The organism is Mycobacterium sp. NGS26 (genome assembly GCF_059813025.1).
In genome coordinates, this window is record NZ_JCALDU010000002.1 from 900,394 (window position 1) to 958,064 (window position 57,671).

Sequence of the window (57,671 nt, forward strand, 5' to 3'; positions counted from 1 at the left end):
TCGCCAGGCCCGGGGTCATCAACAGGACCAACGCGGTGCTGGCCAGTAGCCACGCAGTCGCGGCAGGGTCGATCGCATGCATGTTTTGGGCTCCTTCGCCACGCGGCAACCGGGATACTGCCATGCCCGCGGTGCCGGTAGGTTCGTTGGGTGCGATCCGGCCAACGCGCGGCTGCGGACCAGCTGTCAGGCGACCCGGTCGAGGCCGCGCATCGGCTGCTCGGCGCGACCATCACCAGCCGCGGGGTGCGCGCCGTCGTCGTCGAGGTCGAGGCCTACGGCGGGGTTCCCGATGGTCCCTGGCCGGACGCCGCGGCCCACTCGTACCGCGGCGTCAACGGCCGCAACGCCGTGATGTTCGGGCCCCCGGGGCACCTGTACACGTACCGCAGCCACGGGATCCACGTCTGCGCCAACGTGTCGTGCGGTCCCGACGGCACGGCCGCCGCGGTGTTGCTGCGGGCCGCCGCCATCGAGGACGGGCTCGACGTGGCCCGGGCCCGGCGCGGCGCGGTCCGCCACAGCGCGCTGGCGCGCGGCCCGGGGAACCTGTGCTCGGCGTTGGGAATCACCATGGCGGACAACGGGATCGACGTCTTCGACGCGAAGAGCCCGGTGCGGCTGGAACTGGGCGAGGCGCCCGCCGCGGCGACCGGCCCGCGCGTCGGGATCAGCCAGGCCGCCGACCGGCCGTGGCGACTGTGGCTCGCCGGCCGGCCGGAAGTCTCCGCCTACCGACGCAGTCCCCGCGCACCGGCGCCGGGTGCCAGCGACTGAGTCCATTCGTCCTGGGAGACTCTTACACCATGATCCTCGACGAGCTCGGCTGGCGCGGGCTCATCGCACAGTCCACCGACATCGACGCGCTGGCCGCCGAGGCGCGGCGCGGGCCGATGACGGTGTACGCCGGTTTCGATCCCACCGCGCCGAGCCTGCACGCCGGGCACCTGGTGCCGCTGCTGGCGTTGCGGCGCTTCCAGCGCGCCGGGCACCGCCCCATCGTGCTCGCGGGCGGCGCCACCGGCATGATCGGCGACCCGCGCGACGCCGGTGAACGCGCCCTCAACGAGGCGGGGACCGTCGCGGACTGGACCGAGCGGATCCGCGGGCAGCTGGAACGGTTCGTCGACTTCGACACGTCACCGACGGGCGCGATCGTCGAGAACAACCTGGAGTGGACGCGCGGGATGTCGGTGATCGAGTTCCTGCGCGACGTCGGCAAGCACTTCTCGGTCAACGTGATGCTGGATCGCGACACCATCCGGCGTCGGCTGGAGGGGGAGGGCATCTCCTACACCGAGTTCAGCTACATGCTGCTGCAGGCCAACGACTACGTCGAATTGCACCGGCGGCACGGCTGCACGCTGCAGATCGGCGGCTCGGACCAGTGGGGCAACATCATCGCCGGGGTCCGCCTGGTCCGCCAAAAGCTCGGTGCCACAGTGCATGCGCTCACCGTCCCGCTGGTAACCGCGGCCGACGGCACCAAGTTCGGCAAGTCCACCGGCGGCGGCAGCCTGTGGCTGGACCCGCAGATGACCAGCCCGTACGCCTGGTACCAGTACTTCATCAACACCGCCGACGCCGACGTCATCCGCTACCTGCGCTGGTTCACCTTCCTGTCGGCCGACGAGCTGGCCGAGCTCGAGCGGGCCACGGCCGAGCGCCCCCAACAACGCGCCGCGCAGCGCCGGCTCGCGACCGAGCTCACCGTCCTGGTGCACGGCGAGGCGGCCACCGCCGCCGTCGAGCACGCCAGCCGGGCGCTGTTCGGGCAGGGCGAGCTGGACCGGCTCGACGAGGCGACGCTGGCCTCGGCGCTGCGCGAGACCCCGGTCGCCGAGCTCAAACCCGGCGGCCCGGACGGCATCGTCGACCTCTTGGTGGCCACCGGCCTGTCGGCCAGCAGGGGCGCGGCCCGGCGCACAATCAGCGAGGGCGGCGTGTCGGTCAACAACGTCCGCATCGACAGCGACGAATGGGTCCCCCAGAGCTCGGACTTCCTGCACGGCCGCTGGCTGGTGCTGCGCCGCGGCAAGCGCAACGTCGCGGGCATTCAACGGGTGGGGTAAAGGTCGGCCGCGGGCCCCAGATCGAACTGCTGCACGCGCTCGAGCGCGTCCTCGACCAGGGCGTCGACCCCCGCCCGGGCCTCCACCGGCAGTAGCCGGTCGACGGCCGCGTGGGTGGCGACGCGGAACCGCCGGCGGTTGCCGCGCTGAGCGTCAATTCGCCGTACTTCAGCAAGACACACGATTGGGGCTGCATCCCTTTGGCTCACCTCCTGGCTAGGGGGTTACCCACGTCGGAAGAACCAAAATATACTGTTGCTGAGTTAGGTTTTATATGGCAGCAAACACAGATCTACATACTCACGAGGAGGTGGTGAACATGCTGACCTTCGACCCGGTCCTTCGCGACTTCGACCGGCTCACCCAGCGGTTGTGGGGCGCGGTCCCGTGGGGCACCGCCGCCCGGCCCGCGCTGATCCCGATGGACGCCTGGCGCGACGGTGACAAGTTCGTCGTGGAGTTCGACCTCCCGGGCATCAAGGCGGACTCGCTGGACGTCAACGTCGAGCACGACCTGCTCACCGTGCGCGCCGAGCGACCGGACAGCGGCAACGACCGCGACTGGGTGGCCCAGGAGCGCCCGCACGGCGTGTTCAGCCGGCAGATGTTCCTGGACAACACCCTGGACACCGACAAGGTCAGCGCCGACTACACCGATGGGGTGCTGCGGCTGACGATCCCGGTGGCCGAAGCGGCCAAGCCGCGCAAGATCGAGATCCTGCCGGGCAAGCAGCAGCACGCCCTGAGCGCCTGAGCGTCAGGTGTCGCGGGGCCCGGCGGTTCGGACTTGACTTGGAGGAGCGATGCACAGTGAAGCGCAGCACGAGCGTCGCAGCGCCGAACGCATCCTCGACAGCGCCGAGGGTGTGCTGATCGCGTTGCGGCGCTACGGCTTCAACGACGCGTTCTTCGAACTGGCGCACACCGCCAAGCGGCACGGCGTCGGCCTGGTGAGCCTGGCCGACGCCCTCGTCGCGATGGCCCAGAACCAGCGCACCGACGACTGCGATCCGCGCGCCGTGCGCATCGCCCGCCAACGCTGGGGCGCCATGCTCGAGCGCAACCCGTCCGAGTCGGCGGGCTAGCGGCCAAACCTTTATCGCGCCGTGCTCCGGACGTGACCGTCGGCGACCACTGTGGTCACGGTGAATGGCGCGACGCGGGCCCTGCGGGTGGTCGGGATGGGCGCAGGCGTGGCCGGCCTGACCGCCGCGCTGGCCGCACCCGTCCATGCCGACCTGATGGGCGACGCGTTCCTGCGGGCCCTCACCAACGCCGGCGTTCCGGTTTCGCAGCCGGACAGCACGACGGCGCTGGGACATTCGGTGTGCCCGATGCTGTTCCAGCCGGGCGAGTCCTTCGACTCCGTCGTCTCCGAAATGGCCGCCAGGAGAGGAACGTCCGAGAAAACCGCGGGCGTATTCACCATCGTGGCCATCGCGACATACTGTCCGTCGGTGCTGGCGCCGTTGCTGAGTGGACGGCTGCAGGCCTAGTTCGTCCGTGGCGCGCCCGCCCGTATTCTTTGCAGGTGGTCGACGACAGGCACGACGGGCAGCGACGGCCGCGCTCGGCGTCCCGCTGGTCGGGACCGGGGCGGGCGCGCCCGGCCCAACCCCAGAGCGACGGGGGCCGCGCGCCCGAGGACGGGCCGCCGCTACCGCCGGGGGTCGACGCCCGGCAACTCGCACCCGAAGTCCGGGGCGAGCTGAGCACCCTGGACCGCGCCACCGCCGACGCGGTGGCGCGCCATCTGGTCGCCGCCGGCGAACTGCTCGACGAGGACCCCGAGGCCGCCCTGCGCCACGCTCGCGCCGCGCGGTCGCGGTCCAGCAGGATCGCCGCCATCCGCGAAGCCGTCGGAATCGCCGCCTACCACTGCGGGGACTGGGGCCAGGCGCTCGCCGAATTGCGCGCCGCCCGGCGGATGGGCAGCAAGTCCTCGCTGCTGGCGCTGATCGCCGACTGCGAACGCGGCCTCGGCCGCCCGGAGCGGGCGATCGAGCTGGCCCGCGGGCCGGAGGCGGCCCAGCTCAGCGGCGACGACGCCGACGAGCTGCGCATCGTCGCGGCCGGCGCCCGCGCGGACCTGGGGCAGCTGGAGCAGGCGCTGACCGTCCTGTCCACGCCGCAGCTCGACCCGAGCCGCACCGGCTCGACAGCCGCCCGGTTGTTCTACGCCTACGCCGACACGCTGCTGGCGCTGGGCCGCGCCGACGAGGCCCTGCAGTGGTTCCTGCGTTCGGCGGCCGCGGATGTCGACGGCGTCACCGACGCCGAGGACCGCGTCAGCGAGCTGGGCTGAACTGGTCTGAAATGAAAAGCCTTGCGCAACAACATGATTGCCTGCTGATCGACCTTGACGGCACGGTGTTTCGCGGCGCCGCGCCCACCGACGGCGCCGTGCAGTCGCTGGACGAGGTGCACAGCCGCAAGCTCTACGTCACCAACAACGCCTCGCGCAGCCCCGACGAGGTCGCGGCGCACCTGCGCGACCTCGGCTTCGCCGTCACCGCCGACGACGTCGTCACCAGCGCCCAGAGCGCCGCCCACCTGCTCGCCGGCGAGCTGCCCCCGGATTCGCCGGTGCTGATCGTGGGCACCGAGGCCCTGGCCGACGAGGTCGCCGCGGTCGGTTTGCGGCCGGTGCGCCGCTACGACGACGGCCCGGTCGCGGTCGTGCAGGGCCTGTCCACCACCATCGGCTGGCCGGACCTGGCCGAGGCCGCGCTGGCCATCCGGGCCGGCGCGCTCTGGGTGGCGGCCAACATCGACCCCACGCTGCCCACCGAGCGGGGCCTGCTGCCCGGCAACGGGTCCTTCGTCGCCGCGCTGCGGACGGCCACCGGCGCCGAACCCAAGGTGGCGGGCAAACCGGCGCCGGCGCTGATGCGGGACGCGGTGGCGCGCGGCGACTTCCGGGCGGCGCTGGTGATCGGCGACCGGCTGGACACCGACATCGAGGGCGCCAACGCCGCCGAACTGCCCAGCCTGCTGGTGCTCACCGGGGTCAACACCGCGCGGGACGCCGTGTACGCCGAGCCCGCGCGGCGGCCCACCTACATCGGCCACGACCTGCGCGCGTTGCACCGGGAGGCGACGCAGCTCGCGGTGGGGCCGCAGGCCGGCTGGCGGGTCGAGGTCGGCGAGGCGACGGTGACGGTCAGCGGCAGCGGCTCCGGCGACGACGACTCCGACGGGCTGTCGATCGTGCGCGCCGTGGCCAGCGCGGTGTGGAGCGCGCCTGATTCGCACGGGCGGCCGCCGCCCATCGAGGCCGCCGACGACCGGGCACACGACGCCCTGCGGCGCTGGTCCCTGGTCTAGCGTAGGTACGCGATGAGTATCGATCCCGATCAGCTTCGCGCTGAGATAGACGCCCTGGTTGCCCAGCTGTCCGAGGTCGGGGACCCGGAAAACCCCGACCACCAGCCGTCGCTCGAGGAGCTCGAAGAGATCGCCCGCCGCCTCTCCGAGGCGCACGACGTGCTGCTGCAGGCGCTGGAGTCCGCGGAGAAGGGCTGAGTGCATGCCTCGACGGGCCCGCGTTGACGCCGAGCTGGTGCGGCGCGGCCTTGCCCGGTCCCGCCAGCAGGCCGCGGAGTTGATCGGCGCCGGGAAGGTCAGCATCGACGGCCTGCCGGCGGTCAAGCCCGGCACCGCGGTCGCCGTCACCGCGGCGCTGACCGTCGCCGACGACGGCGAACGCACCTGGGTGTCGCGCGGGGCGCACAAGCTCATCGGCGCGCTGGACGCCTTCGGCATTCCCGTCGCCGGCCGCCGCTGCCTCGACGCCGGCGCGTCGACCGGCGGCTTCACCGAAGTGCTGCTGGACCGGGGCGCCGCCCGGGTGGTGGCCGCCGACGTCGGGTACGGCCAGCTGGCCTGGTCGCTGCGGTCCGACCCGCGGGTGGTCGTCGTCGAGCGGACCAACGCCCGGGAGCTGTCGCCCGAGGCGATCGGCGGGCGCGTCGATCTGGTGGTGGCCGACCTGTCGTTTATCTCGTTGGCCACGGTGTTGCCCGCGCTGGCTGGATGCGCTTGCCCCAGCGCGGATATCGTTCCCATGGTGAAGCCACAGTTTGAGGTGGGAAAGGGACAGGTCGGTGCCGGCGGGGTGGTCCACGACCCGGGGCTGCGCGCCGACGCGGTGCTGACCGTCGCACACCGCGCCGGCGAGCTGGGCTGGCACACCGTGGGTGTCACGGCCAGCCCGCTGCCGGGGCCGTCGGGCAACGTCGAATACTTCCTGTGGTTGCGCGCCGAGACCGATCGGGGGCTGCCGGACGACGGGCTGGTGGACGAGGTGCGGCGCGCCGTTGCAGAGGGTCCGCAATGACCGCCGAGCGCACCGTCCTGCTGGTGGTCCACACCGGCCGCGACGAGGCCACCGAGACCGCACGACGCGTAGAGAAAGTGTTGGGCGACAACAACATTGCGCTTCGTGTCCTGTCCGCCGAGGCGGTCGACCGGGGATCGCTGCACCTGGCGCCCGACGACATGCGGGCGATGGGTGTCGAGATCGAGGTGGTCGACGCCGACCCGCACGCCGCGCAGGGCTGCGAGCTGGTGCTGGTTCTCGGCGGCGACGGCACCTTCCTGCGGGCCGCCGAATTGGCACGCACCGCAGGCATTCCGGTGCTGGGGGTCAACCTGGGCCGCATCGGCTTTCTGGCCGAGGCCGAAGCCGAGGCCATCGACACGGTGCTGGATCATGTCGTCGCCCGGGACTACCGGGTGGAGGAGCGCCTGACCCTGGACATCGTGGTGCGCCAGGGCGGCCGCATCATCGATCGGGGGTGGGCGCTCAACGAGGCCAGCCTGGAAAAGGGCCTGCGACTGGGCGTGCTGGGCGTGGTCGTCGAAATCGAGGGACGGCCGGTGTCGACGTTCGGCTGCGACGGGGTGCTGGTGTCGACGCCCACCGGGTCCACCGCCTACGCGTTCTCCGCCGGCGGCCCGGTGCTGTGGCCGGACCTCGAGGCAATCCTGGTGGTGCCCAACAACGCTCACGCGCTGTTCGGTCGGCCGATGGTGACGAGTCCCGACGCCACCATCGCGATCGAGATAGAGGCGGGCGGCAACGACGCCCTAGTGTTCTGCGACGGCCGCCGCGAAATGCTGGTCCCGGCCGGCGGGCGGCTCGAGGTGACCCGTTGCGCCACACAGGTGAAATGGGCACGCCTGGACAGCGCGCCGTTCACGGACCGCCTGGTGCGCAAGTTCAAGCTGCCGGTGACCGGGTGGCGCGGGAAGTGACGGCGCTGCTGCGGTGCTGACCGAAATCCGAATCGAGTCGCTGGGCGCCATCGGCGTCGCGACCGCCGAGTTCGATCGCGGCCTCACCGTGCTCACCGGTGAGACCGGCACCGGCAAGACCATGGTGGTGACCGGGCTGCACCTGCTCGGCGGTGCCCGCGCCGACGCCACCCGGGTGCGATCCGGGGCCGAGCGTGCGGTGGTCGAAGGACGTTTCAGCACAGACGATCTCGACGACGCGGCGTGCGCGGGGCTCGACGAGATGCTGGATGCGTCGGGGGCCGAGCGCGACGAGGACGGCAGCGTGATCGCGCTGCGCTCGGTCAGCCGCGACGGGCCGTCGCGCGCCTACCTGGGCGGCCGCAGCGTGCCGGCCAAGTCGCTGAGCGGTTTCACCACCGAACTGCTCACGCTGCACGGGCAGAACGACCAGCTGCGGTTGATGCGGCCCGACGAACAGCGCGGGGCGCTGGACCGGTTCGCGGCGTCGGGCCCCGCGCTGGAGCGCTATCGCAAGCTGCGTGACGCGTGGCTCACGGCGCGCCGCGACCTCGTCGACCGCCGCAACCGGGCCCGCGAACTCGCCCAGGAGGCCGATCGGCTGAAATTCGCGCTGAATGAAATCGATTCCGTAGACCCGCAACCCGCCGAGGACGATGCGCTGGTCGCCGACATCTTGCGGCTCTCGGAGCTGGACACGCTGCGCGAGGCCGCCATGGCGGCGCGCGCGGCGTTGTCCGCGGACGAAACGGACGGGTTGGGCTCCAGCGCCGTCGACAACCTGGGGCGGGCCAGGTCGGCCCTGGAATCGACCGACGACGCGACGCTGCAGGGATTGGCCGGGCAGGTCGGCGAGGCGCTGACCGTGATCGTCGATGTGGCACGCGAACTCGGCGACTATCTGGAGCAGCTGCCGGTGGATGCCAGCGCGCTGGAGTCCAAGCTGGCGCGTCAGGCGCAGCTGCGCACGTTGACCCGCAAGTACGCCGCGGACATCGACGGGGTGCTGCGCTGGGCGGACGAATCGCGGCAGCGGCTGGCGCAACTCGACGTGTCCGAGGAGGCGCTCACCGGGCTGGAACGCCAGGTCGACGAGCTGGTGCGCGAATTGGCCCAAGCCGCAGTCGATCTCAGCAACCTTCGCCGCAAGGCCGCCAAGCGACTGGCCAAGGAGGTGACCGCGGAGCTGTCCGCGCTGGCGATGGACGACGCCGAATTCACCATCGGCGTCACCACGGACGTCGTGGCCGACGACGACCCCGCCGCGCTTGCGCTGCCCTCCGGGGAGCGGGTGCGGGCCGGCGGCGACGGCATCGACCAGATCGAGTTCGGCTTCGCGGCCCACCGCGGCATGACGGTGCTGCCGCTGGCGAAGAGCGCGTCGGGCGGCGAGCTGTCCCGCGTCATGCTGGCGCTGGAGGTGGTGCTGGCGACCTCCCGGAAACAGGCGGCGGGCACCACGATGGTGTTCGACGAGGTCGACGCCGGGGTCGGCGGCTGGGCCGCGGTGCAGATCGGGCGGCGGCTGGCGCGGCTGGCCCGCACCCACCAGGTGATCGTGGTGACGCATCTGCCCCAGGTCGCCGCGTACGCCGACGTGCACCTGGTGGTGCACAGCGCGAAGGGCGCCAGCGGGGTGCGGCGCGTGACCGGCGACGATCGGGTGGCCGAGCTGGCGCGCATGCTGGCCGGACTGGGCGAGTCCGACAGCGGCCGCGCCCACGCCCGCGAACTGCTCGAGGCCGCACAAAAAGACGCCATCTGACCCCCCTCTATGCGCGAGCGTGCGTGTCGGTACACCGACACGCCGCAAACTCCGTACATTTGCGCACCCTCGCGGCGATCAAGCCGTGACCAGCTTGTGACAGATGTGACTCTAGATAACTTCTGGGGCTGGTGTTACGGCGCGCCTCCACGCCTCCACCCGGGTTCCCCGACAGAATCGCCCCCATGAGAATGTCAGGACTGCTATCTCGTAACGCCTCCCGACCGGGCCTTACCGGCACCGCGCGGGTTGACCGCAACATCGACCGACTGCTGCGCAGGGTCTGCCCCGGCGACATCGTGGTGCTCGACGTCCTGGATCTGGATCGCATCACCGCCGACGCCCTCGTGGAGGCCGACATCGCGGCCGTCGTCAACGCGTCGCCGTCGGTCTCCGGGCGCTATCCCAACATGGGGCCGGAGGTGCTGGTCAACAACGGGGTGACCCTGATCGACGAGACCGGGCCCGACATCTTCAAGAAGGTCAAGGACGGGGCCAAGATTCGCCTGCACGAGGGCGGCGTGTACGTCGGCGACCGCCGCCTGGTCCGCGGCACCGAGCGCACCGACCACGACATCGCCGACCTGATGCGGGAAGCCAAGAGCGGACTGGCCGCGCACCTGGAGGCGTTCGCGGGCAACACAATCGAGTTCATCAAGAGCGAAAGCCCACTTCTGATCGACGGCATCGGGATCCCCGACATCGACGTCGACCTGCGTCGCCGGCACGTGGTGATAGTCGGCGACGAGCCCAGCGCCGAGGACGACCTGCGCTCCCTCAAGCCGTTCATCAAGGAGTACCAGCCGGTGCTCATCGGCGTCGGCACCGGCGCGGATGTGTTGCGCAAGGCGGGATATCGGCCGCAGATCATCGTCGGCGACCCCGAGCAGATCAGCACCGAGGCGCTCAAGTGCGGCGCCCAGGTGGTGTTGCCCGCCGACGCCGACGGACATGCGCCCGGGCTGGAACGAATTCAGGACCTCGGCGTCGGGGCGATGACCTTTCCGGCCGCGGGCTCGGCGGTCGACCTGGCGCTGCTGCTGGCCGACCACCACGGCGCCTCGCTGCTGGTGACGGCGGGCCACACCGCCAACATCGAGACGTTCTTCGATCGCACGCGCGCGCACACCAACCCGTCGACGTTCCTGACCCGGCTTCGGGTGGGGGAGAAGGTGGTGGACGCCAAGGCCGTCGCCACGCTGTACCGCAGTCACATCTCGGCGGGCGCCATCGCGCTGCTGGCGCTGACGATGTTGATCGCGGTGATCGTGGCGCTGTGGGTGTCGCGCACCGACGGCGTGGTGCTGCATTGGATCAACGACTACTGGAACCACGCCTCGCTGACCGTGCAGAGGTGGGTGACCTAGTTTTCCCAGTTTTCCCAAGGACGGTGGGCCCATGATCTCGTTGCGCCAACACGCGTTCTCGCTGGCCGCGGTCTTCCTGGCGTTGGCCGTGGGGGTCGTGCTGGGTTCCGGCTTCCTGTCGGACAGCCTGCTGTCCAGCCTGCGCGACGAGAAGCGCGACCTGTACAACCAGATCGGCGGGCTCAACGACCAGAAGAACGTGCTCAACGAGAAGCTCAGTGCCGCAAACAATTTCGACACCCAACTGGGCGGCCGGATCGTGCACGACGCGCTCGGCGGCAGGTCGGTGGTCGTCTTCCGTACCCCCGACGCAAGGGATGACGACGTCGCCGCGGTGTCGAAAATCATCGGCCAGGCCGGCGGGACGGTGACCGGCACCGTGTCGCTGACGCAGGAGTTCGTCGACGCCAACTCCGCGGAGAAGCTCCGCACGGTGGTCAACTCGTCGATCCTGCCCGCCGGCCAGCAGTTGAGCACCAAGCTGGTCGACCAGGGTTCGCAGGCCGGCGATCTGTTGGGCATCGCATTGCTGGTCAACCCCAACCCCACCGTTCCACCGGTCGACGACGCGCAGCGGGACACCGTGCTGGCGTCGCTGCGCGACACCGGTTTCATCACCTATCAGCCCAGCGATCACCTGGGCGCGGCGAACGCCGCGCTCGTCGTCACCGGCGGCGCGCTGCCCCAGGACGCCGGCAATCAGGGGGTCAGCGTCGCCCGGTTCTCGGCCGCGCTGGCGCCGCACGGCGGGGGCACGCTGCTGGCCGGGCGGGACGGATCGGCCACCGGGGGCGCCGCGGTCGCCGTCACCCGCGCCGACGCCGGCATGGCCTCGACGGTCAGCACCGTCGACGACGTCGACACCGCGCCCGGGCGCATCACCGCGATCCTGGGCCTGCACGACCTGATCAACGGCGGTCACGTCGGGCAGTACGGCACCGGTCGCGGGGCGACATCGATCACCGTGCCCCAGTAGCAAGCCCCGTAACGGCGTTGTGCATGGCGGGCGTGTTCGCCGCGACGCGGGCTCGCCGGATGTTAGGGTGGGTTTCCGTGGGTCGGCAGGCCCAACTGGTCGAAGACCAGAAAAATCAAAGCCCTGCCCGTCTTCACGGAGGTCGCCAGTGCGTAAGCACCCGCAATCCGCCACCAAGCACCTCTTCGTCAGCGGTGGGGTCGCTTCCTCCCTCGGCAAGGGCTTGACCGCCAGCAGCCTCGGCCAGCTGCTGACCGCCCGCGGGTTGTACGTGACGATGCAAAAGCTCGACCCGTACCTCAACGTCGACCCGGGCACGATGAACCCGTTTCAGCATGGCGAGGTCTTCGTCACCGAGGACGGGGCCGAGACCGACCTCGACGTCGGCCATTACGAGCGGTTCCTGGACCGCGACCTGTCCGGTTCCGCGAATGTCACTACCGGACAAGTGTATTCGACCGTCATCGCCAAGGAGCGGCGCGGCGAGTATCTCGGCGACACCGTGCAGGTGATCCCGCACATCACCGACGAGATCAAACAGCGGATCGTGGCGATGGCCCAGCCGGACGCCGAGGGCAACCGTCCCGACGTCGTGATCACCGAAATCGGTGGCACCGTGGGCGATATCGAGTCGCAGCCCTTCCTGGAGGCGGCCCGCCAGGTCCGTCACGACCTGGGCCGGGAAAACGTCTTCTTCCTGCACGTGTCGCTGGTGCCCTACCTCGCCCCGTCGGGCGAGCTGAAGACCAAGCCGACGCAGCACTCGGTGGCGGCGCTGCGCAGCATCGGTATCACCCCGGACGCGCTGATCCTGCGCTGCGATCGCGACGTCCCCGAGGCGCTGAAGAACAAGATCGCGCTGATGTGCGACGTCGACGTCGACGGCGTCATCTCCACCCCGGACGCGAAGTCGATCTACGACATTCCGAAGGTGCTGCACCGCGAGGAACTCGACGCCTATGTGGTGCGCCGCCTCAACCTACCGTTCCGCGACGTCGACTGGACGGAATGGGACGACCTGCTGCGCAGGGTTCACGAACCGCACGAGACGGTGCGAATTGCGTTGGTGGGCAAGTATGTCGAGCTCTCCGATGCCTACCTGTCGGTGACCGAGGCACTGCGCGCCGGCGGGTTCTCCCACCACGCCAAGGTCGAGATGGTGTGGGTGGCGTCCGACGACTGCGAGAGCGCCGCCGGGGCGACGGCCGCCCTGGGCGACGTGCACGGCGTGCTGATCCCCGGCGGGTTCGGCATCCGCGGCATCGAGGGCAAGATCGGCGCCATCCGGTACGCCCGGTCGCGCGGGCTGCCGGTGCTGGGGCTGTGCCTCGGGCTACAGTGCATCGTGATCGAGGCCGCCCGCTCGGTCGGGCTGACCGAGGCCAACTCGGCCGAATTCGAGCCGGCCACACCGGATCCCGTCATCTCGACGATGGCCGATCAGGAGCAGGCCGTCGCCGGCGAGGCCGACCTCGGCGGCACCATGCGGCTGGGCGCCTATCCTGCCGTGTTGCAGCCGGATTCCATTGTGGCCCAAGCGTATGGGGCGACCGAGGTGTCCGAGCGGCACCGGCACCGCTACGAGGTCAACAACGCCTACCGCGACCGGATCGCCGAGAGCGGCCTGCGCTTCTCCGGGACCTCGCCCGACGGGCACCTGGTGGAGTTCGTCGAATACCCGCCGGACGTCCACCCGTTCGTCGTCGGCACCCAGGCCCACCCCGAACTGAAGAGCCGGCCCACCCGGCCGCACCCGTTGTTCGTCGCGTTCGTCGGGGCGGCCATCGACTACCAGAAGGGCGAGCAGCTGCCGGTGGAAATCCCCGAGCACACGTCCAACGGCGATCAGTATCTCGACAGCGCGCGGCGGCCGTTACCCGAGCCGGCGACCCGTGGCTGAGCACGTCTTCGAGACGGCGTCATCCGAAACGCTGTATACCGGAAAGATTTTCGCGTTGCGCCGGGATCGGGTGAGGATGCCCGGCGGCAAGGTCGTCGTCAGGGATGTGGTCGAACACTTCGGCGCGGTCGGCGTGGTGGCGATGGACGACGACGGCAACATCCCGTTGGTGTACCAGTACCGCCACGCGTTCGGCCGGCGGCTGTGGGAGCTGCCCGCCGGGCTGCTCGACATCGGCGGCGAGGCCGCGCATCTGACGGCGGCCAGGGAGCTGCGGGAGGAGGCCGGCCTGCGGGCCGACACCTGGCGGGTGCTGGTCGACCTCGATTCCACGCCCGGGTTCAGCGACGAGTCGGTGCGCGTCTATCTGGCCACGGGACTTACCGAGGTGGACCGGCCCGAGGCGCACGACGAAGAGGCCGACATGACGCTGCAGTGGTTTCCCCTCGCGGACGCCGCGCGCAAGGTGCTCGGTGGTGAGATCGTCAATGCCATTGCGGTGGCCGGGATTTTGGCCGCCCACGCGGTGGCCGGCGGTTTCGCCGACCCGCGTCCGGTGGACAGCCCATGGAAGGACAAGCCGACGGCGTTCATCGCGCGCAGGGACGGGCGATGAGCGCGCCGGCGCTGGAAACCCAGATGCAGGACTACCTCGACCACCTGACGATCGAGCGGGGCGTGGCGGCCAACACGCTGAGCTCCTATCGCCGCGATTTGCGTCGCTACTCGAAACACCTGTCGGACCGCGGAATTCACGACCTGGCCAAGGTCGGCGAGGACGACGTCAGCGAGTTCCTGGTGGCCCTGCGGCGCGGCGATCCCGATACCGGAACCGCGGCGCTGTCCGCGGTGTCGGCGGCGCGGGCGCTGATCGCGGTGCGCGGCCTGCATCGCTTCGCCGCCGCCGAAGGCCTGGCCGAGCTCGACGTGGCCCGGGCCGTGCGGCCACCCACCCCGGGCCGGCGGCTGCCGAAAAGCCTGACCATCGACCAGGTTCTGGCGCTGCTGGAAGCCGCGGGCGGCGACAGCCCGGCCGACGGCCCGCTCACGCTGCGCAACCGCGCGCTGCTGGAGCTGTTGTACTCCACCGGATCACGGATCTCCGAGGCCGTCGGCCTCGACGTCGACGACATCGACACCCAGGCCCGCTCGGTGTTGCTGCGCGGCAAGGGCGGCAAGCAGCGGCTGGTGCCGGTGGGCCGCCCCGCCGTGCAGGCGCTGGACGCCTACCTGGTGCGCGGGCGCCCGGAGCTGGCCCGCCGCGGCCGGGGCACCGCGGCCATCTTCCTCAACGTGCGCGGCGGGCGGCTGTCGCGGCAGAGCGCGTGGCAGGTTTTGCAGGACGCCGCCGAGCGCGCCGGCATCACCTCGGGCGTGTCGCCGCACATGCTGCGGCATTCGTTCGCGACCCACCTGCTGGAGGGCGGCGCCGACGTCCGGGTGGTCCAGGAGCTCCTCGGCCATGCGTCGGTGACGACGACGCAGATCTACACGCTGGTGACCGTGCACGCGCTGCGCGAGGTGTGGGCCGGGGCCCACCCGCGCGCGCAATAGTTTGTGCGAGCAGACGTAAAAGCCCCTCATTTCGATATGAAATGGGGGCTTTTACGTCTGCTCGCGGATGGCCTAGCCCAGGTAGTCGGATTCCAGCACCAGGTCGGAGACCAGCGTCTGGTACTCGACGTGGGTCTTGTGCTCGACGGTGTTCCACCGCTTGCCCTGCTGCCGGCGCATGTACTCGCGGTACTTCGGGGCGCCGGGGATCCTGACGTTGTCGGCGACCACGATCGACCCGGGATGCAGCCAGCCCCGGTCGAGGATGCTCTGCAGGTCGTCCAGGTAGGCGTCCTTGTCGTGGTCGAGGAACACGAAATCGAGTGCGCCGGAAGCAAACCCGTGCTGGTTCGCCAGCGCGTCCAGGGTTGGCCCGCCGTCGCCGATGGTTCCGACCACACAGGTCACCCGGTCGGCGACGCCGGCGTGTTGCCAGATCTGGCGGGCGTTGACGGCGTTGGCCTCGGCGAGTTCGACGGAATACACCCTCGCGTTGGGGGCGGCCCTGGCGATCCGCAGCGCCCCGTAGCCGCAGTAGGTGCCCAGCTCCAGCGCCAGCGCGGGATCGGCGCGGCGCACGGCGGCGTCGAGCAGCAGCCCCTTCTCGTCGCCGACGTTGATCAGCATCGACTTCTCGTAGGCGAACCTGTCGAGGGTGGCCAGCACGTCGTCGATGTCGCCGGCCCGTGCGTTGGTCAGGACGTACTCGACCGCGGCCGCCTCGCGCCCGTCGCCGATCTGGCCGGTCGTGACGATGTTGCGGGTGCCGGTGGCCATCCGCCACACCGACCACCGCAGCAGCGGCATCCGTCGCTTGAGGTCCATGCAAACCCACGATAGTGCCGCCGCCGGGCGGGGCGGGGCCGCCGCCGCGTGGGCCCGCCAATGGTGCTGGTGTGACTGGTGTTAACGCTGCGCGCTGTTGTGTGCTTCACCAGCGGCATTCGGCCGTATTCGCTGGTTAACTCGCCCGCGGGTCGCCCGGCTTCTGCGCGCCAAGCCGATAGACTCTGCTGCGATGTTCACGTCCCGACCACCCGACCGGCGATGACCGATCCGACCGACAGCGATGTCGTCATCGGTCTGACCGGGCGTCCGCCCCGATCGATCCCGGAGCCGCAGCCGCGCACCTCGCACGGCCCGGCCAAGGTCGTCGCGATGTGCAATCAGAAGGGCGGGGTCGGGAAAACCACGTCGACGATCAACCTGGGCGCCGCGCTCGCCGAGTACGGCCGGCGGGTGCTGCTCGTCGACATGGACCCGCAGGGCGCGCTGTCGGCGGGCCTCGGCGTGCCGCACTACGAGCTGGAAAAGACCATTCACAACGTGCTGGTGGAGCCGCGGGTGTCGATCGACGACGTGCTGCTGTCCACCCGGATCAAGCACATGGACCTGGTGCCCAGCAACATCGACCTCTCGGCGGCCGAGATCCAGCTCGTCAACGAGGTGGGCCGCGAGCAGACACTGGGCCGGGCGTTGCATCCGGTGCTGGACCGCTACGACTACGTGCTGATCGACTGCCAGCCGTCGCTGGGCCTGCTCACCGTCAACGGGCTGGCCTGCTCGGACGGCGTCGTCATCCCCACCGAGTGCGAGTTCTTCTCGCTGCGCGGTCTGGCGTTGCTCACCGACACCGTCGACAAGGTGCGCGACCGACTCAACCCGAAGCTGGAGATCAGCGGCATCCTGCTGACTCGTTACGACCCGCGCACGGTCAACGCGCGCGAGGTGATGGCCCGCGTCGTGGAGCGGTTCGGCGACCTGGTGTTCGACACCGTGATCACCCGCACCGTGCGCTTCCCGGAGACCAGCGTGGCGGGCGAGCCCATCACCACCTGGGCGCCCAAGTCCACGGGCGCCGTCGCCTACCGCGCCCTGGCCCGCGAGTTCATCGACCGATTTGGCGCGTGAACGGCACCGCCAATGGCGAGGCGCCGACGCAGAACGGCCACCCCGCTGACTACTCGGATGGTTTCCGGGTCCGCCTGACCAACTTCGAGGGGCCGTTCGATCTGCTGCTGCAGCTGATCTTCGCCCACCGGCTCGACGTCACCGAGGTGGCGCTGCACCAGGTCACCGACGAGTTCATCGCCTACACGAAAGCGATCGGGTCCCAGCTGGAGCTGGAAGAGACCACGGCGTTCCTGGTGGTGGCCGCCACCCTGCTCGATCTCAAGGCGGCCCGGCTGCTGCCGGCCGGGCAGATCGACGACGAGGAGGACCTGGCGCTGCTGGAAGTCCGCGACCTGCTGTTCGCCCGGCTGCTGCAATACCGCGCGTTCAAGCACGTCGCGGAGATGTTCGCCGAGCTGGAGGCCGCAGCGCTGCGCAGCTACCCGCGGGCGGTGTCGCTGGAGGACCGCTACACCGAACTGCTGCCCGAGGTGATGCTCGGCGTCGACGCGCAACGGTTCGCCGAGATCGCCGCGGTCGCGTTCACCCCGCGGCCGGTGCCGACGGTGGCCACCGAGCACCTGCACGAGCTGCAGGTCTCGGTCCCCGAGCAGGCGCAGAAGTTGCTGACGATGCTGCAAGCGCGGGGGACCGGCCACTGGGCGACGTTTTCCGAGCTGGTCGCCGACTGCCAGGGGCCGATGGAGGTCGTGGGCCGCTTCCTGGCGCTGCTCGAACTGTATCGGTCCCGGGCGGTAGCATTCGACCAGTCGGAGCCGCTGGGCGTGCTCCAGATTTCATGGACCGGCGAACGTCCGGCCAGCGAAGCCCTGGTAGAAGTGCGGGACGAATAGTGACGGACGAGCTGCCCGAAGAGCTGCCCGAGGTCGACCTCGACGCCGGCATCCCGGACATCGCCGAGGCGGCGCCGATGGACGCCGACGAGCTTGGCTCGGTGCTGGAGGCGCTGCTGCTGGTCGTCGACACCCCGGTCAGCGTCGAGGCGCTGGCCGCGGCCACCCAGCAGCCCGTCTACCGCATCGCCGCCAAGCTGCAGCAGATGGCCGACGACCTCACCGAGCGCGACAGCGGCATCGACCTGCGGCAGAACAGCGAGGGCTGGCGCATGTACACCCGGGCGAAGTTCGCGCCCTACGTGGAGAAGCTGCTGCTGGACGGCGCGCGCTCCAAGCTCACCCGGGCCGCGCTGGAGACGCTGGCCGTGGTGGCCTACCGCCAGCCCGTCACGAGGGCGCGGGTGAGCGCGGTCCGCGGCGTGAACGTCGACGCCGTCATGCGCACCCTGCTGGCGCGCGGCCTGATCACCGAGGCGGGCGTCGACGAGGACACCGGCGCGACGACGTTCGCCACCACCGAGCTCTTCCTGGAGCGGCTGGGGTTGACGTCGCTGGCGGACCTGCCCGACATCGCGCCGCTGCTGCCTGACGTCGACACGATCGAGGACCTCAGCGAATCACTGGACAGCGAGCCGCGTTTCATCAAGCTTGCGGGCCGTCAGGCACCCGAGCAGGCGCTGTCGTTCGACGTGGACCAGGATTGATGGTCGCACCGGAGGAGCCCCGGGGAACGCGTCTACAAAAGGTGTTGTCCCAGGCCGGGGTCGCGTCGCGGCGGGCCGCGGAGAAGCTGATCATCGACGGCCGCGTCGAGGTCGACGGGCGGGTGGTGACCGAGCTGGGTACCCGGGTCGACCCGGACGCCTCGGTGATCCGCGTCGACGGCGCCAGGGTGGTCGTCGACGACTCGATGGTCTACCTGGCGCTGAACAAGCCCCGCGGCATGCACTCGACCATGTCCGACGAGCGCGGCCGGCCCTGCATCGGCGACCTGATCGAGCGCCGGGTGCGCGGCAACAAGAAGCTGTTTCACGTCGGGCGGCTCGACGCCGACACCGAGGGGCTGATCCTGCTCACCAACGACGGCGAGCTGGCCCACCGATTGATGCATCCCTCCCATGAGGTGCCCAAGACATATCTGGCGACGGTGACCGGTACGGTGCCGCGGGGGCTGGGCAAAAGGCTGCGGGCCGGCATCGAGCTGGACGACGGGATGGCGCGGGTCGACGATTTCGCCGTGGTGGACGCGATCCCGGGAAAGACGTTGGTGCGGTTGACGTTACACGAGGGGCGCAATCGAATCGTGCGCCGCCTGCTGGCGGCCGCGGGCTTCCCGGTGGAGTCGCTGGTGCGCACCGACATCGGCGCGGTGTCGCTGGGCAAGCAGCGGCCGGGCAGCATCCGGGCGTTGCGGCTCGACGAGATCGGGCAGCTGTACAAAGCGGTGGGCCTGTGAGCTCAGATGTTGTCGTCGCCATCGACGGTCCCGCTGGAACCGGAAAGTCCTCGGTATCAAGGGGATTGGCGCGTGCGCTGGGCGCGCGCTACCTTGATACCGGGGCGATGTACCGGATCGTGACGCTGGCGGCGCTGCGCGCCGGGGTCGATCCCTCGGACGCCGCGGCCGTCGGCGAGATCGCGTCCGACGTGCAGATGTCGGTGAGCTACGACCCCGATGCTCTCACCTGTTACCTTGGCGGAGAGGATGTTTCGGCGGAGATCCGCGGTGACGAGGTGACCGCCGCGGTCTCGGCGGTGTCGTCGGTTCCCGCCGTGCGCACCCGGCTCGTCGAGTTGCAGCGGGCCATGGCCGCGGGCCCGGGCAACGTCGTCGTCGAGGGCCGCGACATCGGGACCGTGGTGTTGCCCGACGCGCCGGTGAAGATCTTCTTGACCGCGTCGGCGGAGACCCGCGCCCGTAGGCGCAACGACCAGAACGTCGCCGCGGGCCTGGCCGACGACTACGCGGGTGTGCTGGCCGATGTGCGCCGCCGCGACCATCTGGATTCCACCCGGCCGGTGTCGCCGCTGCGCGCGGCCGCGGATGCGGTGATCGTCGACACCAGCGACATGACCGAGGCGCAGGTGATCGCCCATCTGCTGGAGTTGGTCAAGCAGCGAAACGGGGCGGTGCGGTGACCCAGGACGGCACCTGGACCGACGAAAGCGATTGGGAATTCGTCGATTCCGTCACCGAGGAAGCCGGTCCCGCGCCGGTGGTCGCCGTGGTGGGCCGGCCGAACGTCGGTAAGTCGACGCTGGTGAACCGGATCCTGGGCCGGCGCGAGGCGGTGGTGCAGGACGTTCCCGGCGTGACCCGTGACCGGGTATCCTACGACGCGCTGTGGACCGGGCGACGGTTTGTCGTGCAGGACACCGGCGGTTGGGAGCCCGACGCCAAGGGCCTGCAGCAGCTGGTGGCCGAGCAGGCGTCGGTGGCGATGCGCACCGCCGACGCGGTGATCCTGGTGGTCGACTCCGTCGTCGGCGCCACCGCCGCCGACGAAGCCGCCGCCCGCATCCTGCTGCGCTCGGGCAAGCCAGTGTTCTTGGCCGCCAACAAGGTTGACAGCGAGAAGGCCGAGGCCGACGTGGCGGCCCTGTGGTCGCTGGGGCTGGGGGAGCCGCACGCGATCAGCGCGATGCACGGTCGTGGGGTGGCCGATCTGCTCGACGCGGTGCTGGCCGCGCTGCCCGAGGTGTCCGAGGCGGCACCGGCGGCCGGCGGTCCCCGGCGGGTCGCGCTGGTCGGCAAGCCCAACGTCGGCAAGAGCTCGCTGCTGAACAAGCTCGCGGGCGACCAACGCTCGGTGGTGCACGAGGTGGCCGGGACGACGGTGGACCCGGTGGACTCGCTCATCGAATTGGGCGGCAAGGTCTGGCGGTTCGTCGACACCGCGGGCCTGCGGCGGAAGGTGGGCCAGGCCCGCGGGCATGAGTTCTACGCGTCGGTGCGCACGCACTCGGCCATCGATGCCGCCGAGGTGGTGATCGTGCTGATCGACGCGTCCGAGCCGCTGACCGAACAGGACCAGCGGGTGCTGTCCATGGTCATCGAGGCCGGGCGGGCGCTGGTGCTGGCGTTCAACAAGTGGGACCTGGTCGACGAGGACCGGCGCGAGCTGCTGGAGCGCGAGATCGACCGCGAGCTGGTGCAGCTGCGGTGGGCGCAGCGGGTCAACATCTCCGCCAAGACCGGCCGGGCGGTGCAGAAGCTGGTGCCGGCGATGGAGGCCGCGCTGGCATCGTGGGACACCAGGATCGCCACCGGCCCGCTGAACACGTGGATCAAGGAAGTGGTGGCGGCCACGCCGCCGCCGGTGCGGGGCGGGAAGCAGCCGCGCATCCTGTTCGCCACCCAAGCCACCGCGCGCCCGCCCACGTTCGTGCTGTTCACCACCGGCTTTCTCGAGGCCGGGTATCGGCGCTTTCTGGAACGACGGCTGCGCGAGACGTTCGGGTTCGACGGCAGCCCGGTCCGGATCAATGTGCGGGTGGGCGAAAAGCGGCGCGGCAAGCGCCGCTGAGCCGTGTCGAGCGCTTGAGTGTGCGCTCACGCATTCGACTGTGAGCCCATGGATTCGAGCGTGCATTCACGGCGGGCAGTTCGATCTGATCGCACCATGGGCTCACACTGAACGCTGTCAGCTCACACTGAACGCCCAGTCTTCACGCTCGACCGTCCCGCGACGCCATGACTGGGTCGAGCCTCGTCTGCGGTAGGCTTTCGACCTGCTGCCGATGCTCTAGGCGGCGGACAACGGGCTGTGGCGCAGTTTGGTAGCGCACTACACTGGGGGTGTAGGGGTCGCAGGTTCAAATCCTGTCAGCCCGACCAAGGTTTCCGCAGGTCAGAGGCTATTTTTGACGTCGGCTCAGGTGCGCGTACCCCGGCCGTACCCTAGCCGTTCGCAAATCTGGTCGCTCGTCGGGACCAGTCGATAGATTTGGGACTGATTGATCAGTGACTTTGAACTAGCGGGAGCAGCCATCATGGGGCTATTCGACGGCGGGCGGCGACGGGCAGAGCAACTGGATGCGCAGCGGATCCTGACGGACCTGATGTATAGACGGAAATACTCCACCATGGCGTTTGCCGACTGGACCTCGGCGCAGGACATGCTGCGCTTCTACACATCAAGCGCAGCGCGCAGAAGCTCGACCGCATGCTCTACTCGAATCAAGTATCTCGAGGTGCCCGAGCCTGTGCCGCAATTAGCATCCTTCGCCCCTTCATCCCTTCCTCCGCTATCAGAGTGCCCGGCAAAGCTGGCGGAAGTACAGTACCGATTCCAAGTGGAGGTTCAACGCCATGCCCAACGCGAGAACGCACGCTTGCAGGAGCTTGCAGCGCTGAAGGCGCTGTTGCCTCGGATACAGGCCGCCGAACTTCATAAAGAACGCGAGTGGCAAAGGAGTTGCTGGCCGAAACATGTTGTGCTCGAACGAGAAATCTACGAATTGGCCGGTGTAGAGACGCAGGTCAAGATCCAAAATCGCAACATCGAGTCTCGGGTCGAAGCACTCAATGACCTTCTAAGCGTGGGTCTTCAGCAACTGCCACGTGATTTCAACAATTTCCTCGGCCTCAGCGCAGACCTGACCGAAACCTATCGCACGGGCGATCCCGGCGGCGTCGCGTCTTTCATCGAATCAGTGCTCACGGGAATGCCGCTACCTGACTTCATCGAACCGAAGGCGAAGGTTGCCTACTTGCCCGACTCGCGGCAGTTAGTGCTCGAGTATGAGTTGCCTTCAGTGGGAATCGTTCCTACAGCGAAGGTGTATCGCTTTGTCAAGAGCCGTGAGACCGTAACGGAAACGGCTCGGCCCCTGTCGCAGGTAAAAGCCTTGTACGCCAGCGCGATTGCGCAGTTGACTCTTCTCTGTCTTACCGGCGTCTTCGATGCTGATGTCGAGCAGCATATCGACGTGGTGGTCTTCAACGGCGTTGTGGACACGATTGATCCGCGCACGGGTAAACCGACTCGGCCATGCCTGATTACTGTCCGAACGACCCGAGACACCTTCAGTGAGATCGACGTCTCCCAGGTTGACCCCGCCGCCTGCCTCAAGCACCTCAACGCAGGAGTCTCGAAAAGCCCTGCGGAGTTATCGCCAGTACGTCCGGTGCTGGACTTCTCAATGGTGGACCCACGATTCATCGCTGAAACCGATACCTTGGGCGGTTTGGACGACCGGCCAAACCTGATGGAACTCACGCCGCAACAGTTCGAGTCGCTCATCCAAAATCTCTTCGAAAAAATCGGCCTCGACACCAGGCAGACCCGACCTTCCCGAGATGGCGGCGTCGATTGCGTCGCTTACAACACTGACCCCATCTTGGGTGGCAAGGTCGTAATCCAAGCAAAGCGATACAAGCACACCGTTGGTGTCTCTGCCGTCCGCGACCTCTACGGCACACTCCAGAACGAGGGCGCGTCCAAGGGAATACTCGTCACGACAAGCGGATACGGTAAAGCATCCTACGAATTCGCCCAGGGGAAACCAATTGAGCTATTCGCCGGATCAAACCTCCTGTATCTGCTCGAAACCCACGCGGGCATCAAAGCTCGGATCGAGCCGCCAGATGACTGGCAAGACCCCGTACCCGACTCGGGCGAGCTACCGGATTAGATGGCTACATTCACCGAGCTTTTCGACCAGTTGGACCCCGACGACAACGTCAGGGGCAAGCAGTTCGAACGCATCTGCAAATGGTATTTGGAGCTATGAATCGCGTGCCCGCTTTCGATCTTGGGCGGCATCCGCAGTGGCGGAAACCCCGCCGGGGTCCAACCCGGCCGGACCGGGTAGGAGTACGAGTGTGATGAACAAGCAGGAATTGGCTCGCGAGCTTGGCCACCCCGACGCGCAAAAGCTGCTCTCCGGTTCGATGGCCCGGCTCGCCTACAACGGACACGATGGCTTCCCGCGGGTGATTCCCGTCGGATTCTACTGGACCGGTGAACGTATTGTCGTCTCCACGGCACCGACGTCCCCCAAAGCGCGCGCGCTTTCGTCCCGCCCGCAAGTCGCATTGACGATCGACACGGGCACCACCCCAGAAGAAGCGCAGGCGCTGTTGGTGCGTGGCCTCGCCGCGCTGGAAACCGTCGACGGAGTCACCGATGAGTACCTCGCGGCAGCGGGGAGGTCAATGGACGGAGCCCAACTTGCCGAGTTCGAACGCAACGTGCGGTTGACGTACAAGCAGATGGTGCGCATCTCCATCGAGCCGCAATGGGCGCGGTTCTATGACTTTGGCGCCGGCCGGTTGCCCGCTTTCCTCGCGAACCTGGTCAACGATGGCTAGAAAGACCCGGGTCGGCGGTGGTTGACGCCAAAAATAAACGGGCTATTCGGCTCGACGGCGGGCCGCCTGCAGACGGCGTTCATCTGGATCAACAAACCTGAAGCGCGACACCCGTGTGGGTCCTGCGCACGAGAAGTGACGTGACGCAGCCCGAGACGAAAGGCACCTCGCGTTTGTTCAAACAGAAGAGCGAACCAGTTTCTCGCCCCAATATGGGACATAACGTGACAGTCGAATGACGGCGTTACACGGGCGCCGCAGAATGTGTGCCTTGCGGGTATTGCATCGCGGCGACCACCCACAGTCTGCAGTGGCAGCGACGCAACCGTCCGAGCTTCGATGCGTTAGCTGTGTTCGGCGGTCGCGTCGGACGTGCAAGCTTGAGGTCCCCGGCCGCGTCCAAGCGCCGTGGCTAAGGCCGACCGGGTGAACTGGTGGGGGTGAACGCAGCCGAGCTGTTCGTGGCGTGCAATTTCGCAACGGGGGGTGAATTCGGCCCTTGCAGCAAGAAGGGGCCCCGAAGATCCACTGCGGCAAGACGTTACGAAACGGTTAACCTCGCTGGTGCTTGCCCGATTGAGCTCAACCTCAGCCACCCGGCATCTCGTCCGAGGTTGCGGGAGCATACCGATCCGTCGGGCCCAGCAAGTGTTCTACATGTGGACCGGAGAGAGGGGTGACTTCGTTCTCGATTGATTGCTCGACTGGGCCTGGCTCGCAACCTTCAGTCCGGCCACGTCCGCGAGAGGCTCGAAGGCTAGGCGACCAGCGGTGACGGGCTCCGGGAGGCGCGACCAACGCGGTTGACAAGTTTGCGAAGCCGGTTGGTCGAGGGATCGACGCCGCGCCGGCGCGGCGGAAGCCTAGTGCATGAACCTGTGATGAACGTAAGACGAAGGCGAAATGACCGTAATTGCCGGTGATTTGGGCCGCCTCGTCCTTCCGACGGCACGGTACGATTCGGTAACGGACTGAGGGGCGTGATGCAGATAACGCTCGGCAGTTCCAACGATGTCGCGGCCGCGCGGCTCACGGTGCGTATGCCCAGGCACGTAGGTATCGACAAGCCAGGACAGCGCCCCGTCTTGAGGGCGCGGCATACAGTAGGTGCATCCCAACGACATGCGGCATTCGCCTCGAGTTGGCATCGCGTGCGGTCGCGCTGGTAGTACGTAACGTGAGAGTTAAAGCAAGGCTTGGCGTTTGAGACGCCGGGCCGACGGTACCCCCCTCGCAGGGGTGAGTACCCCAACCCGTAGTTGCATGCGTTGGGAGAGAGCCTTAATGGTTGTTGCTGATCATGTACTCCCGCTGACGCGAGGTCAGCTGGATATGTGGCTCGCACAGCAAACAGGCCATTCCGAGGCCGCGTGGCAGCTGGGCATCCTCATCCGAATCGAGGGCGCCGTGGACGCCGGTTTGCTCGAGCGGGCGATCCGTCAGGTGGTGGGCGAGACCGAAACGTTCAGGGCGTCCATTTTCGAGGTCGACGGCGAGGTTTTTCAGAAGGCCGTCGATTACCCCGACGTCAAGCTGCCTTTGCATGACCTGAGCGACGCGCCCGATCCTGTGGCGAAAGCCCACGAGATGGCGTCGGCTATACAACGAAAGCCGATGCCGTTTACCGGCCCCTTGTTCGAATTCGCCTTATTTCGAACGCGGCCCGACGAATACTATTGGTTCAGCTGTTGCCATCACATAATGACCGACGGTCTCGGCCTTGCGCTGGTCGGCCATCGGATCGCAGCCGTCTACTCCGCACTCGTTTCGGGTGAGCCGATTCCGCCGGCATTTTTCGGGTCGTTGCGAGGCCTGGTCAGCGGTGAGATGGAGTACGAAGCTTCCCCGGATTATCTCGAAGACCAAGAGTATTGGACCCGGCGGCTTCCTGCGGAAAGCGAATCTGGTTATCAGTCATCGGCATCCGCCAACGACCAGCATTTACCCTCTGCGCCAGTGCAATTCGACAAGAGCGTGGTAGCCCAGGTCGACGAGTTGTCGAAGGCGCTGGGCATCCGGCGAACATCGATCCTCACGGCGGCTTGCGCGCTTTTGGTGCGCGGATGGTGCGCCGACGGTCCCAACGAGGTCGTGCTCGACTTCCCGGTCAGCAGGCGAACACAGCCGTGGGCAAAGCTGCACCCCGGCATGCTTGCCGGAGTCGTACCGCTGGTACTGAACACGTGGCCGGCATCCACGGTCTCCGAATTTTGCGTACACGTTCACGGCCGGATACGAGAAGTGCTGCAGCATCAGCGGTTTCCGGTGCACATGCTCGACGGCGAAGACGACTTTCGCGGCCCGCGGCAGGCGTCGAATCGGGTGGTCGTCAATTTCATCCCGGCCAGAATCACCCTGGATCTCGCGGGCGTGCCGGCGACCGCGACATACACGACTTTCGGTCCGGTAGGTCATTTCGGGCTGTTCTTCCTCGGCTCGGGCGATCAGCAGTCCCTGAGCACGGTGGGTGCGGGACAACCCTTTTCGAATTTCGACGTCTCGGATTTGGCGGCGCGGTTGCAGCGGGTGCTGGCGGCGATGGCGGCCGACCCGACGCGACCGTTGTCGGAGCTGGATCTGCTCGACGCGCGCGAACACGCGGGGCTGGACGAGTGGGGAAACCGGGCGGTGCTGAACCGGCCGGTGACCGACCCGGTGTCGGTTCCGGAGGCCTTCGCCGCGCACGTGGCCCGGAAACCGGATGCGGTGGCGCTGACCTGCCAGGGCCGCTCCATGACGTACCGCGAGCTCGACGACGCGTCTAAGCGCCTGGCCCACCTGCTGATTGGCCGGGGCGCGGGCCCGGGACAGTGCGTGGGCCTGCTGTTCAGCCGGTCCGCCGAGGCGATCGCGGCGACCCTGGCGGTGCTCAAGACGGGGGCGGCGTATATGCCGATCGACTCGTCGGCCCCCGCCGCGCGCATCGGGTTCATGCTCGGCGACGCCGCGCCGATGGCCGTCATCACTACCGCCGATCTCGCCGAAAGGCTGGACGGGCATGACGTCGCCGTCATCGATATCGGTGACATCGAGGCCCCCGCCGCTCACACCCAACCCGGCACCGCATTGCCGGCGCCCGCGCCCGACGACATCGCGTACTTCATCTACACCTCGGGCACCACCGGCGCCCCGAAGGGCGTCGCGGTCACCCATCGCAGCGTGACCCAGCTGATGACGTCGTTGGATGCGGGGCTGCCGAGCGCGGGGGTGTGGTCGCAGTGTCATTCGCACGCGTTCGACGTTTCGGTGTGGGAGATGTTCGGCGCGCTGTTGCGCGGCGGCCGGCTGGTGGTGGTGCCCGAAGACGTGGCGCGCGCTCCGGAGGACCTGCACGATCTGCTGATCGCCGAGCAGGTCACGGTGTTGACCCAAACCCCCTCGGCGGTAGCGATGTTGGCGGTCGAGGGTTTGGAGTCGGTGTCGCTGGTGATCGCCGGCGAGGCCTGCCCGGTCGAGGTGGTGGACCGGTGGGCGCCCGGACGGGTGATGATCAACGCCTACGGCCCGAGCGAGACGACCATGGCCGTGGCGATCAGCGAGCCATTGACGCCCGGGTCGGGCATCCCGCCGATCGGGGGGCCGGTACCGGGCGCGGCGTTGTTCGTGCTCGACGGGTGGCTGCGCCCGCTGCCCGCCGGGGTGGTCGGGGAGCTGTATGTGGCCGGCAGCGGCGTGGCGACCGGCTACGTCGGCCGGGCCGGGCTGACGGCATCGCGGTTCCTGGCCTGCCCGTTCGGCGGGTCCGGGGCCCGCATGTACCGCACCGGCGACCTGGCGTGTTGGGGTGCCGACGGGCAACTCCGGTACTTCGGGCGCGCCGACGAGCAGGTCAAGATCCGCGGGCACCGCGTCGAGCCCGGCGAGGTCCGGGCGGCCCTGGCCGACCTGAACGGGGTGGAGCAGGCGGCGGTCATCGCCCGGGAGGACCGTCCCGGCGACAAACGCATCATCGGGTACATCACCGGCACCGCCGATCCGGCCGCGGCGCGCGCCGCGCTGGCCGACCGGCTCCCGCCGTACATGGTGCCGGCCGCGGTGGTGGTGCTCGACGCGCTGCCCCTGACGTCCAACGGCAAGCTCGACACCCGCGCCCTCCCGTCACCCGAATACACGACCGGTGAGTACCGGGAGCCGGGCAACGCGGGCGAAGAGATCCTGGCCGGCATCTTCGCCGACGTGCTCGGCGTCGAACGCGTCGGGGCCGACGACTCCTTCTTCGAGCTGGGTGGCGACAGCATCCTGTCGCTACAGGTGGCAGCGCGGGCCCGCGCCGCCGGGCTGAAGTGCCGGCCGCGCGACGTGTTCGTCGAGCAGACCGTGGCCCGGCTCGCCCGGGTGGCCGGCGCGATCGACGACGAAGCCGACGTGATCGACGAGGGCGTCGGGCCGGTGGTTCCCACCCCGATCATGCGGTGGCTGCGGGTGGTCGACGGCCCGGTGCAGCAGTTCAACCAGACGATGATGGTGCAGGCCCCGGCCGGGGCGACCGAGGCCGACGTGGCAATCGTGCTGCAGGCGTTGGTGGATCGGCATGCCATGTTGCGGCTCCGCGTCGACGACGACGGCGCCGGCGGCTGGGCGTTGACGGCTCGCGAGCCGGGATCGGTGGACGCCCGCGCTTGCCTGCAATCGGTGGACGAGTTGTCCGATGAGGCGCTGGTGGCCGCGCGGTCGCGGCTGAACCCGGCGGCCGGGGTGATGCTGAGCGCGCTGTGGGTCGGCTCGGCCGGCCGGCTGGTGGTGATCATTCACCACCTCGCGGTCGATGCGGTGTCGTGGTGGGTTCTGTTGGAGGACTTGAACATTGCGTGGGCCCAGCATCGCCGCGGTGAGCCGGTGACATTGCCGGCGACCGGCACGTCGTTCGCGCGCTGGGCCGCGCTGCTGGCCGAGCACGCGCGTCACCCCGCGGTAGTAGAGGAGGCCGACACTTGGCGGCGGGTGGCGTCCAGCCCGGCCGCGCTGCCCGCGCCGCGCCCCGGGGTTGACACGTACGCCAACGCCGGGCACCTGTCGGTCGAGCTCGACACCGAGACCACCGGGACCCTGCTCGGCAAGGCGCCGGCGGCGTTTCACGCCGGGATCCACGACATCCTGTTGATCGCGTTCGGGTTGGCGTGGGCAGAGTTCCTGGGCCCCGCGGACGCGCCGATCGGCATCGACGTCGAGGGCCACGGCCGCCACGGGGAGCTGGCCGCCGACGTCGACCTGTCCCGCACCGTGGGCTGGTTTACCACCAAATACCCTGTGGCGCTGGAGGTTATGGGCGTGCGCTGGGCCCAGGTGGTGGACGGCGACCCGGCGCTGGGCGCGGTGATCAAACGCCTCAAAGAGCAGCTTCGGGCGCTGCCGGAATCCGTGACCTACGGTCTGCTGCGTCATCTCAACACCGAAGTCGACCTGGCCGGGCCCGACCCCTCGATCGCGTTCAACTACCTGGGACACCTTGGCGCGGCGACCGACCTCTCCGGCGATGGCTGGCGAATCTGCCAAGAGGGCTTGTCGTTCCTCGGCGCCGCCGCCGCGGTGGATATGCCGCTGACGCACACCGTCGCGCTCAACGCCGGCATCATCGACACCGGCACCGCCGCGCACCTGCACGCCGAATGGACCTGGGCGCCAACGGTGCTCGACGAGGCGCAAATCACCCGGCTGAGCCGGCTGTGGTTCGAGGCCCTGGCCGGCATCTGCGCGCACGTCCGCGCCGGCGGCGGCGGGCTGACCCCCTCGGACATCGCGCCCGCCCGTCTCACGCAACAGCAGATCGACGGGCTGGCCGAGCAACACCGGATAGCCGACATTCTGCCGCTGACCGCGCTGCAGCAGGGCCTGCTCTTCCACTCCAGCACCGCGCAGGACAGTGACGACATGTACGCGGTGCAGCTGGACTTCACCCTGACCGGCGCCCTGAACCCCGACCGCCTGCGCGACGCCGTGCACACCGTGGTCAACCGCCATCCCCACCTGGCAGCCCGATTCTGCGACCAGTTCGACGAGCCGGTGCAGATCATTCCCGCCGATCCCGAAATCTCCTGGCACTACCTGGATCTCGGTACAAGCGACGCGAGCGAGCCGGACGAGGTCATCGAGCGGCTCTGCGCCGACGAACGCGCCGCGGTCTGCGACCTCGCGGACCAGCCGGCCTTTCGTGCCGCCTTGATCCGGGCGGGGGAGCGCCGGCACCGGTTCGTGCTGACCAATCACCACATCGTGCTCGACGGCTGGTCGATGCCGATCCTGCTGCGGGAAATCTTCGCCGGCTACTACGGGCAGCGGCTGCCCGCCGCGGGCTCGTACCGCGCGTTTCTCACCTGGCTGGCCGACCGCGACCTCGATGCGGCCCGCGCGGCCTGGCGCGAGGCGTTGGCCGGCCTCGAAATGCCCACCCTCGTCGGGCCGGAGGGCCGGTTGGGGCAAGGGCGGCGAGGCGCCGAAAAGTTCCGGGTGCCCGAGCAGACCACGCGGGCGCTGCGCGCGCTGGCGCGCTCCTGCCACACCACGCTGAGCACCGTGCTGCAGGGCGCCTGGGCGCTGCTGCTGACCTCGCTGACCGGCCGGCACGACGTCGTCTTCGGCACCCCCCGGTCCCGCGTCGGCCAGATGGAGGTCGCCGACGCGGAATCGATGGTCGGGCTGCTGATCAACACCGTGCCGGTGCGGGCGAACGTCACGGCGGCAACCACCACCGCTGACCTGCTGGAGCAGCTGCAAAGCGCCCACAACGACCTGCTCGAGCACCAGCACCTGGCGCTGGCCGAGATACACCGCGCCACCGGGCACGACATCCTGTTCGACACGCTGTTCGTGTACGAGAACTATCCGATCGACACCGACGCGCCGTTGGGCCCGTCGGGCAGCCAGGACGCGTTGGCCATCGCGGAGTTCGCCAACCTCGAATACAACCACTACCCGCTGACCGTGGAGGCCCTGCCGGGCCGCGAACTCGGCCTGCACGTCGAATACGACACCGACCTGTTCGACGCGGCGCGCATCGCGGCGCTCATCGAACGGTTCCAGCGGGCACTGCTGGCGATGACCGCCGACCCGGACCGGTCGCTGTCGTCGGTGAACCTGCTCGACGCCGGTGAGCGCGGCCGGGTGCTGTCAGACCTGTCCGGGGCGGGCGCTGCGGCGCCGATGGGGGTGGCGCCGCGGTTGCTGGACGCGGCGGTGGCGGCCGACCCGGACGCGGTGGCGGTGGTCGACGGCACCCGGGAGCTGTCGTACCGCGAGCTCGACGAGTGGTCGACACGGTTGGCGCGGGCGCTGATCGACGCGGACGTGGGCCCGGAGCGCGCGGTGGGCGTGGCCATGGATCGGTGTGTGGAGCTCGTCGTGGCGTGGTGGGCCGTCGTCAAGGCCGGCGGTGTGTACGCACCGGTGGATCTGGACCATCCCGTGGAGCGCGTCGCATCGGTGCTGGACGCCGTCGACGCGGTGTGCGTATTGACTTGCGGCACAGACGAAGTCGCCGCTGCCGGCGCGCGCCCCGTGATGCGGATCGACGGCCTGGACCTGTCCACGCGCTCCGCCGAGCCGATCACCGACGCCGACCGGCCGGCCGCGCTCGACGTCGACAACACCGCGTATCTGATCTTCACTTCCGGCTCGACCGGCGCCCCCAAGGGCGTCGCGGTCAGCCACGCCGGCCTGCTGGGCTGGGCCGAGTCACAACGCGAGACGTTCGGGTTGGGCGCGGACGCACGCGTGCTGATGGTGGCCTCGCCGACCTTCGATGCGTCGATCGGCGAGCTGTTGTGGGCGGCGGGCTCCGGCGCGGCGTTGGTGGTGGCGCCACCGCAGGTGTACGCCGGGGAGCCGCTGACCGAGTTGCTGGAGGAGCAGCGGGTCGACGCGGCGATCCTGACCCCAACGGTGCTCTCGACGCTGGACCGGGCCCGACTCGACGACGGGCTGCGCACGCTCATCGCCGTCGGTGAGGCCTGCCTGCCGGAATTGGTGGACTCCTGGGCGCCGGGACGGCGGATGTTCAACGGCTACGGCCCCAGCGAGACGACCATCTGGGTCACCTGCACGCCGCTGCTGGCCGGGCAGCCGATCCGCATCGGGACGCCGCTGCCGGGCGTGCGCGCGGTGGTGCTCGACGCCTGGCTGAGGCCGGCCCCCATCGGGGTGATGGGCGAGCTGTATCTGGCCGGGCCGGCGCTGGCGCACGGCTACCTGGGCCGGACGGGGCTGACCGCGGAACGGTTCGTGGCCAACCCCTTTGGCGAGATCGGCGGGCCCGGGACGCGGATGTATCGCACCGGCGACCTGGTGCGCTGGACACCCGACGGGACCCTGGACTACCTGGGCCGCGCCGACACCCAGATCAAGTTGCGCGGGCAGCGCATCGAATTGGGCGAAATCGAAAACACCCTGATGGCGTGCCCGGAGGTCACCCAGGCCGCCGTCACCGTGCAGGACGGCGCCACCGGATCGCACCTCGCCGCCTACGTCACCCTCGAACACACCGCCACAACAGATCGCGATGCCGAAAGCGTCGAGGAGTGGCGACGGCTGTACGACGACCTGTACGGCGCCGACGCCGAGGCGTCGGACTTCGGCGCGGACTTCCGCGGCTGGAACAGCAGCTACACCGACGATCCGATCCCGCTCGACGACATGATGGAGTGGCGTTCGGCCACGGTGGATCGGATCATGGCCCTGCGGCCGCGGCGCGTGCTGGAGATCGGCGCGGGATCGGGGCTCATCCTGTCGCAGGTCGCCCCGCACTGCGAGCACTACGTCGCCACCGACATGTCGCCGGTCGCCATCGACTACCTGGCCCGCTCGCTGGAGCGGATCCCTTGGCGCGATCGGGTCGAGCTGCTGGCCCGGCCCGCGCATGTCACCGAGGGCCTGCCGCGCGGCCACTTCGACACCATCGTCCTCAACTCGGTCGTCCAATACTTCCCCAACGCGGGCTATCTGGCCGACCTGATCGACGACGCGGTGGAGCTGCTGGCCCCCGGCGGCGCGCTGTTCATGGGCGACGTGCGCAACCACGTCCTGCAGGGTGCGTTGCAAACCGGGGTCGCGCTGGCCCACGCCGACCCCGCCGCCGACGCCGCCGAGGTTCGCAAGCGGGTCCACCGCGCCATGCTCGGTGAGAACGAATTACTCTTGGCGCCAGAGTTTTTCACCACCTGGGCCGCCGGCAACCCGGCGGTCGCCGGGCTCGACATCCAAGTCAAACGCGGATCGGCCGACAATGAACTCAACCGATACCGCTACGAGATCGTCGTGCACAAGACCCCAACACCGGTGCGCTCGGTCGCCGCCGCGCCCACCTGGGCGTGGGCCGAGTGCGCGGGCATGCGCGGGCTGCGGGAACGGTTGACGTCGCAACGTCCCGACGCCGTCCGCGTCACCGGCATCCCTCGCCCCGGCCTGATCGGCGACGTCCAGGCCGAAGCCGCCCTCGCCGCCGGGCTGCCGGTGGCCGACGCCCTCGCGAAGGCCTCCGCGACCTACGACACCGCCGACCCCGACGAGCTGCACCGCCTCGGCGAGACCACCGGCTATCACGTCGCGGTCACCTGGGGCGCCCAACCCGGGACCGTCGACGCGGTGTTCCTCAACTTCACCGAGACACCCGACGGCCAGCCCACCCCGGCGCTCACGGACCTCTACCTGCCCCCCGCCGGGGACCGCCCGCGGTCCGTGCACGCCAACGACCCCCACTCCAACAGCAAGGTCAGCGCGGTGCGCCAGCGGTTGACCGGGTGGCTGCCCGAGTACATGGTGCCGACCCACATCGTGGTACTCGAGGAGTTCCCGCTGACCTCCTCGGGCAAGCTCGACCGCAAGGCCCTGCCGGCGCCGGACTACCAGGACGCCGATCGGTATCGGGCCCCGGCCGGCGCGGTCGAGGAGATCCTGGCCGGCATCTACGCGCGGGTCCTCGGGCTGGAGCGGGTCGGGGTCGACGACTCGTTCTTCGATCTCGGTGGGGATTCGCTGTCGGCAATGCGGCTGATCGCCGCGATCAACTCCACCCTGGACGCCAACCTCGGGGTGCGCGCCGTGTTCGAGGCGCCGACGATCGCGGAGTTGGCGCCGCGTGTCGGCGGCGACGCGGGCCGGCTGGAGCCGCTGGTCGCCGGCGAGCGGCCCGCCGTGGTTCCGCTGTCGTTTGCGCAAACCCGGTTGTGGTTCGTCGACCAATTACAGGGGCCGTCACCGATCTACAACATCGCGGTCGCGCTGCGGCTGCGCGGTCGCGTCGACGCCGACGCGCTGGGCGCGGCGCTGGGCGACGTGGTGGGCCGCCACGAAAGCCTGCGCACGCTGTTCGCCGCGCCCGACGGGGTGCCGCGGCAGGTGGTGGCCCCCGCCGAGCGCGCCGACTTCGGTTGGAACGTCGTCGATGCCCGCGCCTGGCCGGAAGACCGGCTGGGCGAGGCAATCGACGCGTGCGCGCGCTACGCCTTCGACCTGGCAACCGAGATCCCGTTGCGGGCACGGCTTTTCACCCTCGCCGACGACGAGCACGTGCTGGTGGCCGTCGTGCACCACATCGCCGCCGACGGCTGGTCGATCACCCCGCTGGCGCGGGATTTGGGGGTGGCCTATGCCAGCCGGTGTGCGGGGCGGGCCCCCGACTGGGCGCCGCTGGCGGTGCAGTACGCCGACTACACGTTGTGGCAGCGCGACCAGTTCGGTGACCTCGATGACCGCGACAGCCGCATCGGCGCTCAGCTGGCCTACTGGGAAGACGCCCTGGCCGGCATGCCCGAACACCTGCAGCTGCCCACCGACCGGCCCTACCCGCGCGTGGCCGATCACCACGGCGCCCGGGTGGCCGTGGACTGGCCGGCCGAGTTGCAGCACCAGGTGCGCCGCATCGCCCGCGAGCACAACGCGACCAGCTTCATGGTGATCCAGGCGGCGTTGGCCGCGCTGCTGTGCAAGATCAGCGGCAGTCGTGATGTGGCCGTTGGGTTTCCGATCGCCGGGCGGCGCGACCCCGCACTCGACGAGCTGGTCGGCTTCTTCGTCAACACCCTGGTGCTGCGGGTGGATCTGGCCGGCAATCCCACCTTCGCCGAACTGCTGGAGCAGGTGCGCCGGCGCAGCCTGGCCGCCTTTGAGCATCAGGATGTGCCGTTTGAGGTGTTGGTGGAGCGGCTCAACCCGGCCCGCAGCCTGACTCATCACCCGCTGGTGCAGGTGTTGTTGGGGTGGGAGAACTTCCCCGGCTACGGCACCGAGCCTGGCGCCGGCGTGGCGCTGGGGGATGTGCAGGTCACGCCGATGCCGCTGGACACCCACACCGCCCGCATGGATTTGGCGTTCTCGCTGGCCGAACGCTGGAGCGAGGACGGGCGGCCCGCCGGGATTTCGGTGACGGTCGAATATCGCACCGACGTGTTCGAGGCGGCGAGCATCGAGAAGCTGGTCGGGCAGTTGCGGCAGCTGTCGGCGGCGCTGACCGCCGATCCGGGGCGGCGGTTGTCGTCGATCGACCTGCTGAACGCCGACGAGCATGCGCGGCTGGCGCGGTGGGGTAATCGGGCGGCGTTGACCCGGGCGGTGACCCCGGTGTCGGTTCCGGTGTTGTTCGCCGCGCAGGTGGCCCGGACACCCGACGCGGTGGCGCTGGTGTGCGGGGAGCGGTCACTGACCTATCGGGAGCTCGACGAGGCCGCCAACCGCCTGGCCCGGCTGCTGGCCGATCGGGGTGCGGGCCCGGGACAGTGTGTGTCGCTGCTGTTTTCGCGGTCGGCCGACGCGATCGTGGCGATCCTGGCGGTGCTCAAGTCCGGCGCGGCCTACCTGCCGATCGATCCGGCGCTGCCGGCGGCCCGCGTCGAGTTCATGCTCACCGACGCCGCCCCGATCGCCGCGGTCACCACCACCGACCTCGCCGACCGGCTCGACGGGTTCGACCTGGCGATCATCGACGTCGATGACCCCGCGGTGGACACCCAGCCCGACACGGCGCCGCCGGCGCCGGCGCCCGACGACCTGGCCCACATCATCTACACCTCGGGCACCACCGGGGTGCCCAAAGGTGTTGCGGTCACCCACCACAACGTCGCCCAGCTGTTCGACGGGCTGCAGATCGGGGTGCAGCTTGCGCCCGGACAGGTGTGGACGCAGTTCCACTCCTACGCCTTCGACTTCTCGGTGTGGGAGATCTGGGGCGCGTTGCTGCACGGCGGGCGGCTGGTGGTGGTGCCCGAGCCGGTGGCGCGCTCGCCAAAAGAGTTCCACGCGTTGCTGATCCGCGAGGACGTCACGGTGCTGACCCAGACCCCGTCGGCGGCGGGGCTGCTCTCACCCGAGGGGCTGGATGCGGCGGCGTTGGTGATCGGCGCCGAGCCGTGCCCGCCCGAGCTGGTGGACCGCTGGGCGCCCGGCCGGGTGATGGTCAACGTCTACGGCCCCACCGAGACCACGATGTGGGCGTGCAAGAGCGCGCCGCTGGCCGCCGGCTGCGGGTTCCCGCCGATCGGCTCGCCGACGGCGCGGGCGGCGTTCTTCGTCCTCGACGGGTGGTTGCGCCCGGTGCCGGCCGGGGTGGTCGGGGAACTGTATCTGGCCGGCGAGGGCGTCGGGGTCGGCTATTGGCGCCGGGCGGGGTTGACCGCGTCGCGCTTCGTCGCGTGCCCGTTCGGGCGGCCCGGTCAACGCATGTATCGGACCGGGGATTTGGTGTGCTGGGGCCCCGATGGGCAGTTGCGCTATCTGGGGCGTGCTGATGAGCAGGTCAAGATCCGCGGTTATCGCATCGAACTCGGCGAGATCCAGGCCGCGCTGACCGCGCTGGACGGGGTGGAGCGGGCGGCCGTCGTCGCGCGCGAGGACACAGCCGGCGACAAACGGCTTGTCGGCTACATCACCGGCGCCGCCAACCCCGCCCACGCGCGCAACCAGCTGGCCGAGCGGCTCCCGGGCTACATGATCCCCGCGGCGGTGGTGGCGCTCGACGCGCTGCCGGTGACGGTCAACGGCAAGCTCGACACGCGCGCCCTGCCGGCGCCCGACTACCGCGACGTCGGTCATTACCGCGCCCCGGCCAGCGCCACCGAAAAGACCCTGACCGAGATCTACGCGCAGGTGCTCGGCGTGGAGCGGGTCGGGGTCGACGACTCGTTCTTCGATCTGGGCGGGGACTCGCTGTCGACGATGCGGCTGATCACGGCGGTCAATGCCGCGCTGGATACCGACCTTCCGGTGCGGGTCGTGTTCGAGGCGCCCACGGTGGCCCAGCTGGCGCCGCGCGTCGGCGAGGGCGCCGGCCGGCTCGCGCCGCTGGTGGCCGGGCAGCGCCCGGCGGTGATTCCCCTGTCGTTCGCGCAAAACCGGCTCTGGTTCATCGACCAATTGCAGGGTCCCTCACCGGTTCACAACATGGCGGCGGCCCTGCGCCTCAGCGGCGAACTCGACGCCGAGGCGCTGCGGCAGGCGCTGGCCGACGTGGTCGGCCGCCACGAGAGCCTGCGCACTGTGTTCGTCGCACCGGAGGGAACACCCCAGCAGGTCGTGTTGCCCAGCGAGCGAGCCGATTTCGGGTGGGATGTCGTCGACGCCGGCGGTTGGCCGGAAGGCCGGCTGGACGAGGCCATCGACGCCGCCGTGCAACGCCCGTTCGATCTGGCCATCGAGATCCCTTTGCGGGCAAGGCTTTTCCGCATCTCCTCGGACGAGCACGTGCTGATGACCGTCGTGCACCACATCGCCGCCGACGGCTGGTCGCTGACGCCGCTGGTGCGTGATCTGGGGGTCGGCTATGCGAGCCGGTGTGCGTGTCGCGCGCCCGACTGGCCCGATCTGCCGGTGCAGTACGCCGACTACACGCTGTGGCAGCGCGCGCAATTCGGCGACCTCGACGACAGCGACAGCCGCATCGCCGCGCAGCTGGCCTACTGGGAGAATGCGCTGGCCGGGATGCCCGAGCGGGTGCAGCTGCCCACCGATCGGCCCTACCCACGGGTCGCCGACCAACGCGGCGCCACCGTGCCGGTCGACTGGCCCGCCGAGTTGCAGCAGCGGATCGCCCGGCTGGCCCGTGAGCACAACGCGACCAGCTTCATGGTGGTGCAGGCCGCACTGCTGGCGCTGCTGTCCAGGATCGGCGCCAATTCCGATGTGGCGGTTGGCTTCCCGATCGCCGGGCGGCGCGACCCCGCGTTGGATGAGCTGGTGGGGTTCTTCGTCAACACCCTGGTGCTGCGCGTCGACATGGCCGGAGACCCCAGCCTCACCGAGCTGCTGGCCCGGATTCAGGCGCGCAGCCTGGAGGCCTTCGAGCATCAGGACGTGCCGTTCGAGCTGTTGGTGGAGCGGCTCAACCCCGTCCGGAGCCTGACCCATCATCCGCTGGTGCAGGTGATGCTGGCCTGGCAGAACTTCGCCGGGCTCGACGACCCGGCCGCGGGCCTGGCGCTGGAGGGCCTGCAGGCCACGTCCATACCGGTGGAAACCCAGGTCTCCCACATGGATCTGGTGTTTTCCCTGGCGGAACGCTGGACCCCGGGCGGCGAGCCCGCCGGCATCGGCGGCCGGGTGGAATTCCGCACCGACGTGTTCGACGCGGGCAGCATCGACGCGCTGATCGGGCGGCTGCAGCGGATGTTGGGGGCGATGACCGATGACCCCGCCCGGGCGTTGTCGTCGGTGGATCTGCTCGACGAACGTGAGCACGCGCTCCTTGACGAGATCAGCAATCGGCCGGCGCTGACCCGGCAGGCGGCCACGCCGGTGTCGGTTCCGGCGTTGTTCGCCGAGCAGGTGGCCCGGGCACCGGAAGCGGTGGCGTTGGTGTGCGAGGGCCTGTCCCTGACCTACCGGGAGCTGGACGAGGCGTCGACCCGGCTGGCGCACCTGCTGGCCGGTCACGGCGCGGGTCCGGGACAGTTTGTGGCGCTGCTGTTTTCGCGCTCGGCCGAGGCGGTCGCGGCGATCCTGGCGGTGCTGAAGACGGGGGCGGCGTACCTGCCGATCGACCCGGCGGTGCCGGCGGCGCGGCTCGCGTTCATGCTCGCCGACGCCGCGCCTGCGGCCGCGGTCACCACCGCCGATCTGGCCGAAAAGCTCGACGGGCACGGCGTTGCGGTCATCGACGTCGATGATCCCGCCGTGCACACCCAACCCGCCACCGCCCTGCCGGCACCGAACCCGGCCGACATCGCCTACCTGATCTACACGTCGGGCACCACCGGTGCCCCGAAGGGCGTGGCGGTCACCCATCGCAACGTGACCCAGCTGCTGGCGTCGCTGGACGCCGGCCTGCCGGCGGCGGGGGTGTGGGCGCACAGTCATTCCCTGGCCTTCGACGTCTCGGTGTGGGAGATCTTCGGCCCCCTGCTGCGCGGTGGCCGGCTGGTGGTGGTGCCGGAGTCGGCGGCGCGCGCGCCGCACCAGTTCCACGAGCTGCTGACCGGCGAACGGGTCAGCGTGCTGACCCAGACCCCGTCCGCGGCGGGCGTGCTCTCACCCGAGGGGCTGGACTCGGTGGCGCTGGTGACGGCCGGCGAGGCCTGCCCGCCCGAGCTGGTGGACCGGTGGGCGCCCGGGCGGGTGATGGTCAACGCCTACGGACCGACCGAGACGACGATGTGCGTATCGATCAGCGCGCCGCTGACGGCGGGATCGGGCGAGGCGCCGATCGGCTCCCCGGTGCCCGGCGCGGCCTTGTTCGTGCTCGACGGCGCGCTGCGACCGGTGCCGCTGGGTGTGGTCGGTGAGCTCTATGCGGCCGGCTCCGGTGTGGCGGCGGGATACGTCGGCAGGGCCGGGCTGACCGCGTCGCGGTTCGTTGCCTGCCCGTTCGGGGAGCCCGGGGCCCGCATGTACCGGACCGGCGACCTGGTGTGCTGGGGCGCCGATGGGCAGCTGCGCTATTTGGGCCGCGCCGACGAGCAGGTCAAGATCCGCGGGTACCGAATCGAATTGGGCGAAATCCAAACGGCTTTGGCCGCACTGCTGGGCGTGGAGCGGGCCGTGGTGATCGCCCGTGAGGACCGCCCGGGCGACAAACGCCTCGTCGGCTACATCACCGGCAGCGCCGACCCGGCCGCGGCGCGAACCGCGCTGGCCGACCGGCTCCCGGCACACATGGTCCCGGCCGCGGTGGTGGCGCTCGAGGCGCTGCCGCTGACGCCCAACGGCAAGCTCGACACCCGCGCCCTCCCGTCGCCCGAATACACGACCGGCGACCACCGCCCCCCGACCAACGCGGTCGAGGAGATTCTGGCCGGCATCTTCGCCGAGGTGCTCGGCGTCGAACGGGTCGGCGTCGACGACTCGTTCTTCGACCTTGGCGGCGACAGCATTTCGGCGATGCGCCTGATCGCCGCGATCAACAACGGCGCGGGTGCCGGCCTGGCGGTGCGCACCGTGTTCGAGGCGCCCACGGTCGCTCAGCTGGCGCCGCGTCTCGGCGAGGGCTCGGCCGGGTTCGAGCCGCTGGTGGCCGGGGAGCGGCCGGCGGTCGTTCCGCTGTCGTTCGCGCAGAGCCGGCTGTGGTTCCTGGACCAATTGCAGGGACCCTCAGCGGTTTACAACCTGGCGACGGCATTGTGGCTGGACGGCCCGCTCGACGTCGACGCGCTGGGGGCGGCGCTGGGCGACGTCGTGTCCCGCCACGAAAGCCTGCGCACACTGTTCGTCGCCCCCGACGGCATACCCCGGCAGCTGGTGGTGCCCGCCGACCGGGCCCAGGCGGACTGGCAGGTCGTCGACGCCACGGCCTGGCCGGCGGCGCAGCTGGACGAGGCCATCGACAGCACGGCGCGGCACACATTCGACCTGGCCACCGAAATCCCGTTGCGGGCACACCTTTTCCGCGTCGCCGAGGACCGGCACGTGCTGGTGGCCGCCGTGCACCACATCGCCGCCGACGGCTCGTCGATCACCCCGCTGGTGCGCGACCTCGGCGTGGCCTATGCCAGCCGCTGCGCCGGGCAAGCCCCGGAGTGGCCCGACCTACCGGTGCAGTACGTCGACTACACGCTTTGGCAGCGCGCGCAATTCGGCGACCTCGATGACGGCCAGAGCCCGATCGTCGCGCAGCTTGCCTACTGGGAGGACGCGCTGGCCGGGATGCCCGAGCGGGTGCAGCTGCCCACCGATCGGCCCTACCCGCTGGTGGCCGACCAGCGCGGTGCCACCATCGCGGTGGACTGGCCGGCCGAGTTGCAGCGGCGGGTGGCCCGGGTGGCCCGCGAGCACAACGCGACCAGCTTCATGGTGGTGCAGGCCGCGCTGGCGGTGCTGCTGTCCAAGATCAGTGCCAATTCCGATGTGGCTGTGGGCTTTCCGATCGCGGGCCGGCGCGACCCGGCGCTGGACGAGCTGGTCGGGTTCTTCGTCAACACGTTGGTGCTGCGCGTCGACGTCGGCGGTGACCCCAGCTTCGCCGACCTGCTGGGTCAGGTGCGCCAGCGCAGCCTGGCGGCCTACGAGCATCAGGACGTGCCCTTCGAGGTGTTGGTGGAGCGGCTCAACCCCGCCCGCAGCCTGACGCATCATCCGCTGGTGCAGGTCATGCTGGCCTGGCAGAACCTGCCCGGCCACACCAGCGACCCCGCCGCCGGGCTGACCCTGGGCGACGTCCGGATCACCCCGATGCCGGTGGACACCCAGACCGCGCGGATGGACCTGACGTTCTCGTTGGCCGAACGCTTCAGCGACGCCGGCGATCCGGCCGGGATCGGCGGGACGGTCGAGTACCGCACCGACGTCTTCGACGCGGACAGCATCGAAACGCTGACGGAGCGGTTGCGGCGGGTGCTGACGGCCATGACAACCGATCCCGCACGGGCGGTGTCGGAGGTGGACCTCGTCGACGATGCGGAGCGGGCCCGCCTGGATGAGTTCGGCAACCGGGCCGTGCTGACCCGGCCGGCGGGCGCGCAGGCGTCGATCCCGGCGCTGTTCGCCGAGCAGGTCGCCCGCACCCCGGATGCGGTTGCGCTGGTGTGCGACGGCCGGTCCCTGACGTACCGGGAGCTGGATGCGGCGTCGAATCGGTTGGCGCACGAACTGGCGGGCCGCGGTACGGGCCCGGGACAGGTTGTGGCGCTGCTGTTTTCGCGTTCGGCCGAGGCGATCGTCTCGATCCTGGCGGTGCTGAAGAGCGGCGCGGCCTATTTGCCGATCGACCCGGCGCTGCCGGCGGCGCGGATCGGATTCATGCTGGCCGACGCCGCGCCGATCGCGGCGATCACTACCGCCGATCTGTCCGACGAGCTCGACGGGCACGGCGTTGCGGTCATCGACGTCGGGGACTCCGCCGTCGAGACCCAGCCCGACACGGCGCTACCGGTACCGGCGCCCGACGATCTCGCGTACCTGATCTACACCTCGGGCACCACCGGGACCCCGAAGGGCGTGGCGGTGACCCATCGCAATGTGACCCAGCTGCTGGCGTCGATGGATCCGGTCCTGCGGTCAACGGGGGTGTGGTCGCAGTGGCATTCGTTGGCCTTCGACGTCTCGGTGTGGGAGATCTTCGGCGCGCTGCTGCACGGCGGGCGCCTGGTCGTGGTGCCCGAAGACGTGGCGCGCTCGCCGGAAGACCTCCACGCCCTGCTCGTCGAAGAGGACGTCGGCGTGTTGAGCCAAACCCCGTCCGCCGCAGGGATGTTGCCGCCGGAGGGCTTGGAGTCGACGGCGTTGGTGGTGGCCGGCGAGGCCTGCCCGGCCGAGCTGGCCGACCGCTGGGCAGCCGACCGGCTGATGATCAACGCCTACGGCCCCACCGAGGCCACCGTGTACGCCGCGATGAGCGCGCCGCTGACAACCGATTCGGTTGACGTGCCCATCGGTTCGCCAGTGCCGGGGGCGGCCCTGTTCGTGCTCGACGGCTGGTTGCGGCCGGTGCCCACCGGCGTGGTCGGCGAGCTGTACGTGGCCGGCGCCGGGGTAAGCGCCGGGTATTGGCGGAGGGCGGGTCTGACCGGATCGCGGTTCGTGGCATGTCCGTTCGGCGGGTCCGGGACACGCATGTATCGCACCGGCGACCTGGTGCGCTGGCGCGCCGATGGGGAACTGCAGTACCTGGGCCGCGCCGACGAGCAGGTCAAGATCCGCGGCTATCGCATCGAATTGGGCGAAATCCAAACGGCTTTGGCCGGGGTCGACGGGGTGGAGCAGTCGGCGGTCGTCGCCCGCGAGGACCGCTCCGGCGACAAGCGCCTGGTGGGTTATGTCGTCGGGATCGCCGACCCGGCGAGCGTGCGCGCCGCGCTGGCCGAGCGGCTTCCGGCGTACATGGTGCCGGCCGCGGTGGTGGTGTTGCAGGAGCTGCCGCTGACACAAAACGGCAAACTCGACAAGCGCGCCCTGCCCGCGCCGGAGTACAGCGATGCCGATCGATATCGCGCCCCGGACAACGCGATCGAGCAAATCCTGGCCGGCATCTACGCCCAGGTGCTCGGGCTCGAGCGCGTCGGCGTCGACGACTCCTTCTTCGACCTCGGTGGAGACAGCATTTCGTCGATGCAGGTGGTCACGCGCGCGCGTGCCGCCGGCCTGACATGCCGAACCCGCGACATCTTCGTCGAGCAGACCGTGGCCCGGCTGGCCCGGGTGGCCGGCGTGGCCGACGGCGACGCCGGCGTGATCGACGAGGGTGTCGGACGGTTGCCGGCGACCCCGATCATGCGGTGGCTGCAGGACGTGGACGGCCCGGTGGGGCAGTTCAACCAGGCGATGCTGGTGCAGGCCCCCGAGGGGGTCACCGAGGCCGACGTGGGAATTGTGTTGCAGGCCTTGCTGGATCGCCACGGGGCACTGCGGCTTCGCGTGGACGACGACGGCGCCGCGGGCTGGTCGTTGACGGTTCCCGAGCCGGGGTCGGTGGACGCCCGCGAGCTGGTGCGCTCGGTCGACGAGTCGTCCGAGGCGGCGGTGGCGGCCGCGCGGATGCGGTTGGACCCGGCCGCGGGGATCATGGTGAGCGCGTTGTGGGTCGGCGCCACAAGGCAACTGTTGGTGATCATTCACCACCTGGCTGTGGACGGGGTGTCGTGGCGAATCCTGTTGGAGGACCTGAATATTGCCTGGGCCCAGCATCGCGGCGGGCAACCGGTGGCGCTGCCCGCCGGCGGAACGTCGTTCGCCCGCTGGGCCGACCTGCTGACCGAGCACGCGCGCGACCGCGTGGTGGTCGAGCAGGCCGACGCGTGGCGGCAGGTCGCGGCCACGCCCGCAGCGCTGCCAGCGGTGCAGCCGCAAACCGACACCTACGCCACCGCCGGGCATCTGTCGGCGCAGCTGGACGTCGACACGACCCGGATGCTGCTCGGCGAGGTGCCCGCGGCGTTCCATGCAGGCGTCCACGACATCCTGTTGATCGCTTTCGCCCTCGCGGCGGCGGAATTCCTGGGCACCGGCACGCCGATCGGCATCGACGTCGAGGGACACGGGCGGCACGAGGAACTGGGCCACGACGTCGACCTGTCCCGCACCGTCGGATGGTTCACCACCAAATTCCCCGTGTCGCTGGCGGTGGCCGGGCTGGACTGGTCGCGGGTGGTGGCCGGCGACGCCGCACTGGGCGCCGTCGTCAAGGACGCCAAGGAGCAGCTTCGCGCCCTGCCCGGCGCCCTGACCTATGGGCTGCTGCGCTACCTGAACCCCGACGTCGACCTGGACGGGACCGACCCGCCGATCGGGTTCAACTACCTGGGCCGTCCCGGCGGCGCGACCGAGCTCTCCGCCGACCTGTGGCGGATCGGCCGGGACGGCGGGTCGGTCACCGCCGCGGCCGCGGCGATCCCCATGCCGCTGATGCACACCGTGGAGCTCAACGCCGTCACCGTCGACACCGACAACGGCCCCCAGCTGCACGCCAATTGGACGTGGGCGCCCTCGGCGCTGGACGAGGAGCGGGTAACCCGGCTGAGCCGGTTGTGGTTCGACGCGCTGGCCGGCATCTGCGCCCACGTGCGATCCGGCGGCGGCGGACTGAGCCCGTCCGACGTCGCGCCCGCGCGCCTGACCCAGCCGCAGCTCGACGAGCTGCAGCGGCAATGCCGCATCGCCGATGTGCTGCCCCTGACCTCGGTGCAGCAGGGGCTGCTCTTCCACGCCAACACCGCGCACGACACCGACGACCTCTACGCGGGGCAGCTGGACATCAGCGTGACCGGCCCGCTGGACGCCGATCGCCTGCGCGCCGCGGTGCACACGGTGGTCACCCGGCACCCGAACCTGGTGGCCCGCTTCTGCCGACGGTTCGACGAACCCGTGCAGGTCATTCCCGCAGATCCCGAGATTCCTTGGCGCCACCTGGATATCAGCGGCGGCCAGAACATCGACGGCGCGGATGCGCAACGCCTCTGCGCCGACGAGCGCGCCGCGGTCTGCGACCTCGGCGACCAGCCGGGCTTTCGGGTGGCGCTGATCCGCACCGCCGCCGACCGGCACCGGCTGGTGCTGACCAACCACCACATCGCCCTCGACGGCTGGTCGATGCCGATCCTGCTGGGTGAGATGTTCGCCGCCTACTACGGGCAGCGGTTACCGGCGGCGGCGCCCTACCGCAGCTTCTTCACCTGGCTGGCCGACCGCGACCTCGACGCCGCCCGCGGCGCCTGGGGCGACGTGCTCGCCGGGTTCGACGCCCCCACGCTCGTCGGCCTCCGGGACCGGCTGGAGCCGGGGCGGCAACGCGTCGAGACGTCCGACCTGTCGTCGGCGCTCACCCGGGCCGTCCGTGACCTGGCGCGCTCGTGTCACACCACCGTCAACACCGTGCTGCAGGCCGCGTTCGCCCAGCTGCTGTGCGGGTTGACCGGGCAGCGCGATGTCGTGTTCGGCACCACGGTCTCGGGTCGGCCCGCCGAGGTCGCCGGCGCGGAAACGATGGTCGGCCTGATGATCAACACGGTGCCGGTGCGGGCGACCATCGCGGCGGCGACCACCACCGCCGACCTGCTCGACCAACTGCAGGGCGCTTACAACCACACGCTCGAGCACCAGCACCTGGCGCTGAGCGAGATTCACCGAATCACCGGTCAGGACAGGCTTTTCGACACCCTCTTCGCCTACGAGAACTATCCGATCGACGCCGGCGCGCTGTCGCGCGACCACGAGCTGGCCGTCACCGATATCACCGCCCGGGAATCCACCCACTACCCGCTGACCGTGCAGGCCCAGCCCGGGCACGAACTGCGCCTTCGCGTCGAATACGACGGCGACGTCTTCGACGCGCAAACCATCGGCGCACTGATCGAGCGATTGCGGCGGGTGCTGGCGTTCATGACCGCCGACCCGTCCCGGCGGCTGTCGTCGATGGATGTGCTCGACGAACCCGAGCGCGCCCGCCTGGACGAGTGGGGAGGCCGCGCGGCGCTGACCCGGCCGGTGACACCGGCATCGATTCCCGCGCTGTTCGCCCAACAGGCGGCACGCACGCCGGATGCGGTGGCCATCGGCTGCGCCGGCACGTCGATGACCTACCGCGAACTCGACGACGCCGCCGACCGGCTGGCCCGTCGTCTCGCCACCCACGGCGCGGGCCCGGGAAGCTCTGTGGCACTGCTGTTTTCGCGCTCAGCCGAGGCCATCACCGCGATCCTGGCGGTGCTGAAGACCGGGGCGGCCTACCTGCCGATCGACCCGGCGCACCCGGCGGCCCGGATCGAATTCATGCTCGGCGACGCCGAGCCGATCGTCGCGATCACCACCGCCGATCTGGCCGACAAGCTCGACGGTTACCGCGTTCCGGTCATCGATTCCGGTGACGTCCGGGACGTCGAGCCCGGTGTCAAACTGGCCGCGCCGGCGCCCGATGACATCGCCCACATCATCTACACGTCGGGCACCACCGGCACCCCGAAGGGCGTGGCGGTCACCCACCACAACGTGACCCGGCTGTTCGGCTCGCTGGACGTCGGCCTGACGTTGGCGCCGGGGCAGGTGTGGACGCAGTTCCACTCCTACGCCTTCGACTTCTCGGTGTGGGAGATCTGGGGCGCGCTGCTGCACGGCGGGCGGCTGGTCGTGGTGCCCGAGCCGGTGGCCCGCTCCCCGAGGGACTTTCACGCGCTGCTGGTCGACGAACGGGTGACGGTCCTGAGCCAGACGCCGTCGGCGGTGCGGATGTTGTCGCCGCAGGGCCTCGATTCGACGGCGCTGGCGGTCGGCGCGGAGCCCTGCCCGGCCGAGCTGGTGGACCGGTGGGCGCCCGGGCGGACGATGATCAACGTCTACGGCCCGACCGAGACCACGATATTCGCGTCGATCAGCGCGCCATTGGCACCGGGGTCCGGGTCGCCGCCGATCGGCTCGCCCGTGCCCGGGGCCGCGCTGTTCGTGCTCGACGGGTGGCTTCGCCCGGTGCCGGCCGGTGTCGTCGGCGAGCTGTACGTGGCCGGCCGCGGGGTCGGGTCCGGGTATGTGCGCCGGGCCGGGCTGACCGCGTCGCGGTTCGTGGCCTGCCCGTTCGGAGAGCCGGGCGAGCGCATGTATCGCACCGGCGACCTGGTGCGCTGGGGCGCCGACGGGCAGCTACGCTACGTCGGTCGCGCCGACGAGCAGGTCAAGATCCGCGGGTACCGCATCGAATTGGGCGAAATCCAAACGGCTTTGGCCGCGCTGGAGGGCGTCGAGCAGGCGGTCGTGATCGCCCGCGAGGACCGCACCGGCGACAAACGCCTCGTCGGCTACATCACCGGCAGCGCCGACGCGGCCGGGGCGCGTAGCGCGTTGGCCGACCGGCTGCCCCAGTACATGGTTCCGGCGGCCGTGGTGGAGCTCGACGCGCTGCCGCTGACGGTCAACGGCAAGCTCGACACCCGCGCGCTGCCGTCGCCCGAATACACCGCGGCGGGATACCGCGCCCCGACCAACGCCGTCGAGGAGATTTTGGCCGGCATCTTCGCCGAGGTGCTCGGCGTCGAGCGGGTCGGCGTCGACGACTCCTTCTTCGACCTTGGCGGCGACAGCATTTCGGCGATGCGCCTGATCGGAGCCATCAACAACAGCATGGACGCCGACCTCGCGGTGCGCACCGTCTTCGAGGCGGCCACGGTCGCCCAGCTGGCGCCCCGTCTGGGCGAGGGCGCGGTCGGGCTCGCGCCGCTGGTGGCCGGCGAGCGGCCGGCGGTGGTTCCGCTGTCGTTCGCCCAAAACCGGCTCTGGTTCATCGACCAATTGCAGGGGCCCTCACCCGTTTACAACATTGCGGTCGCGTTGCGGCTGGACGGGCGACTCGATCCCGACGCGCTGGGCGCGGCGCTGGCGGACGTGGTAGGCCGTCACGAAACCCTGCGCACGCTGTACGAGGCGCCCGATGGGATACCGCGACAAGTCGTGCTTCCCGTCGAGCGGGCCGACCTCGGGTGCGACGTCGTCGACGCCACCGGGTGGCCGCAAAGTCGGCTGCACGACGCCATCGCCGCGGCGGCCGCCCACACCTTCGACCTGGCCGCCGAAATCCCGCTGCGGGCACGGCTTTTCCGCATCCGCGATGACGAGCATGTGCTGGCGGCGGCGGTGCATCACATCGCCGCCGACGGTTGGTCGATCACCCCGCTGGTGCGCGACCTGGGCGTGGCCTACGCCAGCCGCTGCGCCGGGCAAGCCCCCGACTGGGCCGACCTGTCGGTGCAGTACGTCGACTACACGCTGTGGCAGCGCGCGCAATTCGGCGACCTCGACGACAGCGAAAGCCCCCTGGCCGCCCAGCTGGCCTACTGGGAGGACGCGCTGGCCGGGATGCCCGAGCGGGTGCAGCTGCCCACCGATCGGCCCTACCCGCTGGTGGCCGACCAGCGCGGCGCCACGGTTGCGGTGGACTGGCCCGCCGAGTTGCAGCATCAGATCAAGCGGCTGGCCCGCGAGCACAACGCGACCAGCTTCATGGTGGTGCAGGCCGCGCTGGCGGTGCTGCTGTCCAAGATCGGCGCCAATTCCGATGTCGCCGTGGGCTTTCCGATCGCCGGGCGGCGCGACCCGGCGCTGGACGAGCTGGTCGGATTCTTCGTCAACACCCTGGTGCTGCGCGTCGACGTCGGCGGTGACCCCACCTTCGCCGACCTGCTGGCGCAGGTGCGCCAGCGCAGCCTGGCGGCCTACGAGCATCAGGACGTGCCCTTCGAGGTGCTGGTGGACCGGGTCAACCCCGCCCGCAGCCTGACCCATCATCCGCTGGTGCAGGTCATGCTGGCCTGGCAGAACCTGCCCGGGCACACCAGCGACCCCGCCGCCGGGCTGGGCCTGGGCGATCTGCGGGTCACACCGCTGCCGCTCGAAACGCAGTCCGCCCGCATGGATTTGACGTTCTCCTTGGCTGAGCGCTGGAACGATGCCGGCGAGCCCGCCGGGATCGGCGGCAGGGTGGAGTTCCGCACCGACGTGTTCGACGCGGACAGCATCGAAACGTTGACGGGGCGGTTGCGGCGGGTGCTGGTAACGATGACAACCGATCCCGCCCAGGCGTTGTCGGCGGTGGACCTGCTCGACGAGCACGAGCGCGCGCGGCTGGACGAGTTCGGCAACCGGGCCGTGCTGACCCGGCCGGCGGGCAAGGAGGCGTCCATCCCGGCGCTGTTCGCCGAACAGGTCGCCCGCACCCCGGATGCGGTTGCGCTGGTGTGCGACGGCCGGTCGCTAACGTACCGGGAGCTGGATACGGCGTCGAACCGGTTGGCGCACGAATTGGCCGGAGGCGGTGCGGGCCCGGGACAGGTTGTGGCGCTGCTGTTTTCGCGTTCGGCCGAGGCGATCGTATCGATTTTCGCGGTGCTCAAGAGCGGGGCGGCCTATCTGCCGATCGATCCCGCGCTGCCGGCGGCGCGAATCGAGTTCATGCTGGCCGACGCCGAGCCGGCCGCCGCGGTCACCACCGCCTCGCTGGCCGAAAAGCTCGACGGGCGCGGCGTTGCGGTCGTCGACGCCGGTGATCCCGGCATCGACACCCAACCCGCCACGCCGCTACCGGTACCCGCCCCGGACGATCTCGCCTACCTGATCTACACCTCGGGCACCACGGGGACGCCCAAGGGGGTCGCCATCACCCACCAGAATGCGACCCAGCTACTGAAAACACTGGGCGCGGGCCTGCCGTCGACCGGGGTGTGGTCGCAAACCCATTCGCTGGTCTTCGACGTCTCGGCCTGGGAGATCTTCGCCCCGCTGCTGCACGGTGGGCGCCTGGTCGTGGTGCCCGACGAGGTGGCGCGCTCACCGGAAGAACTCCGCGCCCTGCTGGCCGCGGAGCGGGTCGGCATGATCACCCAAACCCCTCCCGCCGCGGGCATGTTGTCGCCCGACGGGTTGGACGACGCGACGTTGATGGTGGCCGGCGAGGCCTGTCCGGCCGAGCTGGCCGACCGGTGGGCACCAGGACGGGCGATGCTGAATGCTTACGGCCCAACGGAAGCCACGATCTACGCGTCGGTCAGCGCGCCATTGGCACCGGGGTCCGGGTCGCCGCCGATCGGTTCGCCGGTGCCGGGGGCGGCGCTGTTCGTGCTCGACGGGTGGTTGCACCCGGTGCCCACCGGTGTGGTCGGCGAGCTGTACGTGGCCGGCCGCGGCGTGGGCGTCGGATACGTGCGCCGCGGCGGATTGACCGCGTCGCGGTTCGTGGCGTGCCCGTTCGGCGGGTCGGGCGCACGGATGTATCGCACCGGGGACCTGGTGCGCTGGGGCGCCGACGGGCAGCTGCAATACCTGGGTCGCGCCGACGAGCAGGTCAAGATCCGCGGCTACCGCATCGAATTGGGTGAAATCCAAACGGCTTTGGCCGCGCTGGACGGGGTGGAGCAGGCGGTCGTCATCGCCCGTGAGGACCGCCCCGCCGCCTTGCGCCTCGTCGGCTACATCGTCGGCACCGCCGACCCGGCCGGGGCGCGCAAGGCGCTGACGCAACGCCTCCCGGCGTACATGGTGCCGGCCGCCGTGGTGGTGGTTGAGAAGCTGCCGTTGACGCCCAGCGGCAAGCTCGACAAGCGGACCCTGCCCGCGCCGGAGTACCGCGATGCCGATCGATATCGCGCCCCGGACAACGCGATCGAGGAAATCCTGGCCGGCATCTACGGCGAGCTCCTGGGCGTGGACCGCGTCGGCGTCGACGACTCCTTCTTCGAGATGGGCGGCGACAGCATCCTGTCGATGCAGGTGGTGGCGCGTGCCCGCGCCGCGGGCCTGACGTGTCGGCCGCGCGACGTTTTCGTCGAGCAGACCGTGGCTCGCCTGGCCATGGTGGTTGCGGAGGCCGGCGATGGCGGCGGCGGCATCGACGAGGGCGTCGGGCGGCTGCCGTCGACCCCGATCATGCGGTGGCTGCAGGACGTTGACGGCCCGGTGGGGCAGTTCAACCAGGCGATGCTGGTGCAGGCCCCCGATGGGGTGACCGAGGCCGACGTCGTGACGGTGCTGCAGGCCCTGCTGGATCGGCATGGCGCGCTGCGGCTGTGCGTGGACGACGGCGCCGGCGGCTGGTCGCTGACGGTGCCCGAGCCGGGGTCGGTGGACGCGCGCGGGCTGGTGCGCTCGGTCGGCGAGCTGTCCGATGCGGCGGTGGCGGGCGCGCGGATGCGGTTAGACCCGGCCGCCGGAATCATGCTCAGCGCGCTGTGGGCCGCCCCCACCCGCCAACTGGCGCTGATCGTTCATCACCTGGCCGTCGACGGGGTGTCCTGGCGAATCCTGTTGGAGGACTTGAACATCGCCTGGGCCCAGCATCGCGGCGGGCAACCGGTGGCCCTGCCGGCCGGCGGAACGTCGTTCGCCCGGTGGGCCACGCTGCTGGCCGAGCACGCCCACCACCCGAAAGTGGCGGAGCAGGTGGACATCTGGCGCCAGGTGGCGGCCGCCCCGGCCGCGCTGCCACCGGTACGACCGCAAACAGACACCTACGCCAGCGCGGGCCACCTGAGCGCGCGGCTGGACGCCGAGACCACCCGGATGCTGCTGGGCGAGGTGCCCGCGGCGTTCCACGCCGGAATCCACGACATCCTGTTGATCGCCTACGCCCTGGCAATCGCCGAGTTCCTGGGCACCGGGAAGAAACCGATCGGCATCGACGTCGAGGGCCACGGCCGCCACGAGGAACTGGGCCGCGACGTCGACCTGTCCCGCACCGTCGGCTGGTTCACCACCAAATACCCGGTGTCGCTGGCGGTCGGTGGACCGTCGTGGGCGCAGGTGGTCGCCGGCGGCGCGGCGCTGGGCCCGGCGGTCAAGGACGCCAAGGAGCAGCTCAGGGCAACGCCCGACGGCCTGACGTACGGGTTGCTGCGCTACCTCAGCGACGACGCCGCCCTGGACGGCTCCGACCCGCCGATCGGGTTCAACTACTTCGGGCGCATGGGCGCCCCCGCCACCCCAGCGGCGCAGGCCGAAACCGGTTGGCGGATCAGCCCGGACGGCGCGTCGGTCGGCTCCGTGGCGTCGGCGATTCCGATGCCGCTGATGCACACGGTCGCCGTCAACGCCGTCACCGTCGACACCGAGGCGGGCCCGCACCTGCACGCCGACTGGACCTGGGCGCCCTCGGCCCTCGATCGGGAGCAGGTCACCCGGCTGAGCCGGTTGTGGTTCGACGCGCTGGCCGGCATCTGCGCCCACGTCCGGTCCGGTGGCGGCGGGCTGACCCCGTCCGACGTCGCGCCCGCGCCCCTGACCCAAGCGCAGCTCGACCAGCTGCAGCGGCAGCACCGGATCGCCGACGTGCTGCCGCTGACCCCGCTGCAGCAGGGGCTGCTCTTCCACGCCGACACCGCGCACGACAACGACGACCACCCGTATGCCGTGCAGCTCGATTTCACGGTGACGGGTTCGCTCGACGCCCCGCGCCTGCGCGACGCGATGCGCACCCTGGCCACCCGGCGTCCGAACCTGGTGGCGCGCTTCAGCCAACAGTTCGACGAACCGGTGCAGATCATCCAGGCCGATCCCGAAATCGCTTGGCGCCACCTGGATCTCAGCGGCGGCCAGAACATCGACGGCGCGGACATGCGACGGCTGTGCGCCGACGAGCGCTCCGCGGTCTACGAGCTGGCCGACCAGCCGCCCTTCCGCGTGGCGCTGGTCCGCACCGCGGCCGACCGGCACCGGCTGGTGCTGACCATCCACCACATCGTGCTCGACGGCTGGTCCCTGCCGATCATGCTGGGGGAGCTGTTCGGCAGCTACTTCGGCCGGCGACTGCCCGCCGCCGCGCCCTACCGCAGCTTCATCACCTGGCTGGCCGAGCGCGACCTCGACTCCGCCCGCGCGGCCTGGACCGACGTGCTGGCCGGCTTCGACGTCCCAACGCTGGTCGGGCCGCCGGGGCGGCTGGGCCTGGGTGCCCGCGGCGTCATGTCGTTCGGGGTGTCCGCCGAGACGACGCGCGCGCTCACCGAGTTGGCGCGCTCGCGCCACGCGACCGTCAGCAGCGTGCTGCAGGCCGCCTGGGCGCAACTGTTGCGCTGGGCGACGGGCCACCACGATGTCGCGTTCGGCACGACGGTGTCCGGCAGGCCCGCCGACCTGGCCGGCGCCGAATCGATGGTGGGCCTGCTGATCAACACGATCCCGGTGCGGGCGAACATCGCGGCGGCGACCACCGCCGCGGACCTGATCGACCAGCTGCAGGACGCCCACAACCACACGCTGGAGCACCAGCACCTCGCGCTGAGCGAGATGCACCGAATCACCGGTCAGGACAAGCTGTTCGACACGCTGTTCGCCTACGAAAACTACCCGATCGACACCGGCGCACTGTCGGGGGGCGACGGGCTCGCCTTGACCGACGCCAGCGTCCGCGAATACAACCACTACCCGCTGACGATGCAGGCCGCCCCGTCGGGCGACGAGCTGGGCTTCCGCGTCGAGTACGACACCGACGTCTTCGACGCGCAAGCCATCGACGCGGTGAGCGAGCGGATGCGGCGGGTCCTGATGGCGATGACCGCCGACCCGAGCCGGCCGCTCTCGTCGGTGGACCTGCTCGACGAACGGGAGCACGCCCGCCTCGCCGAGATCGGCAACCGCGCGGTGCTGACCCGACCAACGCCCGCGCCGCCATCCATCCCGGCGTTGTTCGCCGAACAGGTGGCACGCCGGCCGGATGCGGTGGCCATCAGCTGGGGAGACCTGTCCATGACCTACCGCGAGCTCGACGAGGCCGCCAACCGGTTGGCGCACCTGCTGGCCGCCCACGGCGCGGGCCCGGGAGAGTCTGTGGCGCTGCTGTTTTCGCGGTCGGCCGAGGCCATCACCGCGATCCTGGCGGTGCTCAAGACGGGGGCCGCCTACCTGCCGATCGACCCGGCCGCGCCGGCGACCCGGATCAGGTTCATGCTCTCCGATGCCGCGCCTGTCGCCGCGGTCACCACCGCCGGTTTGCGGTCGCGGCTGGACGCACGAGACCTGAGCGTCATCGACATCGAGGACCCCGAGATCGCCACCCGCCCGCCCACGCCGTTGCCGGCACCCGCGGCGGACGGCATCGCCTACCTGATCTACACGTCGGGCACCACCGGCACCCCCAAGGGTGTTGCCGTCACCCACGGCAGCGTGACCCGGCTGCTGGCGTCACTGGATGCCGGCCTGCCGCGCCCGGGGGTGTGGACGCAAAGTCACGCGTACGCCTTCGACGTCTCGGTGTGGGAGATCTTCGGCGCGCTGCTGCGCGGCGGTCGGCTGGTGGTGGTGCCCGAGTCGGTGGCGCGCTCACCGGAAGGCTTGCGCGCCTTGCTGATTGGCGAGAAGGTCAGCGTGCTCACGCAGACCCCGTCGGCGGTGGCGATGTTGTCGCCGCAGGGGCTGGAGTCGGTGGCGCTGGTGATGGCCGGCGAGGCGTGCCCGCCCGAGGTGGTGGACCGCTGGGCGCCCGGGCGGACGATGGTCAACGCCTACGGCCCGACGGAGACGACGATGTGTGTCTCGATCAGCGCGCCGCTGGCGCCCGGATCGGGGACGCCCCCCATCGGCTCCCCGGTGCCCGGGGCCGCGCTGTTCGTGCTCGACGGCTGGTTGCGTCCGGTGCCGCCGGGCGTGGTCGGCGAGCTGTACGTGGCCGGCTCCGGCGTGGCGGCCGGGTACATCGGCCGGGCCGGGCTGACCGCGTCGCGGTTCGTGGCCTGCCCGTTCTCCGGTGCGCCCGGAACACGCATGTATCGCACCGGAGACCTGGTCTGCTGGGGTGACGACGGGCAACTCCGCTACCTCGGGCGCGCCGACGAGCAGGTCAAGATCCGCGGGTACCGCATCGAACTCGGTGAGGTCCAGGCCGCGCTGGCAAGGCTGGACGACGTGGAGCAGGCGGTGGTGATCGCGCGCGAGGATCGCCCGGGCGACAAACGCCTCGTCGGCTACGTCACCGGGACCGCCGACCCGGCCGAGGCGCGCACCGCGCTGGCGCAGCGGCTACCTGACTACATGGTTCCGGCGGCCGTGGTGGAACTCGACACGCTGCCGCTGACACCCAACGGCAAGCTCGACACCCGCGCCCTCCCGGCGCCCGAATACAGCGGCGGCGAATACCGCGCCCCGGCCAACGCCACCGAGCAGCTGCTGGCCGACATCTACGCCCACGTGCTCGGCGTCGAGCGGGTCGGGGTCGACGACTCGTTCTTCGACCTTGGCGGCGACAGCATTTCGGCCATGCGCCTGATCGCGGCCATCAACAACAGCACGGACGCCTGCCTCACGGTGCGCAGCGTGTTCGATTCGCCCACCGTGGCGAGCCTGAGCCGGCAACTGCGAACCAAAACGTCGGTGTAGGCCGGTCAGGACCGCGCCGAAATGCGCCGCGCGACCTCGCCGTAGCGCTCGAAGCGCTCGGGGTCGGCCAGGGCGTTGTACAACACGATGCGGGTCGCGATGCCGTCGTACTTGGCGACGAGCGCGTCGGCCAGGCCGTCCCACGTCGACTCGGTGGCGAAGGTTGCGATGTGATCGTCGGTGATCTGGGCCGCCATGCCCTGGAAGTCGCCGGCCTTCTGCCTCTCCCGGATGCGCGCGGTCGTCCCCTCGAATCCGGCCTCGTCCAGGATGAAGGCGTAGTTGGGTGTGCTCGCGTAGAAGCTGAGGCTGCCCCGCACGAGTTCGCGCTCGGCGCGGCGCTCTTCCTCGCTGTCGCCGACGATCGTCATGACCGGCACGACGACCGCGAGGCCCGACGGGGAGCGGTTCGAATTGGCCGCTCCCTTAACGAGATTCGGTATCGCGTGGCGCGCCAGGTAGCCGGGCTCACCGAGCGGATGGATGTGAACGCCGTCGGCCACCTCGCCCGCCATGCGCAGCATCCACGGATTCACCGCGGCGATGTCGACCTTGGGATCGGGTGCGTCGATGGGCCCCGGGCTCCACTGCGGGGTGATGAAGTCGAGGTCGTAGAACTCGCCGTGGTGGTCGAGCTTCCCCGACCGGAACGCGGCGAAGCACGCCTTCACCGCGAGCACGTAGTCGCGCAGCCGCGGGCCGGGGCGATCGAACGGCATGCCGTAGCGCCGCACCACGTGCGTGCGGACCTGGGTGCCCAGACCGAGCCGAAACCTCCCGCCGGTGGCCTCCTGGAGTTCCCACGCGGCTGCCGCCGTGACGAACGGGCTGCGCGGAAAGGCGACCGCCACGCCGGTGGACAGTTCGAGACCGGGCGCGGCCTGCGACGCCACGGCGGCGTCGAGGTACGCCGTGCGCCCGGTTTCGGTGAACAGGAGGCCGGAGAAGCCCGCGGCCTGCGTGCGCCGGGCGATGTCGGCGATCTGCCCTAAAGGCTGAGGAACGGTCATCGCGTCGACCTGCATCGTCGAAACGTACCGCGTCCGCCGAACGAGCTAGAAGTCGCGTCGCAGGCTCATCGGGGTGACGGCGGGGATGTCGCCGCCGGCGATCACCGCCCGCGTGACCGGGGTGAGCGCCCGGAGCAGGGACTCCACCTCGTCGTCGCTCAGCGCGTCGAGCGCCGACAGCGACAGCGCGTCGGTGCGCGATTCGATGTCGTCCTTGAGCCGCCGGCCGGCCGCGGTCAGCGACCCGTCGCCGTCTAGCAGGCCGCGCTCGGCCAGCCGTTGCTCGTGGTGGCGCCACTCGGCGTCGTCGTAGTCGCGAGCGCGCGCCATGTAATCGCGGGGCACCTCACCCGCGGCGGCGTGCAGCACGTTGCATTCCCGGCCCGTGATACCCGCGGCGGCCAGCACCGCGACGTGGGTATCGCCGCGCTGCTCGCGCAGCAGCGTCGTCGCGTGCCACAGCGCGGCCAGCGGTTCGTCCGGCCACGGCAGCGCCAGGTTCGCGGCGAACAGCGGACGCCCGTCCAAGGGCGCCTGCCTCGCCGCCTTCGTCGCCAATTCCGCTGCGGTGCGGACATTTTCATCCGCGGCGATGCCGTAGCGACGCAGCGCCGCGACCGCGGATTCGAGCCGGGCGTGCAACGCGGCCTCCGGGCCGGCGATCTGCCATGCCGCGGGCAGGGCCTTGGCGACGCGCTCGGGGGCGAAGTTGTAGAAGATGGCCGTCACCACCTCCGTCGGCACCATGCCCAGCGGCGCCGACCGGGCGGCGAAGTAGCCCATCCAGAAGCCGCGGTAGCCCAGCCCATCCAGCGCTGCCCGCGCCTCGGGAGCGAAGTACGTCACCGAATGCACCGGCGTGAACCGGTCGTACAAACGTCGGGCAAGGTCCGGTTGTCTGGGCATGACGGGCTACAACCCCTTGGGCGCGTCGCGCACCGCTTGGACAGCCGCCTCGTCGCCCGCGAATTCGACACGGGCCGCCCGCCCGACGGAGAACAGCAGCAGCTCCTCGGGCG

Annotated in this window: 31 protein-coding genes and 1 tRNA gene (2 of these 32 only partly in view); 26 read left to right on the top strand and 6 right to left on the bottom strand. The window is 70.1% G+C overall.

Annotation, left to right across the window (positions count from 1 at the left end; genetic code table 11):
- Nucleotides 1–82, bottom strand: the 5' end (the start) of a protein-coding gene (locus AC5Y6X_RS10300) for an ammonium transporter (RefSeq protein WP_324677690.1). 1,187 nt of this gene lie to the left of the window's left edge; 82 of the gene's 1,269 nt are visible here — the first part of the coding sequence; it begins with the start codon at nucleotides 80–82; its stop codon lies off the left edge, out of view.
- A gap of 68 nt (nucleotides 83–150) precedes the next feature.
- Between AC5Y6X_RS10300 and AC5Y6X_RS10305 the strand changes: the two genes are divergently transcribed.
- On the top strand, nucleotides 151–777 hold the full coding sequence (locus AC5Y6X_RS10305) for a DNA-3-methyladenine glycosylase (RefSeq protein ID WP_499986328.1): 627 nt from the start codon (nucleotides 151–153) through the stop codon (nucleotides 775–777).
- 29 nt (nucleotides 778–806) lie between these two features.
- Nucleotides 807–2,072, top strand: a complete 1,266-nt coding sequence (tyrS, locus tag AC5Y6X_RS10310) for a tyrosine--tRNA ligase (RefSeq protein WP_324677686.1) — start codon at nucleotides 807–809, stop codon at nucleotides 2,070–2,072.
- Here the strand turns inward: tyrS and AC5Y6X_RS10315 are convergent.
- Nucleotides 2,057–2,254: a hypothetical protein gene (locus AC5Y6X_RS10315; RefSeq protein ID WP_499986329.1), complete on the bottom strand. Its 198-nt coding sequence runs from the start codon at nucleotides 2,252–2,254 to the stop codon at nucleotides 2,057–2,059. The two genes, tyrS and AC5Y6X_RS10315, sit on opposite strands and share 16 nt — an antisense overlap.
- Before the next feature lie 128 nt (nucleotides 2,255–2,382).
- On the opposite strand from AC5Y6X_RS10315, the gene AC5Y6X_RS10320 reads away from it, so the two are divergent.
- The 14 genes from AC5Y6X_RS10320 to xerD all read left to right on the top strand — a co-directional run bounded on the left by AC5Y6X_RS10320 (nucleotide 2,383) and on the right by xerD (nucleotide 14,893).
- Nucleotides 2,383–2,826, top strand: a complete 444-nt coding sequence (locus tag AC5Y6X_RS10320; protein WP_499986499.1) for an Hsp20/alpha crystallin family protein — start codon at nucleotides 2,383–2,385, stop codon at nucleotides 2,824–2,826.
- A gap of 49 nt (nucleotides 2,827–2,875) precedes the next feature.
- Nucleotides 2,876–3,157, top strand: coding sequence for a hypothetical protein (locus tag AC5Y6X_RS10325; RefSeq protein ID WP_324677680.1), 282 nt, complete (start codon nucleotides 2,876–2,878; stop codon nucleotides 3,155–3,157).
- A gap of 96 nt (nucleotides 3,158–3,253) precedes the next feature.
- Entirely contained in the window at nucleotides 3,254–3,568 is a 315-nt protein-coding gene (locus tag AC5Y6X_RS10330; protein ID WP_324678002.1) for a DUF732 domain-containing protein, read from the top strand.
- A 35-nt stretch (nucleotides 3,569–3,603) separates the two neighbouring features.
- Nucleotides 3,604–4,377 (top strand): tetratricopeptide repeat protein, encoded by a 774-nt coding sequence (locus tag AC5Y6X_RS10335; protein ID WP_499986330.1) that lies wholly within the window; start codon nucleotides 3,604–3,606, stop codon nucleotides 4,375–4,377.
- Nucleotides 4,378–4,388: 11 nt separating this feature from the next.
- On the top strand, nucleotides 4,389–5,399 hold the full coding sequence (locus AC5Y6X_RS10340; RefSeq protein ID WP_499986331.1) for an HAD-IIA family hydrolase: 1,011 nt from the start codon (nucleotides 4,389–4,391) through the stop codon (nucleotides 5,397–5,399).
- Nucleotides 5,400–5,411: 12 nt separating this feature from the next.
- Entirely contained in the window at nucleotides 5,412–5,597 is a 186-nt protein-coding gene (locus tag AC5Y6X_RS10345; protein ID WP_324677674.1) for a hypothetical protein, read from the top strand.
- Nucleotides 5,598–5,601: 4 nt separating this feature from the next.
- Entirely contained in the window at nucleotides 5,602–6,411 is an 810-nt protein-coding gene (locus AC5Y6X_RS10350) for a TlyA family RNA methyltransferase (RefSeq protein ID WP_499986332.1), read from the top strand.
- Complete coding sequence (locus AC5Y6X_RS10355) at nucleotides 6,408–7,331, top strand: NAD kinase (RefSeq protein ID WP_499986333.1); 924 nt, start codon at nucleotides 6,408–6,410, stop codon at nucleotides 7,329–7,331. Before AC5Y6X_RS10350 ends, AC5Y6X_RS10355 begins: the two co-directional genes overlap by 4 nt.
- A 13-nt stretch (nucleotides 7,332–7,344) precedes the next feature.
- A complete protein-coding gene (recN, locus tag AC5Y6X_RS10360; RefSeq protein WP_499986334.1) occupies nucleotides 7,345–9,096 on the top strand; it encodes a DNA repair protein RecN in 1,752 nt (583 codons plus the stop codon).
- A gap of 185 nt (nucleotides 9,097–9,281) precedes the next feature.
- The gene (gene steA / locus AC5Y6X_RS10365; RefSeq protein ID WP_324677667.1) at nucleotides 9,282–10,463 is read left to right on the top strand and encodes a putative cytokinetic ring protein SteA; all 1,182 of its coding nucleotides are present in this window, start codon (nucleotides 9,282–9,284) and stop codon (nucleotides 10,461–10,463) included.
- Nucleotides 10,464–10,494: 31 nt separating this feature from the next.
- Entirely contained in the window at nucleotides 10,495–11,439 is a 945-nt protein-coding gene (locus AC5Y6X_RS10370; protein ID WP_499986335.1) for a copper transporter, read from the top strand.
- A gap of 148 nt (nucleotides 11,440–11,587) precedes the next feature.
- Complete coding sequence (pyrG, locus tag AC5Y6X_RS10375) at nucleotides 11,588–13,339, top strand: CTP synthase (RefSeq protein WP_499986336.1); 1,752 nt, start codon at nucleotides 11,588–11,590, stop codon at nucleotides 13,337–13,339.
- Nucleotides 13,332–13,955 carry an NUDIX domain-containing protein gene (locus AC5Y6X_RS10380; protein ID WP_499986337.1) on the top strand — a complete coding sequence of 208 codons (624 nt, stop codon included), beginning with the start codon at nucleotides 13,332–13,334 and terminating at the stop codon, nucleotides 13,953–13,955. The genes pyrG and AC5Y6X_RS10380 overlap by 8 nt, the downstream gene beginning before the upstream one ends.
- Nucleotides 13,952–14,893 carry a site-specific tyrosine recombinase XerD gene (xerD, locus tag AC5Y6X_RS10385; RefSeq protein WP_324677659.1) on the top strand — a complete coding sequence of 314 codons (942 nt, stop codon included), beginning with the start codon at nucleotides 13,952–13,954 and terminating at the stop codon, nucleotides 14,891–14,893. Before AC5Y6X_RS10380 ends, xerD begins: the two co-directional genes overlap by 4 nt.
- A 72-nt stretch (nucleotides 14,894–14,965) precedes the next feature.
- On the opposite strand, the gene AC5Y6X_RS10390 is transcribed toward xerD, so the two are convergent.
- Entirely contained in the window at nucleotides 14,966–15,718 is a 753-nt protein-coding gene (locus tag AC5Y6X_RS10390) for an O-methyltransferase (protein ID WP_499986338.1), read from the bottom strand.
- A gap of 222 nt (nucleotides 15,719–15,940) precedes the next feature.
- Here AC5Y6X_RS10390 and AC5Y6X_RS10395 point away from each other — a divergent pair, with 222 nt between their 5' ends.
- From AC5Y6X_RS10395 to AC5Y6X_RS10440, 10 genes are all read left to right on the top strand, one after another.
- Nucleotides 15,941–16,804 (top strand): ParA family protein, encoded by an 864-nt coding sequence (locus AC5Y6X_RS10395; RefSeq protein WP_324677655.1) that lies wholly within the window; start codon nucleotides 15,941–15,943, stop codon nucleotides 16,802–16,804.
- Entirely contained in the window at nucleotides 16,801–17,640 is an 840-nt protein-coding gene (locus AC5Y6X_RS10400; RefSeq protein ID WP_324677653.1) for a segregation/condensation protein A, read from the top strand. Before AC5Y6X_RS10395 ends, AC5Y6X_RS10400 begins: the two co-directional genes overlap by 4 nt.
- Before the next feature lie 11 nt (nucleotides 17,641–17,651).
- A complete protein-coding gene (gene scpB, locus AC5Y6X_RS10405; protein WP_499986500.1) occupies nucleotides 17,652–18,347 on the top strand; it encodes an SMC-Scp complex subunit ScpB in 696 nt (231 codons plus the stop codon).
- Nucleotides 18,347–19,099, top strand: coding sequence for a pseudouridine synthase (locus AC5Y6X_RS10410; RefSeq protein WP_499986339.1), 753 nt, complete (start codon nucleotides 18,347–18,349; stop codon nucleotides 19,097–19,099). Before scpB ends, AC5Y6X_RS10410 begins: the two co-directional genes overlap by 1 nt.
- On the top strand, nucleotides 19,096–19,782 hold the full coding sequence (gene cmk, locus AC5Y6X_RS10415; RefSeq protein WP_499986340.1) for a (d)CMP kinase: 687 nt from the start codon (nucleotides 19,096–19,098) through the stop codon (nucleotides 19,780–19,782). Before AC5Y6X_RS10410 ends, cmk begins: the two co-directional genes overlap by 4 nt.
- Nucleotides 19,779–21,170, top strand: coding sequence for a ribosome biogenesis GTPase Der (gene der, locus AC5Y6X_RS10420; protein ID WP_499986341.1), 1,392 nt, complete (start codon nucleotides 19,779–19,781; stop codon nucleotides 21,168–21,170). Before cmk ends, der begins: the two co-directional genes overlap by 4 nt.
- A 234-nt stretch (nucleotides 21,171–21,404) precedes the next feature.
- Nucleotides 21,405–21,481, top strand: a tRNA-Pro gene (locus AC5Y6X_RS10425).
- Nucleotides 21,482–21,636: 155 nt separating this feature from the next.
- Entirely contained in the window at nucleotides 21,637–23,280 is a 1,644-nt protein-coding gene (locus AC5Y6X_RS10430) for a restriction endonuclease (protein ID WP_499986342.1), read from the top strand.
- Nucleotides 23,281–23,473: 193 nt separating this feature from the next.
- Complete coding sequence (locus AC5Y6X_RS10435; RefSeq protein ID WP_499986501.1) at nucleotides 23,474–23,959, top strand: pyridoxamine 5'-phosphate oxidase family protein; 486 nt, start codon at nucleotides 23,474–23,476, stop codon at nucleotides 23,957–23,959.
- A gap of 1,332 nt (nucleotides 23,960–25,291) precedes the next feature.
- Entirely contained in the window at nucleotides 25,292–55,642 is a 30,351-nt protein-coding gene (locus AC5Y6X_RS10440; protein ID WP_499986343.1) for a non-ribosomal peptide synthase/polyketide synthase, read from the top strand.
- Between the two features lie 5 nt (nucleotides 55,643–55,647).
- On the opposite strand, the gene AC5Y6X_RS10445 is transcribed toward AC5Y6X_RS10440, so the two are convergent.
- The 3 genes in view from AC5Y6X_RS10445 to AC5Y6X_RS10455 are tightly spaced (at most 30 nt apart) and all read right to left on the bottom strand, a layout consistent with a single transcriptional unit that may run on beyond the window.
- The gene (locus tag AC5Y6X_RS10445; RefSeq protein ID WP_499986344.1) at nucleotides 55,648–56,667 is read right to left on the bottom strand and encodes a TIGR03617 family F420-dependent LLM class oxidoreductase; all 1,020 of its coding nucleotides are present in this window, start codon (nucleotides 56,665–56,667) and stop codon (nucleotides 55,648–55,650) included.
- A 30-nt stretch (nucleotides 56,668–56,697) separates the two neighbouring features.
- Nucleotides 56,698–57,558 carry an SCO6745 family protein gene (locus AC5Y6X_RS10450; RefSeq protein ID WP_499986345.1) on the bottom strand — a complete coding sequence of 287 codons (861 nt, stop codon included), beginning with the start codon at nucleotides 57,556–57,558 and terminating at the stop codon, nucleotides 56,698–56,700.
- A 6-nt stretch (nucleotides 57,559–57,564) separates the two neighbouring features.
- On the bottom strand, nucleotides 57,565–57,671 hold the end of the coding sequence (locus AC5Y6X_RS10455) for a TIGR03085 family metal-binding protein (protein ID WP_499986346.1). The gene runs 511 nt beyond the window's last position; only the last 107 of its 618 coding nucleotides appear in the window; the start codon falls outside the window, past its right edge; its stop codon occupies nucleotides 57,565–57,567.

Excerpts from the sequence above, each read along its gene's own strand:
- AC5Y6X_RS10395 (WP_324677655.1), top strand. The coding sequence starts at position 15,941 with ATGACCGATCCGACCGACAGCGATGTCGTCATCGGTCTGACCGGGCGT.
- steA (WP_324677667.1), top strand. The coding sequence starts at position 9,282 with ATGAGAATGTCAGGACTGCTATCTCGTAACGCCTCCCGACCGGGCCTT.
- AC5Y6X_RS10350 (WP_499986332.1), top strand. The coding sequence starts at position 5,602 with ATGCCTCGACGGGCCCGCGTTGACGCCGAGCTGGTGCGGCGCGGCCTT.
- AC5Y6X_RS10440 (WP_499986343.1), top strand. The coding sequence starts at position 25,292 with ATGTGGCTCGCACAGCAAACAGGCCATTCCGAGGCCGCGTGGCAGCTG.
- xerD (WP_324677659.1), top strand. The coding sequence starts at position 13,952 with ATGAGCGCGCCGGCGCTGGAAACCCAGATGCAGGACTACCTCGACCAC.
- AC5Y6X_RS10370 (WP_499986335.1), top strand. The coding sequence starts at position 10,495 with ATGATCTCGTTGCGCCAACACGCGTTCTCGCTGGCCGCGGTCTTCCTG.
- AC5Y6X_RS10325 (WP_324677680.1), top strand. The coding sequence starts at position 2,876 with ATGCACAGTGAAGCGCAGCACGAGCGTCGCAGCGCCGAACGCATCCTC.
- AC5Y6X_RS10330 (WP_324678002.1), top strand. The coding sequence starts at position 3,254 with ATGGGCGCAGGCGTGGCCGGCCTGACCGCCGCGCTGGCCGCACCCGTC.
- AC5Y6X_RS10345 (WP_324677674.1), top strand. The coding sequence starts at position 5,412 with ATGAGTATCGATCCCGATCAGCTTCGCGCTGAGATAGACGCCCTGGTT.
- AC5Y6X_RS10435 (WP_499986501.1), top strand. The coding sequence starts at position 23,474 with ATGAACAAGCAGGAATTGGCTCGCGAGCTTGGCCACCCCGACGCGCAA.
- AC5Y6X_RS10430 (WP_499986342.1), top strand. The coding sequence starts at position 21,637 with ATGGGGCTATTCGACGGCGGGCGGCGACGGGCAGAGCAACTGGATGCG.
- tyrS (WP_324677686.1), top strand. The coding sequence starts at position 807 with ATGATCCTCGACGAGCTCGGCTGGCGCGGGCTCATCGCACAGTCCACC.
- AC5Y6X_RS10355 (WP_499986333.1), top strand. The coding sequence starts at position 6,408 with ATGACCGCCGAGCGCACCGTCCTGCTGGTGGTCCACACCGGCCGCGAC.
- AC5Y6X_RS10390 (WP_499986338.1), bottom strand. The coding sequence starts at position 15,718 with ATGGACCTCAAGCGACGGATGCCGCTGCTGCGGTGGTCGGTGTGGCGG.
- AC5Y6X_RS10445 (WP_499986344.1), bottom strand. The coding sequence starts at position 56,667 with ATGCAGGTCGACGCGATGACCGTTCCTCAGCCTTTAGGGCAGATCGCC.
- AC5Y6X_RS10410 (WP_499986339.1), top strand. The coding sequence starts at position 18,347 with ATGGTCGCACCGGAGGAGCCCCGGGGAACGCGTCTACAAAAGGTGTTG.
- AC5Y6X_RS10340 (WP_499986331.1), top strand. The coding sequence starts at position 4,389 with ATGAAAAGCCTTGCGCAACAACATGATTGCCTGCTGATCGACCTTGAC.
- AC5Y6X_RS10450 (WP_499986345.1), bottom strand. The coding sequence starts at position 57,558 with ATGCCCAGACAACCGGACCTTGCCCGACGTTTGTACGACCGGTTCACG.